At 44.7% G+C, this 57,671-nt stretch carries 49 protein-coding genes (1 of these 49 running past the window's edge); 33 read left to right on the forward strand and 16 right to left on the reverse strand.

What is annotated here, in order from left to right; genetic code table 11:
• Positions 1 to 61 precede the first annotated feature (61 nt).
• The 4 genes from ACK8HY_RS21630 to ACK8HY_RS21645 all read right to left on the reverse strand — a co-directional run bounded on the left by ACK8HY_RS21630 (position 62) and on the right by ACK8HY_RS21645 (position 3,332).
• On the reverse strand, positions 62 to 358 hold the full coding sequence (locus ACK8HY_RS21630; protein WP_416134782.1) for a MazG-like protein: 297 nt from the start codon (positions 356 to 358) through the stop codon (positions 62 to 64).
• A gap of 258 nt (positions 359 to 616) precedes the next feature.
• Positions 617 to 1,429: a helix-turn-helix domain-containing protein gene (locus ACK8HY_RS21635; RefSeq protein ID WP_416134783.1), complete on the reverse strand. Its 813-nt coding sequence runs from the start codon at positions 1,427 to 1,429 to the stop codon at positions 617 to 619.
• Between the two features lie 124 nt (positions 1,430 to 1,553).
• Positions 1,554 to 2,546 (reverse strand): SDR family NAD(P)-dependent oxidoreductase, encoded by a 993-nt coding sequence (locus tag ACK8HY_RS21640; protein ID WP_416134784.1) that lies wholly within the window; start codon positions 2,544 to 2,546, stop codon positions 1,554 to 1,556.
• Positions 2,547 to 2,765: 219 nt separating this feature from the next.
• Positions 2,766 to 3,332 carry a hypothetical protein gene (locus tag ACK8HY_RS21645; protein ID WP_416134785.1) on the reverse strand — a complete coding sequence of 189 codons (567 nt, stop codon included), beginning with the start codon at positions 3,330 to 3,332 and terminating at the stop codon, positions 2,766 to 2,768.
• A 249-nt stretch (positions 3,333 to 3,581) separates the two neighbouring features.
• Here ACK8HY_RS21645 and ACK8HY_RS21650 point away from each other — a divergent pair, with 249 nt between their 5' ends.
• On the forward strand, positions 3,582 to 4,157 hold the full coding sequence (locus ACK8HY_RS21650; RefSeq protein WP_416134786.1) for a Crp/Fnr family transcriptional regulator: 576 nt from the start codon (positions 3,582 to 3,584) through the stop codon (positions 4,155 to 4,157).
• A gap of 186 nt (positions 4,158 to 4,343) precedes the next feature.
• On the opposite strand, the gene ACK8HY_RS21655 is transcribed toward ACK8HY_RS21650, so the two are convergent.
• A complete protein-coding gene (locus ACK8HY_RS21655; RefSeq protein ID WP_416134787.1) occupies positions 4,344 to 5,249 on the reverse strand; it encodes a helix-turn-helix domain-containing protein in 906 nt (301 codons plus the stop codon).
• Between the two features lie 157 nt (positions 5,250 to 5,406).
• Between ACK8HY_RS21655 and ACK8HY_RS21660 the strand changes: the two genes are divergently transcribed.
• The 11 genes from ACK8HY_RS21660 (at position 5,407) to ACK8HY_RS21710 (ending at position 16,141) form a co-directional block, all read left to right on the forward strand.
• A complete protein-coding gene (locus ACK8HY_RS21660) occupies positions 5,407 to 6,228 on the forward strand; it encodes an SDR family NAD(P)-dependent oxidoreductase (RefSeq protein WP_416134788.1) in 822 nt (273 codons plus the stop codon).
• Positions 6,229 to 6,262: 34 nt separating this feature from the next.
• Positions 6,263 to 7,456, forward strand: coding sequence for an MFS transporter (locus ACK8HY_RS21665; RefSeq protein WP_416134789.1), 1,194 nt, complete (start codon positions 6,263 to 6,265; stop codon positions 7,454 to 7,456).
• Positions 7,457 to 7,496: 40 nt separating this feature from the next.
• Positions 7,497 to 8,039, forward strand: a complete 543-nt coding sequence (locus tag ACK8HY_RS21670) for a carboxymuconolactone decarboxylase family protein (protein WP_416134790.1) — start codon at positions 7,497 to 7,499, stop codon at positions 8,037 to 8,039.
• Between the two features lie 132 nt (positions 8,040 to 8,171).
• Complete coding sequence (locus ACK8HY_RS21675) at positions 8,172 to 9,038, forward strand: SDR family NAD(P)-dependent oxidoreductase (RefSeq protein WP_416134791.1); 867 nt, start codon at positions 8,172 to 8,174, stop codon at positions 9,036 to 9,038.
• A gap of 126 nt (positions 9,039 to 9,164) precedes the next feature.
• On the forward strand, positions 9,165 to 10,055 hold the full coding sequence (locus ACK8HY_RS21680; RefSeq protein ID WP_416134792.1) for a helix-turn-helix domain-containing protein: 891 nt from the start codon (positions 9,165 to 9,167) through the stop codon (positions 10,053 to 10,055).
• Positions 10,056 to 10,333: 278 nt separating this feature from the next.
• Positions 10,334 to 11,407 carry an L-dopachrome tautomerase-related protein gene (locus tag ACK8HY_RS21685; RefSeq protein WP_416134793.1) on the forward strand — a complete coding sequence of 358 codons (1,074 nt, stop codon included), beginning with the start codon at positions 10,334 to 10,336 and terminating at the stop codon, positions 11,405 to 11,407.
• Between the two features lie 62 nt (positions 11,408 to 11,469).
• Positions 11,470 to 12,405 carry an NADP-dependent oxidoreductase gene (locus ACK8HY_RS21690; protein WP_077433720.1) on the forward strand — a complete coding sequence of 312 codons (936 nt, stop codon included), beginning with the start codon at positions 11,470 to 11,472 and terminating at the stop codon, positions 12,403 to 12,405.
• A 265-nt stretch (positions 12,406 to 12,670) separates the two neighbouring features.
• On the forward strand, positions 12,671 to 13,114 hold the full coding sequence (locus tag ACK8HY_RS21695; protein WP_077433718.1) for a carboxymuconolactone decarboxylase family protein: 444 nt from the start codon (positions 12,671 to 12,673) through the stop codon (positions 13,112 to 13,114).
• A gap of 273 nt (positions 13,115 to 13,387) precedes the next feature.
• Entirely contained in the window at positions 13,388 to 14,302 is a 915-nt protein-coding gene (locus tag ACK8HY_RS21700; protein WP_416134794.1) for an oxidoreductase, read from the forward strand.
• A 31-nt stretch (positions 14,303 to 14,333) separates the two neighbouring features.
• Positions 14,334 to 15,308: an SDR family oxidoreductase gene (locus ACK8HY_RS21705; RefSeq protein ID WP_416134795.1), complete on the forward strand. Its 975-nt coding sequence runs from the start codon at positions 14,334 to 14,336 to the stop codon at positions 15,306 to 15,308.
• Positions 15,309 to 15,337: 29 nt separating this feature from the next.
• On the forward strand, positions 15,338 to 16,141 hold the full coding sequence (locus ACK8HY_RS21710) for a helix-turn-helix domain-containing protein (protein ID WP_416134796.1): 804 nt from the start codon (positions 15,338 to 15,340) through the stop codon (positions 16,139 to 16,141).
• Positions 16,142 to 16,187: 46 nt separating this feature from the next.
• Here ACK8HY_RS21710 and ACK8HY_RS21715 read toward each other — a convergent pair whose 3' ends face one another.
• On the reverse strand, positions 16,188 to 16,526 hold the full coding sequence (locus ACK8HY_RS21715; RefSeq protein WP_120334022.1) for a winged helix-turn-helix transcriptional regulator: 339 nt from the start codon (positions 16,524 to 16,526) through the stop codon (positions 16,188 to 16,190).
• Between the two features lie 104 nt (positions 16,527 to 16,630).
• On the opposite strand from ACK8HY_RS21715, the gene ACK8HY_RS21720 reads away from it, so the two are divergent.
• From ACK8HY_RS21720 to ACK8HY_RS21730, 3 genes are all read left to right on the forward strand, one after another.
• The gene (locus ACK8HY_RS21720) at positions 16,631 to 17,377 is read left to right on the forward strand and encodes an SDR family oxidoreductase (RefSeq protein ID WP_416134797.1); all 747 of its coding nucleotides are present in this window, start codon (positions 16,631 to 16,633) and stop codon (positions 17,375 to 17,377) included.
• A 232-nt stretch (positions 17,378 to 17,609) separates the two neighbouring features.
• Positions 17,610 to 18,356 (forward strand): SDR family NAD(P)-dependent oxidoreductase, encoded by a 747-nt coding sequence (locus ACK8HY_RS21725; protein ID WP_416134798.1) that lies wholly within the window; start codon positions 17,610 to 17,612, stop codon positions 18,354 to 18,356.
• A gap of 10 nt (positions 18,357 to 18,366) precedes the next feature.
• Positions 18,367 to 18,816, forward strand: coding sequence for a nuclear transport factor 2 family protein (locus tag ACK8HY_RS21730; RefSeq protein ID WP_416134799.1), 450 nt, complete (start codon positions 18,367 to 18,369; stop codon positions 18,814 to 18,816).
• A gap of 55 nt (positions 18,817 to 18,871) precedes the next feature.
• On the opposite strand, the gene ACK8HY_RS21735 is transcribed toward ACK8HY_RS21730, so the two are convergent.
• Entirely contained in the window at positions 18,872 to 19,480 is a 609-nt protein-coding gene (locus ACK8HY_RS21735) for a TetR/AcrR family transcriptional regulator (protein WP_416134800.1), read from the reverse strand.
• A gap of 147 nt (positions 19,481 to 19,627) precedes the next feature.
• Between ACK8HY_RS21735 and ACK8HY_RS21740 the strand changes: the two genes are divergently transcribed.
• Positions 19,628 to 19,978: a winged helix-turn-helix transcriptional regulator gene (locus ACK8HY_RS21740; protein WP_077433700.1), complete on the forward strand. Its 351-nt coding sequence runs from the start codon at positions 19,628 to 19,630 to the stop codon at positions 19,976 to 19,978.
• Between the two features lie 107 nt (positions 19,979 to 20,085).
• Here the strand turns inward: ACK8HY_RS21740 and ACK8HY_RS21745 are convergent, their stop codons facing one another.
• The 7 genes from ACK8HY_RS21745 to ACK8HY_RS21775 all read right to left on the reverse strand — a co-directional run bounded on the left by ACK8HY_RS21745 (position 20,086) and on the right by ACK8HY_RS21775 (position 26,074).
• Positions 20,086 to 21,045: an NADP-dependent oxidoreductase gene (locus ACK8HY_RS21745; protein WP_416134801.1), complete on the reverse strand. Its 960-nt coding sequence runs from the start codon at positions 21,043 to 21,045 to the stop codon at positions 20,086 to 20,088.
• Between the two features lie 296 nt (positions 21,046 to 21,341).
• On the reverse strand, positions 21,342 to 22,094 hold the full coding sequence (locus ACK8HY_RS21750) for an SDR family oxidoreductase (protein ID WP_077433696.1): 753 nt from the start codon (positions 22,092 to 22,094) through the stop codon (positions 21,342 to 21,344).
• A gap of 29 nt (positions 22,095 to 22,123) precedes the next feature.
• The gene (locus ACK8HY_RS21755) at positions 22,124 to 22,549 is read right to left on the reverse strand and encodes a YybH family protein (RefSeq protein WP_077433694.1); all 426 of its coding nucleotides are present in this window, start codon (positions 22,547 to 22,549) and stop codon (positions 22,124 to 22,126) included.
• Between the two features lie 142 nt (positions 22,550 to 22,691).
• Entirely contained in the window at positions 22,692 to 23,558 is an 867-nt protein-coding gene (locus ACK8HY_RS21760; protein WP_077433692.1) for an AraC family transcriptional regulator, read from the reverse strand.
• Positions 23,559 to 23,644: 86 nt separating this feature from the next.
• Positions 23,645 to 24,688: an alpha/beta hydrolase gene (locus tag ACK8HY_RS21765; protein ID WP_416134802.1), complete on the reverse strand. Its 1,044-nt coding sequence runs from the start codon at positions 24,686 to 24,688 to the stop codon at positions 23,645 to 23,647.
• Positions 24,689 to 24,693: 5 nt separating this feature from the next.
• Positions 24,694 to 25,107: an OsmC family peroxiredoxin gene (locus ACK8HY_RS21770; RefSeq protein WP_077433690.1), complete on the reverse strand. Its 414-nt coding sequence runs from the start codon at positions 25,105 to 25,107 to the stop codon at positions 24,694 to 24,696.
• A gap of 109 nt (positions 25,108 to 25,216) precedes the next feature.
• Positions 25,217 to 26,074: a helix-turn-helix domain-containing protein gene (locus ACK8HY_RS21775; protein ID WP_077433688.1), complete on the reverse strand. Its 858-nt coding sequence runs from the start codon at positions 26,072 to 26,074 to the stop codon at positions 25,217 to 25,219.
• A 64-nt stretch (positions 26,075 to 26,138) separates the two neighbouring features.
• Here ACK8HY_RS21775 and ACK8HY_RS21780 point away from each other — a divergent pair, with 64 nt between their 5' ends.
• The 4 genes from ACK8HY_RS21780 to ACK8HY_RS21795 all read left to right on the forward strand — a co-directional run bounded on the left by ACK8HY_RS21780 (position 26,139) and on the right by ACK8HY_RS21795 (position 28,797).
• Positions 26,139 to 26,360, forward strand: coding sequence for a hypothetical protein (locus ACK8HY_RS21780; protein WP_416134803.1), 222 nt, complete (start codon positions 26,139 to 26,141; stop codon positions 26,358 to 26,360).
• 108 nt (positions 26,361 to 26,468) lie between these two features.
• Complete coding sequence (locus ACK8HY_RS21785; protein WP_077433686.1) at positions 26,469 to 27,323, forward strand: helix-turn-helix domain-containing protein; 855 nt, start codon at positions 26,469 to 26,471, stop codon at positions 27,321 to 27,323.
• 76 nt (positions 27,324 to 27,399) lie between these two features.
• The gene (locus ACK8HY_RS21790; protein WP_077433684.1) at positions 27,400 to 27,804 is read left to right on the forward strand and encodes a hypothetical protein; all 405 of its coding nucleotides are present in this window, start codon (positions 27,400 to 27,402) and stop codon (positions 27,802 to 27,804) included.
• A gap of 60 nt (positions 27,805 to 27,864) precedes the next feature.
• Entirely contained in the window at positions 27,865 to 28,797 is a 933-nt protein-coding gene (locus tag ACK8HY_RS21795; protein ID WP_217699995.1) for a cation diffusion facilitator family transporter, read from the forward strand.
• A 59-nt stretch (positions 28,798 to 28,856) separates the two neighbouring features.
• Here the strand turns inward: ACK8HY_RS21795 and ACK8HY_RS21800 are convergent, their stop codons facing one another.
• Both ACK8HY_RS21800 and ACK8HY_RS21805 read right to left on the reverse strand, forming a co-directional pair.
• On the reverse strand, positions 28,857 to 30,278 hold the full coding sequence (locus ACK8HY_RS21800) for an SDR family oxidoreductase (RefSeq protein WP_077433680.1): 1,422 nt from the start codon (positions 30,276 to 30,278) through the stop codon (positions 28,857 to 28,859).
• A 473-nt stretch (positions 30,279 to 30,751) separates the two neighbouring features.
• Positions 30,752 to 31,456 (reverse strand): NUDIX hydrolase, encoded by a 705-nt coding sequence (locus ACK8HY_RS21805; RefSeq protein ID WP_416134804.1) that lies wholly within the window; start codon positions 31,454 to 31,456, stop codon positions 30,752 to 30,754.
• A 261-nt stretch (positions 31,457 to 31,717) separates the two neighbouring features.
• Between ACK8HY_RS21805 and ACK8HY_RS21810 the strand changes: the two genes are divergently transcribed.
• From ACK8HY_RS21810 to ACK8HY_RS21870, 13 genes are all read left to right on the forward strand, one after another.
• On the forward strand, positions 31,718 to 33,406 hold the full coding sequence (locus ACK8HY_RS21810) for a ribulokinase (protein WP_416134805.1): 1,689 nt from the start codon (positions 31,718 to 31,720) through the stop codon (positions 33,404 to 33,406).
• Between the two features lie 16 nt (positions 33,407 to 33,422).
• Positions 33,423 to 34,115 carry an L-ribulose-5-phosphate 4-epimerase gene (locus ACK8HY_RS21815; RefSeq protein ID WP_416134806.1) on the forward strand — a complete coding sequence of 231 codons (693 nt, stop codon included), beginning with the start codon at positions 33,423 to 33,425 and terminating at the stop codon, positions 34,113 to 34,115.
• 42 nt (positions 34,116 to 34,157) lie between these two features.
• Complete coding sequence (gene araA / locus ACK8HY_RS21820; RefSeq protein WP_416134807.1) at positions 34,158 to 35,660, forward strand: L-arabinose isomerase; 1,503 nt, start codon at positions 34,158 to 34,160, stop codon at positions 35,658 to 35,660.
• 73 nt (positions 35,661 to 35,733) lie between these two features.
• On the forward strand, positions 35,734 to 37,434 hold the full coding sequence (locus ACK8HY_RS21825) for a sodium:solute symporter family transporter (protein WP_416134808.1): 1,701 nt from the start codon (positions 35,734 to 35,736) through the stop codon (positions 37,432 to 37,434).
• Positions 37,435 to 37,533: 99 nt separating this feature from the next.
• Positions 37,534 to 38,682, forward strand: a complete 1,149-nt coding sequence (locus ACK8HY_RS21830; RefSeq protein ID WP_416134809.1) for an aldose epimerase family protein — start codon at positions 37,534 to 37,536, stop codon at positions 38,680 to 38,682.
• Positions 38,683 to 38,693: 11 nt separating this feature from the next.
• Positions 38,694 to 40,235 (forward strand): alpha-N-arabinofuranosidase, encoded by a 1,542-nt coding sequence (locus ACK8HY_RS21835; RefSeq protein ID WP_416134810.1) that lies wholly within the window; start codon positions 38,694 to 38,696, stop codon positions 40,233 to 40,235.
• A 25-nt stretch (positions 40,236 to 40,260) separates the two neighbouring features.
• On the forward strand, positions 40,261 to 42,225 hold the full coding sequence (locus ACK8HY_RS21840; RefSeq protein ID WP_416134811.1) for an alpha-L-arabinofuranosidase C-terminal domain-containing protein: 1,965 nt from the start codon (positions 40,261 to 40,263) through the stop codon (positions 42,223 to 42,225).
• Between the two features lie 43 nt (positions 42,226 to 42,268).
• Positions 42,269 to 44,242, forward strand: a complete 1,974-nt coding sequence (locus tag ACK8HY_RS21845; RefSeq protein WP_416134812.1) for a glycoside hydrolase family 97 catalytic domain-containing protein — start codon at positions 42,269 to 42,271, stop codon at positions 44,240 to 44,242.
• A gap of 38 nt (positions 44,243 to 44,280) precedes the next feature.
• Complete coding sequence (locus ACK8HY_RS21850) at positions 44,281 to 48,300, forward strand: two-component regulator propeller domain-containing protein (RefSeq protein ID WP_416134813.1); 4,020 nt, start codon at positions 44,281 to 44,283, stop codon at positions 48,298 to 48,300.
• Between the two features lie 313 nt (positions 48,301 to 48,613).
• Positions 48,614 to 51,703: a SusC/RagA family TonB-linked outer membrane protein gene (locus tag ACK8HY_RS21855; RefSeq protein ID WP_416134814.1), complete on the forward strand. Its 3,090-nt coding sequence runs from the start codon at positions 48,614 to 48,616 to the stop codon at positions 51,701 to 51,703.
• A gap of 15 nt (positions 51,704 to 51,718) precedes the next feature.
• A complete protein-coding gene (locus ACK8HY_RS21860) occupies positions 51,719 to 53,434 on the forward strand; it encodes a RagB/SusD family nutrient uptake outer membrane protein (RefSeq protein WP_416134815.1) in 1,716 nt (571 codons plus the stop codon).
• Between the two features lie 102 nt (positions 53,435 to 53,536).
• Positions 53,537 to 55,438: a family 43 glycosylhydrolase gene (locus tag ACK8HY_RS21865; RefSeq protein ID WP_416134816.1), complete on the forward strand. Its 1,902-nt coding sequence runs from the start codon at positions 53,537 to 53,539 to the stop codon at positions 55,436 to 55,438.
• Positions 55,439 to 55,471: 33 nt separating this feature from the next.
• Positions 55,472 to 57,671: the 5' portion of a sugar-binding domain-containing protein gene (locus ACK8HY_RS21870; RefSeq protein ID WP_416134817.1), read on the forward strand. Its footprint extends 302 nt past the window's final position; the window shows 2,200 of its 2,502 coding nt (coding positions 1-2,200); its start codon is at positions 55,472 to 55,474; its stop codon lies beyond the right edge, outside the window.

Raw genomic sequence — 57,671 nt, forward strand, 5'->3', positions numbered from 1 at the left:
AAAAATGCGAAGTCCTTTCAAACTCCGCATTTTTATAACTTACACACTTTATGAGACGGTGTCATAAAAATTGATCAACGGCCTTCCTAATATCAATTCCAGATCTTTCCGCCAAGACAATCAGCCACCAAATGTTTTCACCAAGTTTATGTTCCAATTCTGCTTCAGAACCGGCTTTCGGCCAACGTTGTTGTTGCGACATAACGTTTCTGCCCACTAAACCAGCATCCGTTAAATAAGCCAGCGCATCCTCTTCCACTGTCCATTCACTTCCATGGTGGAGCAATTCCAGTTCGCGATATTTTTCTCTAATTTCCATACTGCGGCGAATGATTTCATCAAAATTTTCTATACTCATATCTTTACTATTGTTTAGTCCACATTGGATTTGTTTCTAATATAGCCATAATCCGTAGATAATTCTCACCCTTAGTTTTGAAACTAATTCAAAAAGTACCGATGATGTTATCGCGCGTGTTGCTGGGGTTTCGCATGATTTTGTACAGAAAGTACGGGCTGATCTAGCCAGAGACAAAAAGTAAGTATTCCCAATATAGACGAAGACCCGATTCGTAGGCAATTGTATCTTTTGGACCTGCAGGAAGAACGCCTGAAACTAGGATAGGGGATCGACCAAACGACTTGGAGCCAATCCAAACTGCTTTTTGAAAGCAAATGAAAAATGGGAAAGATTTTCAAATCCTACCTCATAACAGACTTCCAAGGGCTTTTTTTTCTTTTCTGTAAGCTGATAATAGGCAAGTTCCAAACGTTTATGTGTTAACCAGCGTTGTGGAGTCATGGTGAAAGCCTTTTTGAAGTCTCGCTTAAATGTTGTAAGACTTCTGCCCGTCAGGTAACCAAATTTTTCCAGTGGAAGATTGAACATAAAATTCTTTTCCATATAATCGACAAGGTTGATTTTTCCGGGCTCTTCAAAATTAGCAAGTACATGATCGATCTCTTGGTTCAGCGTTCGGAGAATACTGATGGCTTCGGTAATTTTAATGGAGGCAATATCCACAGGGATGTCTTTCATGTCGAAATAGGGAATAAGTGATGCCAGGCAACTTTCCAGGAGCGGGTGATTATTGAAACAAAAAATCTTCGGTGAATTTTTGGGTTGGGAATTTATATTCTTGCCTGCATAGAAATTCTTCAATGTTTCTAATGATAGATGCATGACAACAGTTTTATGAGGCTCACCGTCTTTAGGATAATTAATAATAGTCGCCAACTGATTTCTGGGAATTAGAAAAATATCCCCTTTTCCAAATATATAGGTAGCATCAGCCTGTACAATCTTGGTTTCTCCGGAAAGAAACCAGACCAGCATATGCTGGTCAAACATAATATCTGATTTGAAAAACTTGTCTTCGTAGCTTGAAAGTTTTATATCTTCGGTAATGTATCGGGCTTGGTATTCCATGATTTTTGCTTTTTTATAAGGGAAATCAATAACATAAAGATAAGAAATAATAGCATTTACTTTGTTTAAAAGTTCATTGCGAAATTGGGGCAAAATGCAGATTCTGCCCCAGTCGTAAGCTGATTTACGGATTGAAGCGAATACCCGTCATCTCTTCTGTCAGTTTCCATAGTTTCTTCGCATTGGTTTCATCAAGTGAATAAGGATTGACGCCTTTCTGGTCGGCAATATCTGATGATAGTACTGCGATGTCTCCATCCTCACAATAGACTCCTCCAATATGCTCCAATAAAGGGCTTGTAGCACACCATACTGTTGTAGCTGCTCCTTGTGGAATCGTTTTTAATGATGCCGCTACCTCGGGAAACATGTTGCCATTTACATCCACAAAACCCATTTTTTGAAATAGTTCCAGTGGGGCTTCTCTGCCCAATTCAGTCCCACCAATAGAACCTGGATGAACGGCATAGCTTCTGATATGGGAAGATTGTCCCCGCACATCCAGTTCCATTGAAAAAAGATTGACAGCGGTCTTCGATTGTCCGTACCCCTGTAAGGTTTCATATGCGCTGTGGAGGAAATGAGGATCATCAAAATTAAAAGGCGCAAAATGATGACCGTGGGAAGAAACATTAATCACGCGTGCTCCATTGGCTTTTTTTAGTGACGGCCATAATCTGGCACTGAGCTGAAATAGGGCTAAATAGTTGGTCGCCAGCTGGGATTCTATACCCCGTGCATCTCTGCGAAGTGGTACCCACATAATGCCCGCATTGTTGATCAGTAAATGCAAGGGTCTTCCTGAGGCTATAAAATTTTCCGCGAAAGCATCAATAGATGTGGGAGACATTAAATCCATTGCGACAATTTCGACATTTCTAATTCCTTCCAGATTCTTCTTTGCCTTTTCAATATCGCGCGCAGGTATGATTACTGTAGCTCCGGCTGCGGCGAGAACTTTTGTGGTTTCCAACCCAATTCCTGTGTTGCCGCCAGTGACAATAGCGATTTTTCCGGTAAGATCGATGTTTTGAATGACATCGTCAGCTGTTGATTTTGCATTGAAGCCCGAACCGATAGGCTGTTGTTGAATTCCTTGATAATTATTCTTTTCCATTTTGAACATGTTTAATTGTTATTACTGAGACAAAATTAGGCCGGATTAACATGCGCCGTTTTGTTCAAAAGTCCTAATTAGCTTTGTTCAAAAGGGCAGGTGATTTTATAACAATACCAGTAGTTCGTTTTTCTTTGTTTTGGTTAGGATAATCCTCATTCTGGCAACGTAAGGTATAGCTATTTGGGAGCAACTATGGTGTACCACACTTAATAGGAATTATTCTTGCTGGTAGACCAGGTCTTTGCTGATGCAATGTTCTTCCCAGGGCATTTCTATAAGCCGGCTATGCGCGTTTTGTGGAATGATACTTTTTGATGTAGGCAGGTAAAAATGGGTTTTATTTCCACTTCTTAACGTATCGCGTAGATCGGGTATCTTTTTGAGGTTGCGCTGCAAGGCCGCAAAAAAAGCTTTTGCGGATTTGTCAGCTTGCTTCATGATCTGCCGCAAGTGGATGATTTCTCTTGCCCGGTCAGTTTCATAACCGCCGCTTCCTGCTATTGTATATTCGGCTACAGGCGAATCGTAGAAGAGACCCGAGCTTTTGATAGCCTCCTGATCTGAAAAGGGATAGGTGGACAGAAAAAATCCATAATAATCCGATGATGAAAAGCTTTCCAAAAACGCGGACTGATTTTCCTTGCTATATTTCACATAATTACGCTTGCCTGAACCGCGGTTTATCGTTTCAATATAGGCGTGCGCACGATATTTTTCCATCGTTTCTCCGCAATACTGAAAAAATAGCTCTGCAGGTATGGCAATCCAAAAGTATTGACCCATTTTTTTCTTGTATTTAATTTAACTAATATAGGATATTTACTCTTCCGTATCATTATTGTAACCAATGGCCAAAGGCTTTTGACCATCCACAACATAAGCTTCGTAACAGGTAACGCCTAATTTTTTAATGCCCTGAATGTAGGCAGGCAAGTAAATATACTAAAAGAATCAGACCACGTATGTAGAGGTTATATAACTTATTTTTTACTATCTTAATGGCACTAAAAATGATGAAACAGATTTAAAATAATGCTTGAACAGTTTAAAAAACACCTGGATAAATTTATAAAGGTTTCCGATGATGAATCTGCCGATATTACTGGATATTTTGAGCCCCAGACGCTTAAAAAGAAAGAAAACTTATTGACCGAAGGGCAGATCTGCAAAGCAAGTTATTTTGTACTGGATGGAATTATAAGAAAATTTTTCATCAACGAAAAGGGTGTTCAGCAGACTACTGAATTCGCGATCGAAAACTGGTGGATGACGGAGACGTTCTCTTATATAAATCAGACACCCACAGAGTTTTATATTCAGGCTGTACAGCCAACGGAAATTCTGGTCATTCGCCAACATGCCTTCAATGATCTAATGGAAAATCACCCGGTCATGGAAAAGTATTTTCGCATGGTGTACCAGAAAGCCTATGCTGCTGCACAGATGCGTGTCAAGATGCTTTATGAGCACTCCAGGGAAGAGCTATATCGTCAATTTCTCAAGAATCAACCTGCATTTCTCCAACGTGTACCGCAATATCTCATTGCTTCCTATCTAGGCTTTACACCCGAGTATCTCAGCGAAATCCGCAAAAAAAAATTTTCTTAAACCCGTTTAAATTTTCCCCGCTCTCTATTCTCCAATTTTGTAGTATCAAAATAAAAAATAAGAAAAATGGAAAAACGAATCAACATCAGCACAACAGAACCACAGGCATTCAAAGCGGCTACCAAATTTTTCACCGAGGAGCAGATCAATTTCAAACATTTTGCACTATTACCCATACTTATGAAATCAGTTCTTGGCTTCCTTAAATTGGACAGGTGTAACACCTACCAATTTTTTAAACAAACGGGTAAAATATGAAGGGCTTTCAAATCCCAGATCATAGGCTATGCCAGAAATGTTGCTGTCCGATCCCAGCAATAGATTTTTCGCCTCTTTAATCAGGTAAATATGGACATGTTCCAGAGCGGTTTTTCCGGTTTCCTGTTTAAGAAGATCGCTCAGATACCTGCTTGATAGAAAAAGTTCTCCCGCAAGATAATTTACGGTGGGCAAACCTTCTTTAAGGTGCAGCTTCTTATCAAAATAGTTCTGTAATACTGTCTGAAACCTTTTTAGCGTGGTTCCCGAAACGTTATTACTTCGATCCACAAACTGTCTTTTATAAAAGCGGTCGGAATATTTTAGGATGGAATCAATATGGGACAGGATAATTTCACGGCTGAATTCATCTGAGTTTTCGTCATATTCCTTGCGTATTTTTTCATAGAGCTCCCACATGATAACCTCCTCAGCAGGAGATAGGTGCAAGGCTTCATTTATTTCATACTCAAAATAGCCATAGTTTTTGATCTGGTCATGCAGAATATGGCCGGCCAGATAATCCTCATGAAAAAATATAACAAAACCCTTTTCTGCAAACTGTACATTACTGACCTCAATAATTTGCCTTGGCTTCATAAAAACGGTAGATCCATTACTGTGGTCATATTTCGTTTTCCCATATAGCACATAGCCCGATTTGATCTTTTTCAAAGCAACCATATAAAAGTCTCCGGTGAACCTGTCTTCTCCGACCGAATACGTCATAAGTTCTTTACAGGTCATCAGGCTCAACAGTGGATGCTTTGGAGTTTCAAAGCCACTTTTTTCATGAAGTTCGGTTATGCTCTTATAATGATTGATCTTTTCCAATGTCTCTAATTTTAGGAATTTGCTTGTTGAAATGTTTCAAAATTACATTTTCGTAAATCTGTGCTATTCTTCCGCTGATATGGAGTAGAGCAGAGGCCGGTTCTGGATATAACTTTGTCTTATCAAAATAACAAATAATAATTTAAACAATAACAAAATGGCAAAGACAATTTTTATTACAGGAGCAACTTCAGGATTTGGAAAACTTTGGACAGAAGCACTATTGCAACGTGGGGACAACGTCGTGGCAACTTCCAGAAAAGCGAATGCTTTTACAGCATTATCAGAAAAGTATGGTGATCAGTTATTACCGTTACAGTTGGATATTACCGATAGAGAAGCAGTATTTGCTACCGTAAACAAAGCCAAGGAACATTTCGGTCAGCTTGATGTGGTGATCAACAATGCAGGGTACGGCGTTTTTGGTGCAGTGGAAGAAATCGGTGAAAAGGTAGCCCGGGATGTTTTCGATGCAAATCTGTTCGGAACACTATGGGTGACACAGGCAGCATTGCCAATCCTAAGAGCACAGGCACATGGGCATATCATCCAGCTTTCAAGTGTACTGGGCGTATGGAGCCTTCCGACTTTAGGCATTTACAACGCAACAAAATTTGCGGTGGAAGGCCTCAGTGAGGCGCTGGCCAGCGAGGTAAAAGATTTTGGCATCCATGTAACGCTTATCGAACCAAATGGCTATAAAACAGAATTTGGTGGAAGTTCGGCAGTTTTTGGCGATTCGCTCGATGTTTATAATCCGCTAAAGGAAAGCCTGAGCAAAATAGAGGGGCTTGGCCCAGACGATTACGGCACTCCGGAAGCGACTGTTCCAGCAATCTTAACACTGATCGACAGTGAAAATCCGCCGTTAAGATTATTCCTGGGCAAATTGGGATATGTCAAAACAGAAAGGGTGTATGGTGAAAAACTTCAACAGTGGAAGGAATGGAAAGATGTTTCAGAAGCAGCGCACGGGTAATTCCGTGCTTCTTTTCACATAGTTAAACATAGTTATGAAAGCCCAAAAAATAGAATATTTACACATCAGCACCCTGCTCGCCTTTATCCTCATTCCTCTTGGAGGACTTACCACCGATATTTATATTCCCTCGCTGCCGGCGATGGCAGGTGATCTGGGCGTTTCCATGCAGCAGGTGCAGCTTTCCTTATTGCTTTTCATGGTAAGCTCCGGACTCAGCCAGCTTTTTATCGGGAGTATATTGGATAGCTTTGGGAGATACAGGATCAACTTGTTTGCCCTTATTGTATTTTCAATCGCCAGTTTTATTATTGCACTGGTTCCCCATATCGGTGTTATCTATGGAATGCGGATAATACAGGGAATAACAGTATCGCTGATTATCGTTGGAAAGAGGGCATTCTTTGTGGATATGTACAGTGGTGAAAAGCTGAAGCACTACACAAGCCTATTTTCAATTGTATGGGCAACGGCTCCTATTGTCGCACCATTTATTGGCGGATATCTACAGGTAACATTTGGCTGGCAGTCGAATTTTTATCTATTGGGCTTTTTGACAGCAGCTGTTCTGTTTTTCGAGTGGAGATATACCGGTGAATCGCTCCGGAAATTCCAGTCCTTTAACCGAAAGCAGATCCTAAATGTCTATTCAGGTATGCTTAAGACAGCGGATTTTAGTGTAGGGCTGCTTATTATCGGACTGAGCTATTCACTACTCGTTGTTTACGGTATCAGCAGTCCGTTTATTATTGAAAAAGTTTATGGTTATTCACCTGTTGTGACAGGCTACAGTTCGCTGGGTTCAGGAATTGCACTGATGCTGGGCGGAATCACCTCAAAGGTGTTGATAAACAAAAATCTCTTCTTAAAAATCAATACAGCCGTGATCCTACAATTGATTTTCGCAGGTCTGATGACCATTATATCATTTGGGGCGAATGGATTTTATGTACTGCTTATTTTTACGCTGCTTATTCATTTCCTTTCCGGCTTTATTTTTAATAATGTCTATGCATACTGTCTACAGCGTTTTAGCAAGAATGCAGGAGTAGCAAGCGGGCTGACCGGCGGCGGTATTTACGTCATTAGCTCCATTGCCGGTTACGGCCTGATCAATTTATTTGAGATAAAAAATGTTCAGAGCATTGCAATGGTCAATCTACTGATCGTGGTTTTGACTTTCCTTGGGATTGTTATTTTTAAACGATCAGTCGTTAGACGGGGGTGAAATTGAAAGATTCAAGTAAACAATAATAAATAATAAGAATATGAAAACTATTACAGTTCCAAACAAAGAACAATTGAGCGAAGAAGCTCAGGTCATTTTATCATCTGTAGAGAAAAAAATGGGCAAGATCCCGAACCTTTATGCTACTATCGGATATTCTTCATCAGCTTTAAAAGCGATGCTGGAAACAGAAGTAACCTTAGCGCATCATTCTTCTTACACCGCAAAGGAAAGGGAAGCGATCAACTTGGTGGTGTCCCAGGTAAATGATTGTGATTATTGTCTTGCTGCACATACCATGCTGGCTAAATTAAATGGTTTTAGTGAGGAGGACACTTTAGCAATCAGAAAGGGTAGTGTTGAGGATGTTAAATTGGATGCCATTATAAAACTCGCCCAATCGATCGCAAACAATAAAGGCAATGCCGGAAATGATGCGCTGGAAGACTTCTATAAAGCTGGTTTGGATGAGAAGGCGCTCGTAGAACTTACAGCCTTGGTTGCCCTTAGAAGTTTTACGAATTATGTTTTTGCAAATACCCAGATCCCGATTGATTTTCCGGCAGCAAAAAGTTTATCATAAGTGTTTTAATTGAAGTGTTGGTGAGAGCTTCTTTTAGAAATTGAAGGAGCTCTCTTTTTAACTAAGGTGTACAGCTAAAGCTATATCGTAATTATGTGCTATTCTTCAGCTGAAATGAGTTAGTGTATAAGTATGGATAAGGATAATTTTGGATTAACAAAAAAAGAAAAAACAATGAGCAAAATAATTTTTATAACAGGAGCTTCCAAAGGATTTGGAAAATTATGGGCTGAGGCCTTACTTAAAAGAGGTGATAAAGTTGCAGCTTCAGCTAGAAATATTGATGCGTTGCAGGATTTAAAAGAGAAGTACGGTGACAGCATTCTTCCTGTGAAACTGGATGTCAACAACCGTACAGAAGTTTTTGAAGTGGTGGAGAAGGTAGAAAAACACTTTGGAAGAATCGATGTTTTGATTAATAATGCTGGTTTTGGTTTATTCGGAACGACGGAAGAAACAACAGAACAGCAGGCGAGAGAGCAAATGGAAACCAACTTTTTTGGTTCACTTTGGGTAGCACAAGCAATTTTACCGGTGATGAGAAAACAAAGAAGTGGACATATCATTCAGATTTCCAGCTTTTTGGGATTAACGACGCTACCGCTTTTAGGATTGTACAATGCTTCAAAGTTTGCAGTTGAAGGACTAATTGAAACGATTGGTTCAGAAACAGCACATTTGGGAATCAAAACCACACTAATTGAACCTAATGGATTTGCAACGGATTGGGCAGGAGCTTCAGCGGTTCAGACTTCTTCGGATATTACCGATTACAATCCGGTACGAGAGGCATTTGCGGAAACAGGGGATAATCCTGATACTTGGGGAAAACCTGAATCGACAGTAGTGCCAGTTTTGAATCTTATTGACAATCAAAATCCTCCACAAAGATTATTGTTCGGTAAAATTGCTTATCACGTAGTCAATGAGGTTTACAACAAAAGATTGAACGATATCCAAAATTGGAAAGAGGTCAGCATTGCCGCACATGGGCATTAGATTTATAGGAATGATCCGCGCAAAGAAATTGTTTTCTACAGTTGTACTGGTTTGCTTTTTTAGCTTAACTTCAGAGAATCAGTTGTAATAGAAAGAGATTGTCGAACATTCGATAAAAAAAATAAAATGAAACATTATAAAACCCTTACAGAATTGCACAGCGGAAATGGCTGGGACGCTCCGGAGCACCCGCTCTTTAGTATGATCGGCTGTCAGGCGGCCTGTCCGCTGGGAAATAGGGAATTTACCACAGATTGCTACATTATCGCTTTCAAAAAAATAAAATCAGGGATGTTTATGTACGGACGTACAAAATACGACCACGATAATGGCTGTCTATTTTTTGCCAAACCACGGCAGATCATTGAAATGAAAGACCTCGAATTTGAAGAAAAAGGCTATATGTTGATGATTCACGAAGATTATCTGAACGGTCACGAGCTCTTTAAAAGCATTAACAATTATGGCTTCTTTGACTACGATGTAACGGAAGCGCTGCAACTTTCTCCAAAAGAAGAGCAGATTATTCTGGAGCTTCACGCGAAAATTCAGGGCGAATATTTTAATAATCCCGATGAATACAGCCGTGAGATTATCTTGAGTCATATATCATCGATTTTGAAATATGCACAGCGCTTTTACAAAAGACAGTTTATCGACAGAGAACAGGTTATTGGAAAAACAGCATCAAGATTCAATGATATCCTTAAAAAATATATTGATGAAAGAGGTCTGGAAAAAAACGGGTTGCCAAGCGTTACCGATATTGCCGACCAGCTGTTTATTTCGCCACGTTATTTAAGTGACGTACTGAAACAGGAAACTGGGAAAACTGCTTTGGAACTCATTCATATATTTTTGATTTCAGAGGCTAAAAATCTATTGAGATTGGGAGAGAAGGGAGTTGCGGAAATAGCCTATCACTTAGGATTCGAGAATGCTTCTTATTTTACAAAATTATTTAAGAAACAGACAGGTCTGAGACCTTTGGAATTCAGAAAATCACAGCTGAACTAATTACTGCAATTCTGCTTGTTAAAGTCACAATGAAACTTCATTAGTTTCCTGTGACTTTTTTTAATGATCCGCTCCACGGATTATTACCAATATGATGACTTTTTCGTTGGCGGCGAACAAGCAACTTTTGCTTAGAGAAGAGCCAAGCTTTCCTGGATTATCCTCCGTTATTGGAGGATTTTTGATTTTTCGTACGTCTGTGCTATTCTTTCCGTAAAATGAACTATTTATCCGCTGCAGTGCAATATAACTTTGCTATATCAAAAACAAAGCAAGTTATGAAGATAATAATTGGATTGATAACATTTATAGCAGCCGTTTCATCGGTAAAAGCACAGCTTATTCCCGTAGCAAGTTCAACGGTCGTTTGGAATGGGGTAACAACAAATAGCGAAGGCAGGATCTTCGTTAATTTCCCCAGAATCGAGGGCGATAAAGGTATGAGGATCGGAGAGGTTCTGAAAAATGGAAAAATCATTCCCTATCCAAATGAAGACTGGAACAATTGGAAGTTAGGAGCAGACGTAAATGAGAAGTTTGTAAGAACCAATTCTCTGAGAATAGGACCGGACGGTTTGCTTTGGATACTAGATACAGGGACACCATCAATGGGACAAAAGCCATTAGTAGGAAATGCGTTGAAATTGGTTTCGATTGACATTAAAACCAATACCGTACAACAGATTATTCCACTTTCGGAAATTGCAAAACCTTCGACTTTCATTGATGATCTAAGAATTTCAGGAAACACGATTTATCTGACAGATGCCGACGAACCAGCTTTAATAATCGTAGATAAAACAACTGGAAAAGGCAGAAGGGTTCTTGAAAATCATCCTTCAACCACCGATAATTTACCGATAAAAGCGGAAGGAAAAGTTATGAAAGATGAAAAAGGCAATGAAGTGAGAATCCACGCTGACCAATTAGAAATTTCTCCTGATGGAAAATGGCTTTATTTTCAGCCTGCAAGCGGCCCACTTTGGAGAGTGCAAACACAATATCTGAATGATGAAAATCTCTCCGAAAAAGATTTGGCTTCCAAAGTCAAATTATTCTATAAAACCCCATCAACAGGAGGGACAGCTATCGATGCAGATGGAAATATCTACGTAAGCGATGTCAATAACAGTGAAATCATCAAAATATCACAGGATGGAAAAGAAAGTCTCATTATTAAAGACAAAAGGCTACTCTGGGCAGACGCTTTATGGATTGATGACAATGGATATCTATGGATTCCGACAGGCCAGCTGAACCGTTTGGCGGCGTTTGAGAACGGAAAAAGTAGAGTGACATTTCCGGTTGTGATATATAAGCTGAAAATCAATGCGAAACCGTTAAGAAATTGAACTCATTTCAAGATTTAAATTAAAGTAATTCAAATAAATAACATTTAAAAAATATCAATATTATGAAAGCAATTGTATTAAAAGAAGCAGGAAATGTAGACAATTTAGCATACGTAGAACTGGCAAAACCAACCATTAACGAAGGCGAAGTATTAATCCAAGTAAAAGCCATCAGCATCAATCCGGTAGATGTAAAAAGCCGCGCCGGAAAAGGAGTTTACGGAAGAATTAAAACAGAAAATCCATTGATTTTGGGTTGGGATATTTCCGGAATAGTAGAAGAAACTAAAAGTTCAGCTTTTAAAGTTGGCGATGAAGTTTTCGGAATGGTCAATTTTCCAGGCCACGGAAAAGCGTATGCAGAATATGTCGCAGCTCCGGCCCATCAATTAGCCCTAAAGCCCAAAAATATCTCTTTTGAAGACGCCGCGGCTTCTACTTTGGTTGCGCTAACTGCGTATCAGGCTTTGGTTCACCATGCGAATATTCAGCAAGGGCAAAATGTTTTGGTCCACGCAGCTTCTGGTGGAGTAGGACATATCGCTATACAGATTGCCAAATATTTAGGGGCGAAAGTGACGGGAACTTCTTCCCCAAAAAATAAAGATTTTGTCATGAGTTTAGGTGCAGATTCCCATATCGATTATCACGTCTTCGACTGGAAATCAGCAGGCAGAACTTTTGATTTTGTATTGGATACAATTGGCGGGGACAATATCGACCATTCGCTCGAAGTGACCAAAGAAGGCGGTTCCATCATCAGTATTCCGACAGGTCTGAATGAAGATGTAACTTCAAAAGCAGAATCCAAAGGTGTGAAAGGTTATTTTATTCTTGTACAGTCCAGCGGAGAGGATATGAAACAGATCGCTTCTTTATTGGAAAGTGGAGCTGTAAAACCTCATGTTTCCAAATCTTTTCCCTTTGAGCAAATGAGAGCAGCGCATCTGGAACAGGAAACGGGGAGAACGGTTGGTAAAATCGTGATTACTCTATAAATTGTTTCAGCATTAGAATTAGGCCTTTACTTTATTGTACCTGGGATCCTTTTTATATGCTCTTCGCGGTTGCAGCGCCACGCCTGGCCTTCTATCTGCAGGTGACGTAAAATGCAAATGTTGGAAGGCTTAACGTTGCTTCCTATCTGGGCTTTACACCCGAGTATCTCAGCGAAATCCGCAAAAAGAATTTTTCTTAAACCCGTTTAAGTTTTTCCGGCACTCCATTTTCCAAATTTGTAATATCAAATTTAAAAATAAGAAAATGGAAAAACGAATCAACATCAGCACAACGGAACCACAGGCATTCAAAGCAATGTTAGGATTAGAGGGTTATCTGTCAAAAATTGATATCTCACAAACGCTAAAAGAGCTGGCCAAAATCAGGGCATCACAGATCAACAACTGTGCTTACTGTATCAGCATGCACACCAAGGATGCCATTAAAAATGGTGAAAAACCGGAGCGTATCTTTTTGTTGAGTGCCTGGAGGGAGGCTGCCAAATTTTTCACCGAGGAAGAGCAGATCATACTGGCTATGACAGAGGAAATAACCCTTATCCACCAACATGGATTAAGTGAAGAAACCTACAGCAAGGCATCCGAGATTTTCTCCGAAAACCAGATCGCTCAGATCATCATGCTCATCGTCACCATCAATGGCTGGAACCGTATTGCCTTGAGTACTCATCTGGAAATAGAAGATTAATACATACGTTTATAGGGAGCTGTGGAAATGGACCAGAAGTATTTCATAAGCTCCCTTTATCGAAAAAATCTTAAATGACACAGGCATGTCAGAACATGGCATCCAAAAATTCGGACAAGGCCCGGTAAAAGTATTGGAGCGGAACGAATTCTGGTACAACTCGCAAACCCTCGGAATATAACGGAAAGGTGAACTCCACAACAAAGGAAATTTGAACTCCACAACAAAACGACATAATAGCAATTCGACGAACTTTGTAAAAAATTAAAGGTTATGTGGACAAAAAATAACATCCCTGATTTATCGGGGAAAATAGCAATCGTCACCGGATCAAACACCGGTATTGGGTTTGAAACAGCAAAAGCGCTGTATGAAGCAGGTGCACATGTGACCATTGCCGCACGGGATTTCCAGAAAGGAAAAGATGCGATTCAAAAAATCCAGTCCGAAACGGCTGGGATGGGAACATTGGACTATGGAATGCTCGACCTTGCAAACATCGGCCAGATTCGGCAGTTTGCAGATCACTTTATGCAAAAGCATACAAAACTGGATATACTCATCAATAATGCCGGCGTAATGGTTCCCCCGGCCGCTAAAACGGATGACGGATTTGAATTGCAGTTCGGCGTAAACTTTATGGGTCACTTTGCGCTGACAGGATATTTGCTGCCGCTCATTAAGCAGACAGCCTATGCCCGGGTAGTGACTCTATCCAGTGGTGCGGCTACTTTGGTGGATAGCATAGATTTTGACAACCTCAGACTGGAAAAGAGCTATGATGAATGGCGTGAATATGCGGTGAGCAAGCTGGCAGATATCTTGTTTACCTATGAGCTGGACAGGAGATTCAAAAATGCCCGTATGTCAGCCATTTCTGTGGCGGCGCATCCCGGCGTCACGCGAACCGATCTGCAGCAGAATATCCCGGGTGAAAATCTGGAAGGCATGTTTGCCGCATTTGATCAGGTAATGGCCCCCTGGCAGGGTGCCCTGTCCAGCCTGTTTGCTGCGACAGATCCATCTGTCGAAGGCGGTAAATTCTATGGCCCGGACGGTCCGAAAGAATACGCGGGATATCCGGCCCTATCAAACCATCATACCGCAGCGATGAACGATGAAGCGCTTGCCAAAAGGCTCTGGGATTATGCGGAAAACGCCATACAATTGATCTACAAATTCCAATAATTGACCTACGAATTCCAATAATTGATCCGAAATGAACAATCAAACAGTTTTAGTAACCGGTGGTACCGGATTTTTAGGCGTTAATACTATTCTTGCACTACTTGAGCGGGGATTTACCGTAAGAACAACACTGCGCACGCTTTCCCGCAAGAATGAAATCATGGATGCCCTGAGCGAAGGCGGCATCAGCACGTTTGATCAGCTATCTTTTTATCAGGCCGATCTGCTCTCTGACAGCGGTTGGGATGAAGCGGCGCAGGGATGTGACTATGTCCTGCATGTGGCATCGCCATTTGTCGCCGAGCAGCCCAAAGACGAAAACGAGCTGATTATCCCTGCAAAACAAGGTACGTTGAGAGCCTTGAAAGCCGCGAAAAGGGCAGGCGTCAAACGTGTCGTGCTCACATCCTCTTTTGCTGCGATCGGTTATAGCATCGATCCCAAAAACCATGTTTTTACGGAGCTCGACTGGACCGATGAAAACGCGCCGCTACAGGCTTATATAAAGTCAAAAACAATTGCAGAAAAGGCCGCTTGGCAATTTATAGAGGATGCAGCCACAGCTATGGAGTTAACGGTCATCAATCCCGTCGGAATTTTTGGCCCCATCCTCGGCGGTATTTCCTCGGCCTCGCTGGATACTGTGGTTAAGGGCATTGTTGACGGACTCATCAAGGAAAATGCACCATTTACATTCGGTGTGGTAGATGTACGCGATGTCGCTGATATCCATATCAAAGCGATGTTACACCCTGAAGCGGGCGGACAGCGATTTCTGGCAACTTCGGAAGGGGCAATGTCTTTTTATGATGTAGCCGAACTGATCAAAAAGGAACGTCCCAAACTGGCCGGAAAAATTGCTGCCCTGCAACCTACACCACCCCAAGAGTATACAAAGATGTCCAACAAAAAAGCGACAGAAATGCTCGGCTGGCACCCGCGTGCGAAAGAACAGGCGATACTTGCAAGCGTGGACAGTTTAAAATTTAGTCAGGCACAGGATTAACCGCCAGGGATCAGTATATTTGGTAAACCATGAAAGTAAACAACATCCAATCCTGTCATCTGGGGCCGGAGATCTCTCCCGAAAATTATATACCGGAAAACTATTTTCTATATTTATTGAAGGGAGATATGAAGGCTTATGATGGCGAAAAAAACTACAGCATGAAACCGGGCGACTATTGTATCGCCCGGAAAAATCATTTGGTACGTTATACAAAATATAAGGACAATGATGAATTTGAAAAAATCATCATCACACTGGATGAGGAATTCCTGAAACGCTTTCTTAAACGGCATGTTTATCAAATCCGGCCATCAGCCATCGGCGACGCATTTATTTTTATACCGGAAAATAAGCTCATCAAGAATTATATAACATCCCTGGAACCGTATTATATCGGCGATCTGGAGATCAGTGCAGATTTTGTTGATGTCAAAAGAGAGGAATTACTGATTATTCTATTGAAATCTAATCCTGACCTCATTCATATATTGTTCAATTTCTCGTTACCTGATCGGATTAATTTAAAGGAATACATGAACAAAAATTTTAGGTTTAACATCAGCCTGGAAAAGTTTGCATTTTTTACGGGGAGGAGCCTTTCGACCTTCAAACGGGATTTTCAGCGCGTATTCGGAATGGCTCCGGGCACCTGGCTCAAGAAAAAAAGATTGCAGGAGGCCTATTTTCAAATTGCCGAACAATCCAGAAAGCCCAGTGATGTCTATCTTGAAGTAGGGTTTGAAGATCTCTCTCATTTTTCTTTTGCGTTCAAGAAAGAATTCGGAAAGACGCCAAATGAGGTAGCAAAGCCCGTTTCAAATGGGATTTAATACCAAGTAGCAAAAGTCCAACTAAAATCCACTTCGCTGTGAGCGGCTAAACCTTATCCTCTACAATCATTTTTCGATGTTCTCTACCCCAGTTAATCATTTCCGAAATAATATTCCCGAAAGTCCTGCAATATGCAGTAGGTTCATATTCGATTAAGACAGGTGTATCGGGATAAACAGTTCGTTTAACCAACTTATTTAATTCCATATCTTTCAGCTCTTTTGAAAGCATTCTTGTGGTAATCCCCGGTATACTTCTTTCAATTTCGCGAAAACGTCTGTTGCCGTTGCAAAGCGAATTAATGACTGGGATTCTCCACTTACCTCCAATGAAATAAAGGGTGTCCTGCAACGCTCTAAGTTCTTCTGTCTGATCTCTTTCCATGGTTACAAAGTTAAGTGATATAATTCATGATACTGATATACTCAGTTATACTGATAACAAAAGTATACCATTTCTCTGATAACTTTGTAAAAAAAAATAAAGAAATGAAAAAGTTGAATAACAAATTAGCCATTGTAACAGGTGGAAACAGCGGAATAGGCTATGCCACCGCAAAAGAATTAATCGCCGAAGGAGCCAATGTCATTATCACCGGAAGACGAAAAGAAGCCATTGAGAAGGCTGCTGTAGAGCTAGGAGCTATTTCTTTTGTGGCGGATCAGGGGAAATTGGAAGATATTGAAAATTTCAGAACCCATATTGAAAAGGAATTCGGAAAGATTGACATCCTGTTTATTAATGCAGGCATCACCGGAAGTTTAGGTCCGATCGAACATATGAGTGCCGAAAATTTTGACAATGTAATGGGTATTAATTTCAGAGGAGCTTATTTTACTTTGAGCAAATTTATTCCCCTGTTAAACGAAGGTGCTTCGGTGGTATTCCTTTCATCAAACGTCGCGACCACCTCTAAACCAAACAGTTCGATTTACCAGGCAAGCAAGGCAGCATTGAATTCCATTGCGAAGACCGCTGCTGCAGAATTGGCACCAAGAAAAATCAGAGTAAATCTAGTAAGTCCGGGGCCTACAAAAACGGAGATTATGACAAAAGCAGGGTTGGACGAAAAAACATTGGAAGGTCTTGATGAATGGTTAATCAGCGGAATCCCCTTACAAAAAATGGGAACTGCGGAAGATGTAGCCAAAGCTGTTATTTACCTGTCAGATAACAATGTGGCAAGTTTCATGACCGGAACGGAAATCCTTATGGACGGTGGAATGGTTTTATAATCTTCCCCAATCTTCTTTTCCTTCACATATCGTCAATTTCATAATGCTTTTTTCTGCATTGTATATGGTTTTCGGGAAACCGAAAAGTTAATTACATCGGATCTACAAAGTTAGAAATTAGTTTATAAGCCCGCTTGTTTAAATATCATTGGTGATACCAACTTAAAAAGTGATCCTCATAATGACTAATTTCGGAACTAAAATTCCAGTAATTGAAATATACTTTAAAACAATGAAAACACTAGAAAATAAGACCGCATTTGTAACAGGCGGTACAAGAGGAATGGGAGAAGCAATTGTAAGACGTTTTGCTTCCGAAGGAGCCAATATCGTATTCACCTACGCCAACTCAACAGAAAAAGCAGAAAAGATTGTAGCGGAAATAGAAGCGCAGGGGGTAAAAGCGCTTGCCATCCATGCAGATGCCTCAGAAGCGGGCCGTTTAGAAAGTGCACTGGGTCAGGCTAATGCCAAGTTCGGAAAGATTGATATCCTTGTAAATAATGCCGCTGTCGCTATTCCTGGAACAATCGACCAAGCTTCCTTTCAGGTTGAAGGCTATAATAAAATGATAGACGTGAATATCCGCGCTGTAGCTGAAGCGGTTAGAACAGTAATTAAATTCATGCCTGACGGCGGAAGAATCATCAACATCGGATCCGTTGGAGGAAATAGAATAGGAGGCCCCGGTATGGCTGATTACGTTGCGACCAAAGCTGCGGTTTCGGCATACAGTAGAGGGCTTGCATGGGATCTCGGCTCAAGAAATATTACGGTGAATGCAATACTGCCCGGCGCAACTGATACGGATATGATGCCAAAAGACGAGGGGATCCGCCAGGCTTATACAAATGCTATTCCGCTTAAGCGTCTTGGAAAGGTTGAGGAAATTGCTGCACTTGCAAACTTCCTTGCCGGACCTGAATCTTCCTATATTACCGGTAGCAGTATCGTAATTGATGGCGGTATCAGTGCATAAACGTATGGCTATGAAAAATTTAAGTCATGAAGATCTCACTGCAATTGTCGAGATCAAAAAAGTAATGGCCCGCTACACCAGGTTCGTCGATACAAAGCAGTGGAACTCCTTTAAAGAATTATTCGACGAAAATGTCCATATGCTCTTCGAAGGAGAAAAAGGCGAGCGGCTTTTTGAGTTTAACAGTCCCCAAGAAATGGTGAATGAAACCGCGCCAGTGCTGGAAGGTGCCCACTCTGCTCATCACGTACATAGCCCAGAAATTGAACTGTTGCCCGAACACCGTGCCACAGCGATATGGGCAATGGAAGATCTGATCAACTTTGCCCAGAGGGAAGAGATTCCCTACAAAAAGCTGCATGGTTTTGGTCATTACCATCTGGAACTACTTAAAACAGAACAAGGATGGAAGATCACCAGACTACAGCTTAAAAGAACCATATTGGATATTTTAGTTTAAACTACTATCAATTAATAAGGGGAACCGGGTTTCGGAAATGGAACTCGGTTTTTTATCATTTTAAAATGGAAAGTGTCTGCTCGATCATTTTGCGGCAGGCCTCTTCATCCATACCCGCTTTGGTGGATACGACCATTCCTGATATGGTATTGACCAGGTAATCGGTAATAGTCTCCATATCGAGATCGCTGTGCGAAGGAGAGGAGTTCTTTAGCATTACCAGGAAATGTAATATTGCATCCCTGCTGTCGTTGTAGCTTTGCTGGATGATCTGGAGGGCCTGCTCATCGTGCGGACCGAACTCAATGATGGAGTTAACAAGGAAACATCCATTGGGCATTCCGGGGTGGTAGCATCCTTTGACAGCCAGATCGAAGATCTTGCTGATACCGTCCCTCGGGTTTTTGGCATTGCGCCTGATCTGCTCAAGGGCGTCAGTGGTTAATTTTGAATATCGATGGAGAGCCCTTATTAGAAGACCGCGTTTGTCACCAAATGTTGCATACAGGCTTGAGCGGCTGATCTTAAGATGGTTGACGAGTTCTTCAGGTGAGGTTGCGTGATAACCCAGCTGCTGAAAAAGAACAATCGATCTGTCCAGTATATCTTCTTCAATAAAATTTTTTTTTCGGCCCATCGTAATAAAAACTGTAATGCATACCACTTGATAGACAAATTTAAGGTTTTATTATTTACCGTTAGCCTAGCGGTATCACAGGTGGAACCACCTGTGATTTGAATTTAAGGGCAGAAAATCAGTGAGTTGACTGCCTGATCATTGAAAATATTTTAATAATTTTAATAAAAAAATATGAAAGATATTAATGTCATTCCTTTGACCGCAGAAAATACGCGGGCCCTGCAGGACACCATATATGTGATCGGAGGGAAGTGGAAGTTGCCTATTCTGTTTTCAATCTGCAGTGGCAATAAGCATTTTAAGGATATCCAACGCAGTATTCCGGGGATAACCACAAGAATGCTATCTAGGAGTTTAAAAGAGCTTCTGGATAATAAGATTATTACAAGAAGAACGTATTCTGACAGTCCTGTCATCATCGAATACGAATTTACCGAATATTCCAAAGAATACGCTATACTGATAAACCAGATGATCGAGTGGGGAAAAAGACACCGTAAATTAATTATTGAAAGTGTATAGCGATCTCAACAAGTTTGTCTTCTGGCTTTTAAACAAAAAAATCTTATCAGAATTGATAAGATTTTTTGTTACTGGGACATCAAGCAGTATATCTGCCAAAAGTTAACCTACTGCAAACTAACAACAATCTTACCGGTTGTATGGTTTGTCTCCATTTCCTGATGGGCTAGCGCCATTTCTTCAAGTTTAAATGTTTTTGAAACGTACGGTCGAAGGATACCCTTGCCCATTAAATGGGCCAAAGCTTTTATGTCCGTTCCACTTGATATTACTGCGTTGTAGAAAATGTTGACATTTTTTTCTTTTGCCAAAACTTCCCATTTTGTTCCCTCGATGTGGTTCCATAAACTCAGTAGGTTACCGCCCTTCTTGAGCACTTTGATGGTCTGCTCGATATGCTCATCACGCAAGGCCTCAATTACATAATCCACAGGCGGAAGGATATCCAAAAAATTTGTTGTCTGATAATCTATAAATTCATCCGCACCAAGTTCCATAAGAAGCTCTTTTTTTGAACCTGAGGCTATCGCAATAACATATGCTCCGAAGCTCTTTGCAATCTGTATGGCCAGATGACCGACTCCGCCACCTGCTGCTGTAATCAGAACACGGTCTCCGGATTTAATTTTGACTTTATTTAGAGGTTGCCAAGTCGTTAAAGCGGCAAGAGGCACAGCGGCAGCTTGCTGATAAGAGATATTCTCCGGTTTCAGCGCAATATCCTTGACACGGGCCACTACATATTCTGCATACCCTTTGCCATGTCCTGGGCTGCTAGAAGTCGGGAAATTGAGCAGACCAAAAACTGCGTTTCCTACTGCAAAGTCTGAGACACCTTCACCCAGCTCCACAATATCACCTGCGATATCCCAGCCCAATATTTTAGGTGATTCATCGTTAAATATATAATCCAATGCTACATTTGTCCTGGCATAAATATCTGTAGGGTTGATTCCTATAGCCTGTGCTTTTACCAATACTTCACCTTTACCAGGACTTGGAATGGGTAGATCTTTTAATTCCAATTGCGAGACATCGCCCTGTTTTTTTAAAATAACTGCTTTCATTTTTCTGTATTAAAAACTAATACAAAATTAGGAAGATAGCACTGTCGATTTATTGGTAATATCATCAATGATACTAAGCGCCGGGCGTTGTTTGTCAGTAGAACTTTTTAAAGAGGTCAAAGCATGATGGAGCACCGAAAGCTCTTATCAATCAAAAATTCATGATCAAGTAAGGCCAATTTAAATAGCTGTATGAGCCCAGCATGCTGTACAATAAAAAGATACAGGTCAGTAAATGCCTGCATCTTTTTATTTAGGAAGCAATTATAATATAATGGACACGTTAAGAACCGAATTTAATTTTCCAAAGTACTTAACGCCCAGTCCTCAAAATGGATCTTGCCTGCATTATATTCTTCAGCAGGGACGAGCAGTGATCTAGGAACAACAAGATGCATATATTTGCTGTCCTCGTCAGAAACAACCTTTATGAGCTTTCCGGCTATCTCGATATATTTCGCGACAAAATCATCCATATTTGCCCTTGTAGGCCCAGCAATCTCTACCGTACCATTTTTAGGCTCTTCGAGTGCAAACTGTACAATGTAATCTGTGACATCTTCCAGGGCAATGGGCTGATAGTCGATCTTCGAAACAAATACCTCGTCACCCTGGCCCTGAACGGCAATGATCGCATCGGTATGCTCATAAAACTGTGTCGAACGAATGATGGTATAAGGTATTCCGGAGTTTTTGATGTTGTCTTCCTGGTATTTCTTTGCGCGAAGATATCCGATCTCCAGCGCATCGTCTGTTCCGACAATGGAAAGTACGAGGTGATGCCTGATGTTTGCAGCCAGCTCCGCTTTTACCAGATTCTTTCCTGCGGTCTGAAAAAAGTGGATTGCATTTTCTTCTTCGGGAGAGGAGGAATTGGATAGATCGATTACTATTTCCGTATTTTCCAGTGCTTGCGAAAGACCTTCTCCGGTCATGAGATCCACTCCATGTGAAGGTGAACCAATGATCACCTGATGACCAAGGTTTGCCAGTTTTTTTGTGACCAGCCTTCCAGTAAGACCTGTACCACCGATTACTAAGATTTTCATATCTGAACTATTTAAATTTGTAAAATTGATTAAAATAAGCTGCGCACCTGCACGCCGAATGGATTTCCAAACCAGCACCGCCAATATCCGTCCCGTCCTTTCTTTGCGTAATCGCTTGAAGTTCCGGTAATATTTACTTTTTCGCCGTTATTTCCTGTCCCAGTGATTCTCCAATGCAGGACCAATGAGGCCAGATTATCGGTCGAATAAATATTCCTGGCAACAATTTCCATCGGAAATCCAAACCCGAAGGACTGCTGCAGCTCATGGGCGATCGCTATTTTTCCGCGTTTGGGCTCACCGCTGGTATTGATAACGACTGCATCATCCTCATAGAAGCCGAGCATGGTTTCCATATCCCTAGAATTAAAATGAACCAAAAGAGAATCGACAATCCCTTCAGGGGTGGTTGATAATTTATAAGTCGGGCTTGCTGCCAAATTATGACCTTCCATAAGACCTAAGAATTAATATTAAATGATATACTGTTCTCTACAGTACAAAATTGATCAAAAAATGAATGCAGGAAAACTGACAAACAAAGGTAAAAGGTGGACAAAAAAAGAAGCAGGGTCTAAGTTCAATAGGATAGTTTGTCTAATCCAGGTCTGGATTGGAACGTAGTGTCTTTCTGTAATCACCCGGTGATCGTCCAGCTTTTTTTGTGAAAAGCCTGATAAAATACTTGGTATCTTTATAACCTAGCTGGACCGAAATTTCCTTAATACTCAATTGCGAATAATAGAGCAGGCGCTGTGCTTCGCTTAGTATTTCCTTCTGGATCAGAGCCGATGCAGATAAGCCCGTCACTTTTTTAACAACATCGTTTAGGTGGGCCACGGAGATATTTAACCTTTGGGCATATGCTGAGGGGCGTTTAAGACTGCGGTAATCACTCCTTACAAGATTTCTGAATTCGTTGGTTATACTGATAACCCGGGGGCTATGACTTATGGAACCAGCTGCTAATTTGCGCTGGTGACAAATTACCGCCTGGGCTATAAAAGCTGACAACAAGGGCTGTTGCACTTCCTTACTTGCGGTATTGTTTATACGGTCCAGATTTTTTAGGGAGTCCAGGATTGACCTAAACCATTGTTGCTCGGCCGCTGACAGGGACAATATAATGGTTTCATTTAAAGACGCATCAAGCATGTCCTTTGTTGATTTGGTCATATGATGGCCTTCAAAAGAAATGTAATAACCAGATGCCCCAACAGTCCCGGTGATCTGATGTACCTGGTGCGGTGGGCAGACAAAAAGTGTTCCTGCAGGCATGGTCAGCTGTTCAAAATCAAATAAGACTTCCAACTGCCCAGCTTCAACAAGCATGCAGGTATAGTGGTCATGCCGATGTGGATTCAGCGCTTTTAGGATGCCCGGAGTGGAACCATCCCATAGACCAACAGCCATACTGCTGCTGGAATCCATGCTGTTCACTAAAATAGAATCTCTTTTTGGCATGTGGCGCAATTTTAAATTCAAATATAATACAGTAGCACCAAACAGTGTAAACTATTTGGTGTTACTCTTTAGTAATGTAGTGTATTTTATTTTCCAAACAGTGCCTTTCGCAAAGCAGCCGCAGCATCCAGGACAGATTCCTGTACAGCGTGGATATGCGCCAGCGGATTCAGCATCCCGTAATCGTGGATAAAGCCTTTGTATTCGGTGATAGTGGTCGGAACTCCGGCCTCATCTAATTTTCTTCCATAGGCCACACCTTCATCATGCAGAATATCATTCTCGGCCACCTGAACAAGTGCAGGAGGCAAACCTTTCAGTTCTTCCAGAGAAGCTTTCAGTGGTGAGGCGTATTTGTTGTCCCGCTCTTTCAAGTCAGGCAGGTAATTGTCCCACATCCATTTCATCAACGGCGTTGTCAAAAATCGTTCCTGCGCAAATTTTGTATAAGAAGCCCTGCTGAAGTCTGAGTCGGTGACTGGCCATAGGAGCACTTGTTGTTTTAGTTTTGGGCCATTCTTGTCTTTTGCCATCAATGCTACCACTGCGGCCATATTTCCACCGACACTGTTTCCGGCGACGGCGAGCTTGCTGGCGTCAACCCCGATTTCTTTTCCATGCTCGGCAACCCATTTTGTTGCGGCATAAGCCTGATTGATGGCTGCCGGAAATTTGGCTTCCGGAGATGGTGTGTAATCAGGGAAGACGGCTACCGCACCGCTGTTGACAACCAGGTCACGAACCAGTCTTTTGTGGGTAGGGTAGTCTCCCAAAACCCATCCGCCGCCGTGAAAGAACATAAATACGGGTAGTCCGGCTTGTACACCTTTGGGTTTTACAATATGGATTTTTACAGTCTGCCCGTCCTGGGTAATGGTTCTTTCTGATTCCTGGATATCGGAATAATCGAAACTTACCGATTTTTGAGCTCCAACCAGGACCAGCCTGGCGTCTTTCGGTGAGAGGGTTTCCAGCGGTTTTCCGTCGCCACTGTTCAAAGCTTTTAAGAATGCTCTTGTTTCCCGGCCAATGTTGGGGTCCTGAGATGCTGGGGTTGATTGTGCCATGATATTGGAATTTAAGATGGAGAGTGCCGCCAATGTTAAAACTTTTGAATAGATTGATTTCATTGTGATTATTTTTTTAGGTTGATGTTTAAAATGATTTTGAAGCTGAATGCTGCGCTTACAGGACAGGTTCTTTCGGCCTCTCTGGCAATTTTTTCAAATTCTTCGGCCGAGATGCCGTCCACTTCTGCATGGAGTAGCAATTCGGACTGTGTGATCTTTCCATTATCCAAGGTAATGATCGATTTTGTCTCCAGTCTTTCAGGGTGATAACCGGCCTGTGTGAGATCCAGGCTCAGCTTCATTGTAAAACACCCTGCGTGGGCCGCAGCAAGCAGTTCTTCGGGATTTGTTCCGACGCCTTCAGCGAAACGGCTGTTGAATGAATACTGGGTCTGGTTAAGAACGGAACTTTGTGTTGTCAGATGTCCGTTTCCTTCTTTGATGGTGCCGTTCCAAACGGCGGTAGCGTTACGTTTCATACTCTTTATTTTTGATTGTTAATTTCTTATAGGACAAAGATATGTCATATAGGCAATCTAAATAAAGAGCAAAAAGTCGATATAAATTGTACTTTTTTCCTTTTGTATTCTAGTTTTTAATTTCTTTTCGAAAAGACGCAGGAGTTTTGCCTGATTTCTGCGTAAAAATCCGGTTGAAGTAAGCCGGGTCTTCATAACCCAATTGGTAGGCGATTTCCTTTATGGTAAGCTCACTGTAAAGGAGCAGGCGTTTGGCTTCAAGGACGATCCTGTTTTTGATCATCTCGTTCGGATTTTCAAGGTTGAGTTTATGGAATTTGTTCGAAAGCGTTTTCGGGGCCAGGTTCAGCAGGTCCGCATAATCGGCAACGCTGTGTTTTTCCTTGTAATGAATATTGACCAGTCGGCTGAAGTTCCTGAAAAAATCCTGATCCGTGCTGACGAGGTCAAGCGTTTCGTTTTGGAGGTTCTGCTTTTTCCACTGCCTCGTTGCACGGATGATAATCTGCTTGAGGTATGTTCTGATCATTTCTTCTGAAGAGCGGTCCTGAACATGAAGCTCATCGCTGATCTGAGCGAATAGTTGGGAAATTGTTTGTAGTTCATCGCCCTGCAACTCCACTGTCGGGTTCTCAAAAATATTATTGAACAACAGCCCATCGCAGGCAACCTCCTCATCGTGGATCTGAATACAGTAGAAATCCCTGTTGTAATGGATCAAAAAGGCTTTATTTTCATTGGCCGACTGAATGTCAAGATATTGATTGGTATTGATGAAAAGCAATGTGGGATTTTGGGTTTCATAAGCAGTGAAGTCCACAGTTAGTGCATAACCCGCTGGAATGAGCAATACTTTGATGTAATGGCGGAAAGTTTCGCCGTTCACCAGATCCAGCGAAGAGGAATCGAAAGAAATCAGGCCTAATTTTTTATGGTTCGATTCGAAGATGGAAGTAGCACTGTTCATACGGATGTTTGTTTATGTTCAAATGTATCTCTTTTGCTGATAAAACTAAAATAAACGATACAATTTGCAGTATATACTCGATATTCCATTGTCTGCCGGAGCCAATTCTTTATTGGTGCCATCCAATAGTATTGTACCTTCGACAGAAAGGCAGTATGTGATTCAGCTTATAGATGGTAAGACACATTTTGTGGATATCAAAGAAGAGGTTGGAAAGCTGAACAGAAGTGACCACCTTGCTAACGAAAGGACATTTTTGGCGTGGTCCGAACAAGCCTCGGCATAATGGGCTTTGGATTTGTGGATTGCTAAGTGAGTATTGAAAAGTATATTACGGTGTTTTTATTATTTTAGTAGCATTCAAAGACAGCTGCAACATTAATTTCGTGAGCAAATGCGTAAACATATTTCCATTCCAATAAGACCATTAGATCATCAACCTAGCCTGGGTGTTGTGATCAAGCGATTGTCTGACATCGCCGAACTGAGATCACAAGAAACAGAACAGTCACATCGGCACGATTTTCATGGTTTTTTAGTGATAGAAAAAGGAACTGTTGACCTGGAGATTGATTTTCAGCGGTATAGACTTGAGCCGAGCCAGATTTTATATATCCATCCCAATCAAATTCACCGCACCATTGATTTTAATAATACAAAACTATTTTTTTTGGGCGTAACAGCAGAAAATATCACACCCGAGCATCTCAATGTATTGGAAGAAATTGTACCCGCTAAGCCAATCACGATAGAGAGAGGTGATTTCATTGTTCTTACAGAAGCGCTGTCCCTATCATCCCTGTTGTTTGAACGCAAACAAGATAAAATGTATCCATCTTTCATGATACATAGCGCTAACCTAATCGTGGCGCTTTTGACCTCCCATTATATGAAGCAGGTCGCCACCGTCAATAGTCCAACAAGGTTTAACATCATCGCCAAAGCATTTGCCTTGTTGTTGGAGAAAAAATTCATGACGCACAAACGTCCTGCCGAGTACGCCGAAATGCTTAATATATCCCTAGTTTACCTAAACGAGTGCATCAAAAATACAACTGGCTTTTCCATTACGCATCAGATCCATCTACGTATTGTTCTGGAAGCCAAGCGCATGCTTTATCATTCAAATAAATCAGTAAAGGAAATCGCAATAGCACTAGGATATGATGACCATGCCTATTTTTCGCGGCTCTTTACAAAAGTTGCAGGGATGACTGCGCTGGCTTTTAGAAAGCTAAACCGAGATTAGTCCAATAATTACCTATTCTGTTCCATTGTTTGCAGCCGACCCGGCCCATAACTTTGTCTTATAAAAATTACTAATTATGAGTATTATTAATGACAGAGATTTCCCGATCGTGTTCGTCAATATCGCACACGATACACAAGAGGAACACAACCACGCTGAGGACCTGAAGGAATTTGAAAAACTTGTCAGCCGGCATGAAAAGTTTGTTCTTATCAACGAAGGCGGTTCACCGGATAGGGAGTATAAGCACAATAGGGAAGAGACTAAAATGGTAAACAATTTCATGCGGAGGAACCGGGCCAAACTCAAAGAGTTTGCAGTGGCTATGATTCATATTGAACCTTCTTCGCTCAAGAGGCTGGCATTTAAACCGTTCCATCATATTTTTGAAAAATTCTGGGGCATGAAATTAGCATTTGTCTCAGATCGAGCAGAAGCGGTGCATCTAGCAAACAGTCTTTTAAGACTGGAAAAGGAATAAAATAGCGAGCACGCAATAGGAAAGATATAGGACAATCAATCGACAATAAAATTTATAAAAGTGGCACATTCTCACAAGCATCATCACTCCCCTAGAAACGGGATAACTTTAGCCTTCTGGCTTAACCTTATATTTTCGATCATAGAGATCATCGGTGGAATGCTGACAAATTCAACAGCGATCATATCCGATGCTTTTCACGATTTTATGGATGCACTTGCTATCGGTGCTGCAGTATTGCTTGAAAAAATATCGGGCAAGAAACGCACTTCAACATTCAGTTACGGTTACAGAAGATTTTCGCTGCTGTCTGCGCTTACAATGTCGGTCTTTTTATTGGTTGGCGCCGTATTGATGATAGGGACTGCTTATGATTCATTTTTAAGTCCCAAAGTTGTGGACAGTAAGGGAATGCTATGGCTGGCCGTACTGGGTATTCTGATAAACGGTTTTGCTTTTCTCCGAATCAAGAAATCAGACGGGCATGCGCATGGTCACGCACATCATCATCACGGGCATGGGCATTCGCACGATCACAACAGCAGGGCAATCATGCTGCACCTTTTGGAAGATGTTCTGGGCTGGGTAGCCGTATTGATCGGAGCAGTCGTTATTTACTATACTGGCTGGTACTGGATTGACGGCCTGCTGACTCTAGCAATAGCAGGTTTTATAGGATATAATGCGAGCAAAAATCTGATCAGCACAATGAAAATTGTATTGCAGTCTGTTCCTGAAAATGTAAATCTCCAACAGCTACACCTTGAGCTCAAGAGCATTGATGGTATTGAAGATATTCATGACCTTCATGTTTGGAGCATAGACGGCTCTTACAATATTGGATCGCTGCACGCCGTGGTTGATCCAAATGGTAAACATGCGAAAGCTGATGTCCTTCTGTCCATTGTAAAATTAATGGAAAAACATACCATCCAGCACCCGACCGTACAGCTGGAAGAACGAACAGGCAACTGCAAATTGATAGCCTGCTGATTCTGACATCGTCATTGATTCGCGGCAGTGGGGATAATGATAAATGGTATATCGTTTTATTAAGTTGTAGCTATACTGTTTATCATGCCCCTAAAGATAAAACCATGGAAAGGCCATACAGCGTACCAATAGATCCTTCCGGCGACGCCCAGGGGCCTAAAAGTCGCCGTCTGTATCAGCAGATTATCTTCGATTTTAAATTCTAACCAGGCTTCTCCCGGAAGTTTCATCTCGGCATAGAGCAGCAATCTTTTTGTTGTTCTATCGGCGATTAGCACCCGCCAAAAATCAAGGGCATCGCCTGCAGCCAGGTCGCTTTTATTTTTTCGTCCCCGCCGCATACCTACGCCCCCGACTAACTGATCCATGAATCCACGGATTTTCCAGAGCCAATTGCCATAATACCAGCCAGAATTTCCCCCAATGGACCAGATTTTGGTCAATGAGGCTTCACTATTTTGGAGCGAGGCCTTACGGATATCCTTAAAGCAACCATAACTGGGTACTTCCAGCAGCCTGGTGAGTCCTCCAGATAAGATTTTACTGGTCTGAGCATCTTTCCAGCTCGATACAACATTGTCGCTTTCAATTTTTTGAAAGGCCAATTGTATGGATCCGCTGTAATTGATCAACTTAATACCGAGTTCGTCCGCTAGATTATTTGCCTTACAGATCACTTCTACTTTCATGCTGTCGACCAGGTTTTTGGCCAGGTGATAGGAAGTCGAAGTCACAAAATAGAGCCAGTAGGATGAGAGCCTCGGTGTCATTAACGGCAAAATATAGATCTTTCGCCTAAGCTTTCGTTCGGCAGCGTATTGGAGTAGCATCTCTTTATAGCTCAGGATGTCAGGGCCGCCAATATCGTAGCTTTTGTTAAATGTATGTGGGTTAGCGATTACACCGGTCATAAATTCAATCACATTGCGTATGGCGATAGGCTGGCATTTGGTTTTCAACCATTTGGGCGTAATCATAATGGGAAGTTTTTCCACCAGATCGCGTATGATCTCGAACGAGGCGCTTCCCGAGCCAACGATGATACCCGCCCGCAGGGTAGTGATAGGAATCCTCCCGTTCGCCAATATGCTTTCAACGTTTCTTCTCGAGTCGAGATGTTTTGATAATCGATCTGAATTAATTATTCCGCTCAAATAGATGATCTGCTGCGCATTGGTTTTTTCGATAATGTTTCTGAAGTTGTTTGCGCATTCGGCCTCCATCTGCTGGAAATCACCGGATTGGGTAGCCATGGAGTGGATCAGGAAATAGGCGATATCAATTTCAAGCGGAATATTTTTTAAACTTTCTTTATCCAGGAAGTCGACTTCAATAACTTGAACATGGCCGCCCAAGATTGCCGATGGATCAAAACGATCCTTATCCCTTACACAACAAATAACGTCATGTCCCTGTTCCAACAACACAGGTAAAAGACGTTTTCCGATATATCCTGTAACACCGGTCAAGAGAATTCTCATAGCCTGAATTGTTTATTGCCGTCATCAGTTTTTTAATACATAAATATACTAAAAACATATTTATTAGAAGCTGATTTAGTTTAAATATATTCTAATTTAGAATGTATCCAGTTCAGGTTTACTGGCCTGCAGTCTGCGGGTTCTTGAACTCTTTTTGTAAAGAAAGCGGTGTTTAATGATGAATTTTCACGGCGAGACATTACGTCTTGGACTGGAAAGGACCGTTATATAGAGCTACTGTTGATGTATGCGCAAAAACTCCTCAGCTATCTTTTAAATCTAAAGAATAATATAACACGTCCTCGGTTGTACCATCAAGCCAATTGATTGTCCTAAATAGGCCTCGTCCTTATTTAGTAACAACATGCTCGTCATACCGATCGGTTGATCATGCTCGGAATTCCCTTCACTCTTTAAGCGAATCCTCGCAGGATTGTTTCTGGGTTCGTTTTTCTATTTTCTATTTTTCTTGATTAGTTTTCGGGAAACCAGCTTGGCAAATAGCGTAAAAATGACATGATCTTTTCCTTGTAGATGGCTGTATTCAGCTTAAAATAAAAGGCGCCTTTTTTGGAATTTTCCTTATCCTTTTCGTCCAGTTTGATAATGAGGTCGGAGGCGAGCAGCTTGCGGCTAAAATTGCGTTTATCAAATTCAATATTGTATACCCCCTCGTATAAAGCGGCAATCTGGGGAATGGTAAATTTCTCTGGCAATAATTCAAACAGAATAGGATAGAGCGCTGCTTTCATCCGCAGGCGATGCTGGGCCGAAGAGATCATCTGATCGTGATCAAAGATCAGGGTGGGGTAATCCTGCAGTGGAAACCATTTGGCCTCATATTCCTCGCTGAGGATATGCGTATATTTTTGCGTATCAATTAAAGCAAAATAACAGATACTGACAACCCGGTTATTGGGCTCACGTTTTGGATCACCAAAGACACTGCATTGCTCCATGTAAACATTTTCCAACCCCGTCAGTTTTTTTAATACCCTGCTGGCAGCTAATTCAGGACTTTCGTCCGCCTGAACAAATCCGCCCATCAAACTCCATTTGTTGCGCTCGGGCTCAAAATCGCGTTTGATCAGTAATACCTGCAGGGACTCGCCATTAAATCCAAAGATGATACAGTCTACTGCCAAAAGGATTGCGGAGTCTTCTTTATAATAGTCCATTGTTTATTGTTTTGTCTCTCTTTGCCCTTGATCTACTTTCTTGATAAAACCTTGTTTACCCGCTATTGATCAGCCTTGGATTTATCTTGTTTCGATGGGATGAAGATAGTTCAATTTTTTAAATATGAAAATTTTCTTTCATATTTAAAAAAATAAATGTTAATTTGACACTAATTATTTTTAGGCCAATTATCCATCAGGACAAACAGCAAAAAATAAGCTTTAAATCGAATTATAGATTATAAACCAAATTCAGTTAACATGAGTAAATCATATGTCATCGGGGTGGACTACGGGAGCGATTCTGTCCGTTCGATCTTGGTTGATGCAAGTTGCGGGACGGAGATTTCATCTTCGGTATTTTATTACCCGCGTTGGAAAAGGGGGGAGTTTTGCGATGCCGCCCGCAGCCAGTTCAGACAGCACCCCTTGGATTACATCGAGGGCCTGGAGGCTACTGTCAAAGATTGTTTACAAAAATCGGGAATAGATAATATTGGCGGCCTGGTGAAGGCAATTTCGGTGGATACCACGGGCTCCACGCCGGTCGCCGTGAATGAAGCGGGGGTTCCGCTGGCCTTGCTGGAGGAATTCAGCGATAATCCCAATGCCATGTTCATCCTCTGGAAAGACCATACCGCAGTCGGGGAGGCTAAGGAAATCAATCGCTATAGTCAAAGCCATGCTGCTGATTACCTGAAATATGTCGGTGGCGTGTATTCTTCGGAGTGGTTCTGGGCCAAATTGCTCCATACCTTTCGGGTGGATGCCAGGGTGCGCGAGGCGACATTTAGCTGGGTCGAACACTGTGATTACATTCCTTTTTTGCTGACCGGTGGCAAAGAGACCAGCGAAATCAAGCGTAGCGTCTGTGCGGCCGGACATAAGTCGCTTTGGGCGGCAGAGTTTGCTGGCTTGCCTCCCAATGAATTCTTCGCAGGCATTGATCCCTTGCTGGACGGCTTTGTCGATCGTCTGTTTTCAGAAACCTATACTTCGGATATGCCTGCGGGCAGGCTTTGCCCGGAATGGGCCGAACGTCTGGGTCTTTCTACCGAAGTTGTCGTCGGCGTAGGGGCATTTGATTGTCATATGGGTGCCGTGGGCGGACAGATTGAACCTTATTACCTGAGCAAGGTGATGGGCACATCGACCTGCGATATGCTGGTAGCCCCCAAAGAGGAGCTCGCGGATGTATTGGTCAGGGGGATCTGTGGGCAGGTAGACGGTTCCATTATCCCTGGAATGATCGGCATGGAAGCCGGACAGTCTGCTTTCGGTGATGCCTATGCCTGGTTCAAACAGCTGCTGTTATGGCCGGCCTATAACCTGCTGCCGGAACTGGAGGGCCTTAGCGACTCTATGCGTGAACATATGCTGACGGCATTGGAGGAGAAATTACTGTTGCGGTTAAGCGATAAGGCGAGCAAATTGCCGCTGACTGCGGATTCGGAACTGGCGGTGGACTGGTTCAATGGCCGTCGGACACCGGACGCGGATCAGTCGCTCAAAGCGGCAATCATGGGATTGCAGCTGGGTACGGATGCGCCGGCGGTCTTTCGGGCGATTGTCGAGGCGACCTGCTTTGGGGCCAAAGCTATCGTAGAACGCTTTGTGGATCAGGGCATCCCGATTAAAGGCTTGATCGGCCTCGGTGGCGTGGCCAAAAAATCGCCTTTTATTATGCAGATGATGGCCAATGTCATGAATATGCCGATTCGTATCCATAAAAGCGAGCAGACCTGTGCGCTGGGGGCTGCCATGTTTGCAGCCACGGCTGCCGGATTGTACGATCGGGTAGAAGATGCCATGCAAGCCATGGGGCAGGGCTTTGAATGTACCTATGAACCTCAGCAGGAATGGCTGTCCATCTATGCCGAACGTTATGAAAAGTACAAAGCCCTCGGTGCCTTTGTAGAAAATAGGCTGTCACAGCCCCTTACTGTTTAACCGCAAAAATTGACCTATGTATAATGCAATTAAAGAAGAGGCTTATCGCTGCAATATGCAGCTGCCGCAATTGGGACTGGTGCTTTTCACCTTTGGAAATGTGAGCGTTGTCGACCGCCAGCAGGGAGTTTTTGCGATTAAACCCAGTGGTGTGCCCTACGAAGAACTCGCGCCCGAAATGATGGTGGTGGTGGACTTTGAGGGTAGGGTGATCGAAGGTAACCTGAGGCCTTCCTCGGATACCAAAACGCATGCTGTGCTGTACAAACATTGGCCGGAGATCGGGGGCATTACGCATACGCATTCTACTTATGCCACGGCTTGGGCACAAAGCCAAAGGGATATCCCCATTTTCGGGACGACACATGCCGATCACTTAACATCGGATATTCCCTGTGCGCCGCCAATGGACGATACGATGATTGCCGGTAACTATGAACACGAAACGGGCTTTCAGATCATCAATCACTTTGATCAGCAGCAACTGGATTATAAAGAAGTGGAAATGATCCTGGTCGGCAATCATGCGCCCTTTGCCTGGGGCAAGGATGGAATGAAGTCTGTATACAACAGTGCCGTGCTGGAACAGGTGGCCAAAATGGCCTGGCTGACGGAGCAGATCAACCCGGATGCCGCACGCCTGAAACCGTCATTGATCAAAAAACATTACGAGCGCAAGCATGGTACAAATGCCTACTATGGCCAATAAACTGCTGCTTTCCAAAATCTATAACGAAACTAATATTGAAAAATGAATATCAATCTAAAAGAACTTGAGGTCTGGTTTGTCGTTGGCAGCCAGGACTTATACGGTGAAGAAACATTGAAACAGGTGGCCGCACATGCGGAAGAAATTGCACATTATCTGAATACCCAGACCCTGATTCCGGTAATGGTGAAGTATAAACCGATCGTAAAAAATACGGATGAAATCTTTGCGACGCTAACGGCCGCAAATAGTACGGCAAATTGCATCGGAATCATCACCTGGATGCACACGTTCTCGCCGGCGAAAATGTGGATACGGGGATTAAAAGCTTTGCAAAAACCTTTGTTACATCTGCATACGCAGTATAATCGCGACATCCCTTGGAGCGGCATTGATATGGATTTTATGAATTTAAATCAGAGTGCCCACGGTGACCGCGAATTTGGGCATATCGTCAGCCGCCTCAAAATAGGCCGGAAGGTCGTGACGGGGCATTGGCAGGATACAGAGGTGCTAGAACGCATCAACGTCTGGTGCCGGGCGGCAGCGGGCTGGCACGATTGGCAGGGGGCCAAATTTGCGCGCTTTGGAGATAATATGCGCTACGTGGCCGTGACGGATGGCGATAAGGTGGAAGCGGAAACAAAATTTGGTTTTTCGGTAAACACGTATGCGGTTGGGGATCTCGTCGAGGTCATCAATGCCAGCACAAACGAAGAAATCAATGCGCTGTTGGCGGAGTATGAAGCCAGTTATGAACTGGCGGATAATGTGAAGGCAGGTGCCGAATTCCACAATAATCTGGTCGAGGCGGCGAAAATTGAGGTAGGCCTGCGCAAATTTTTGAAACAGGGTAACTTTAAGGGCTTTACGGATACCTTTGAAGATCTGCATGGCATGGTGCAGCTTCCAGGACTTGCCGTACAGCGCCTGATGGCCGAAGGGTATGGCTTTGCCGGTGAAGGGGACTGGAAGACGCCGGCCTTGGTCAGGGCCTGTAAGGTCATGGGCGCGGGCATGGCGGGCACAACCGCCTTTATGGAGGATTATACCTATCATTTTGATCCGCAGGATGCCATGGTATTGGGCTCGCATATGCTGGAGGTTGACCCGGCACTGGCGGTAGGAAAACCACGTATTGAGGTTCACCCGCTGGGCATCGGAGGCAAAGCAGATCCCGCCCGGCTGGTCTTTAATGGGCAGTCTGGCGATGCCTTGAATGCTTCGCTGGTGGACATGGGGACGCACTTCCGTTTGATCGTCAATAAGGTGCTGGGTGTTGAGGTACAGGCCGAACTGCCCAAGCTTCCCGTGGCCCGCGTATTGTGGAAACCGCTTCCGGATATGAAGACGGGCTGCAGTGCCTGGATCCTCGCCGGCGGCGCTCACCATACGGCTTATAGCCTGTCCCTGACGCCTGAATACCTGCAGGATTTTGCCCGTATGGCGGGGATAGAGTATGTGCTGATTGACGAGGATACGACCGTGGGCAAACTCGAAGAGCAATTGAAATGGAATGAACTGTATTATTTACTTGGTAAATAATAGGTACAGCTGACCTTCGGATGCTATTCAGAAATTCGAAGGTCACTTGATAAAATAACCAATTAGGGAAAATATGGAAAAATTTGCAATGGTGGACTACGTGATCTTCGTGGTTTACTTCTTCATTGTGGCGGGATACGGCTATTATATTTATCGTCAAAAAACCAGCAGCTTAAGTAGCAGCAAGGATTATTTTTTGGCCGAAGGTTCATTGACCTGGTGGGCCATCGGCTCTTCATTGATCGCATCGAATATTTCGGCAGAACAGTTTATCGGCATGAGCGGTAATGGTTTTGAAGTGGGCATTGCGGTTGCGGCCTACGAACTGATTGCTGCGGTCGCCCTCATTATTGTCGCGGTATGGTTTATACCGGTTTACCTGAAAAACAAGATCTTCACGATGCCGCAGTTCTTAAATAATCGGTACAATGAGACGACCAGCTTGATCATGGCTATTTTCTGGCTGTTTTTATATGTGTTCGTCAACCTGACTTCGATTTTATATCTGGGCGCCATCGCCATTTCGAGCATGGCCGGCGGTGGGGATAGTTTCCATACCATCACCGTGGCCCTTGCCGTATTTGCGGTCATTATTACACTCGGCGGAATGCGCGTGATCGGTTTTACGGATGTCATCCAGGTGGTTGTACTGATTGTGGGCGGGATCGCCACGACCTATGTGGCGCTGACCTTGGTGAGCGAGCATTTTGGACTGGGCAGGGATGTCCTTGCCGGATTTAACAAGCTCATGGAGAATGCGCCCGAGCATTTCAACTTATTTGTCGAGAAACCTGCGGCCGGGGCCAGTCAGGAGGAAATCAATAAATACCTGATGCTGCCGGGAATCGGCATGTACCTGGCGGGGATATGGATCGTCAACCTCAATTACTGGGGCTGCAACCAGTATATCACGCAGCGGGCATTGGGTGCCGACCTCAAGACGGCACGCACGGGGATCCTTTTCGCGGGTTTTCTCAAGCTATTTATGCCCATTATTGTGATGCTGCCGGGGATCGCGGCGTATGTCCTATATAAAAATGGGGCCTTACAGCAGGAAATGGCTCCCGGGGGTGTATTCCATGCGGATAATGCCTATTCAGCGATCTTGGGTTACCTGCCCAATGGCATGAAAGGGCTCGCGCTGGCGGCACTTACTGCTGCAATTGTGGCGGGACTGGCTGGGAAAGCAAACAGCATCGCAACGATCTTTACGCTGGACATCTATCGGAAATACATCCATAAGGGGGCCAGCGAAACAAAGATGGTCTGGGTGGGCAAAATTACGATCGTGGTGTCGATTTTACTTTCGGTATTGTTTACCTGGAATGACAGCCTTGGGATCGGTGGGGCCGGTGGATTTACATTTATCCAAAAGTACACGGGTTTTATCAGTCCCGGTGTTTTTGCGATGTTTTTATTGGGCATGTTCTGGAAAAGAACAACCGGTGCGGCGGCAATCACAGGCCTGATTTCGGGTTTCGCGCTGTCGGTATTTTTTAATGAGTTCGCGACCAAGGTCTTTGGCCCGGAAACATGGCTTTATACGGCGTATCCGAATAAAGCGGGCGTTTACGAGATCCCTTTCCAGATCTGCATGGGCTTGGCATTTGCCTTTACCATGCTGGCCATGATCGGCGTCAGTCTATTCGGGCCAAAAATCAATCCAAAAGCATTTGTCCTGGACCGCGCCATGTTTAAAGTGGAACCTTCCGTACTGGCGCTGATCGTGGTCACGCTATTAATGGTAACCGCAATTTATGTGCGTTTTTGGTAGAATAGGACATCTTGCCGCGCAATGATAAATTTGTATACAAGCTCTCCCGGTTAAGCCGGGAGAAATCCATCGGAAGGTGGACTATAAACTTAAACAAAGATGAAAGATAAACTGATTATAAGCTTGCTGGCCTGCACTTTATTGACTTGCGGTTGCCAGTCTAATACAACAAAAAACAGCCCGCAGCCGGCTGGGCAGGATACGGCCTCAAGTGCAGCTTTTGATAACCGGATTGATGGAAAGGACGTCCGTTTATTCCACCTGAAGAACAATAAACTTGCCCTGACGCTAACCAATTATGGTGCCCGGCTGGTGAGCCTGAGCGTTCCCGAAAAGAATGGAAAAATGACCGATGTAATTTTGGGTTACGATTCGGCTAAAGAATATAAGGACAATGCGGATAATTTTTACGGCGCAATAGTCGGACGTTATGGTAACCGGATCGGCAACGCTTCCTTTACACTGAACGGTAAATCCTATGCGCTGGAAAAAAACGATGGCGAGAATTCACTTCACGGTGGTACCAATGGGGTATACAACAAGGTTTGGGATCTGGTCAGCAATAGCGATACTTCAATTACCCTGGCCTATACCTCTCCGGATCAGGAGGCTGGATATCCGGGAACGGTCAAGATGCAGGTCACTTATACACTGGAAGAAAATGGTGGTCTGGACATTGCCTATCAGGCCACGACGGACAAAGAGACTGTTTTAAACCTGACCAATCACGCTTATTTTAACCTCAATGGTGCGGGTGACCCTTCGATATTGGATCATGAGCTTCAGATCGATGCCAAAGCGATCACGGAAGTGGACAATGCGCTGATCCCGACAGGAAAAAGCCTGCCGGTGTCGGGTACGGCATTTGATTTTACCAAACCACGGCTCGTGGGTGCGCATATTGAAGATGAAGACCCTCAGTTGAAGATCGGCAAAGGCTATGACCATAATTTTGAGCTCGACAAGAAAGCGGGTTTTAAGAAAGTCGCCCGTGTATATGCGCCTAAAACGGGGATCCAGATGGAGGTCTTTACGACCGAACCCGGGCTCCAGTTTTACAGCGGCAATTTTATGACTGCGGATGATCCCAAGGGGAAAGGCGGAAAAAGCTATCCTTTCCGCTCGGCGTTCTGCCTCGAAACGCAGCATTTTCCGGATGCACCCAATAAGCCCAATTTCGCATCCACGGTATTGAAACCGGGTGAAAAATATAGTTCGAAAACAACATATCGCTTTACGGTAAAATAATTCGCTTTATCATGAAACTTAATTTAAAACTTGGAATTGCCTTTATGCTGATCAGTGGAGTAAGCCTGGGACAGAGCAGCCTAAAGCTGGAACCTTCGGCACAGGATATCACGATCAGCAAACATATTTACGGCCATTTTGCCGAACACCTGGGCCGCTGTATTTACGATGGATTTTATGTGGGGGAAAAGAACGATTCGATTCCGCATGCCAATGGCGTGCGGACAGATGTGATCGAAGCGCTCAAGAACCTGAATATCCCCAACCTGCGCTGGCCGGGTGGCTGCTTTGCGGATACCTACCATTGGAAGGATGGCATCGGTCCCAAGGCGCAACGTCCCAGCATGGTGAACAATTGGTGGGGTGGCGTGACCGAGGATAATTCTTTTGGCACACATGATTTTCTGAATATGTGCGAACTGCTGGGCGCTGAGCCGTATCTGGCCGGAAATGTGGGCAGCGGTGAGGTGCAGGAGCTGGCCGACTGGGTGCAATATGTAAATTTTGCCGGCAAAAGTCCGATGTCGGACCTGAGGCGCAAAAATGGGCGCCAGGAACCCTGGAAGGTAAAATTCTGGGGCGTCGGAAATGAATCCTGGGGCTGCGGCGGCAATATGACCGTAGATTACTATACGGATATCTACCGCAAGTATGCCACCTTTATGTCGGACTGGACCAATGGCGCTGGTTTGTACCGGATTGCTTCGGGGGCCAACAGTGCGGATTATAACTGGACGGAGACGCTGCTCAAAAATATTCCCGGCAGCCTGATGAAGGGAATGGGCCTGCATCATTATGCGGTAATCAATTGGGACAAAAAAGGCTCGGCAACGGATTTTTCGGAATCGGAGTATTTTAAAACGATGAAGTCGGCCTGGTTTATGAATGAACTGGTGGAAAAGAATATCGCGATCATGGACAAATATGACCCCAAAGGAAATATTGATCTGATCGTGGATGAATGGGGCGGCTGGTATGATGTGGAGCCGGGCACAAACCCGGGCTTTCTGTACCAACAAAATACCATGCGTGATGCCATGATTGCGGGAATGACGCTGAATATCTTCAACAATAATGCCCGCCGTGTCAAAATGGCGAATCTGGCACAGGCGATCAACGTGCTGCAGGCCGTGATCCTGACATCGGGTAAAAGCATGATCCTGACGCCGACCTATCACGTCATGGAGATGTATAAGGTGCATCAGGATGCGAAACTGATCCCGATTACGCTGCAGTCGGCAGATTTTGAATTCAACGGCGAAAAACTTCCGGCGGTATCGGCTTCGGCTTCGCAGGACGCAAAGGGACGCACCCATATTTCCCTCGTGAATATTGACCCTAAAAAAACAAACCGTATTCGTGTGGACCTGGGCGGACTGAAAGCTTCGAATGTCTCCGGAAGAATCCTGCGGGCGGACAAGCTGCAGGATTACAACTCGTTTAAAATGCCGAAGAAAATCGTGCCTGTAGCCTACAACAAGGCGAAGGTTCAAAATGGTCTTTTGGATATCGAGGTCCCGGCATTTTCAGTCATTGTATTGGAACTTAATTAATATGGCAATGGAGCAATCTGGATGGATGAAAAAAAAGATTTCAATGTTACTGCTGGCAACGGGACTGGCAGCATCGGCAGCAGCACAGCTGCCGGTTGAATTGGTTATACAGCTGGATAAACCCAAAGGGAAGATATCACCGCATATGTGGGGCGTGTTTTTTGAAGATATCAACCTTGGAGCGGACGGTGGGATCTATGCCGAACTGGTCAAAAATAGATCCTTTGAATTTGACAACCCCTGGATGGGCTGGAAAAAACTGGAACATACCTCGGGCGAAGGAGCTTACCTCTTGCTCAATGATGCGCAGCGCAAAGGCAATAAGCGCTATGTGCGATTAACGAATAATGCGGACAGCAAGCTGGGTTTACAGAATGAAGGCTTTCGGGGCATGGGCATCAAAGCGGATGCCACCTACGAATTTAGCCTGCAGCATCGAAGTAATGCGCCGGGCATACAAGTGCATGTGGCCTTGCTGGACGAAGGAGAGCGCGTGATCGCTGAAGCACAAAAAGCCTTGCCGGCCACAGCTACCTGGACAGAGACTGCACTGCGGTTACAGGCTACGGCCACAACGGGCAAGGCAAAGCTAAAGGTATGGTTTACAGGCGCAGGGATATTGGATGTGGATATGTTATCGCTATTTCCGCTGGATACCTGGAAAGGAAGGCCGAAAGGACTGCGTAAAGATATGGTGCAGATGCTGGCAGATATGAAGCCTGGCTTTATTCGCTTCCCGGGTGGCTGTATTGTCGAAGGCCGGGATCTGGCCAACAGGTTTCAATGGAAAAAAACCGTGGGCCCGATTGACGAACGCGAACTGATCATCAACCGCTGGAACACGGAATTTAGCCACCGCTTGACGCCGGATTATTTCCAGACATTCGGACTGGGATTTTATGAGTATTTCTTATTGGCGGAAGATATTGGTGCGGCCCCGGTTCCGATCCTCAATTGTGGCATGGCCTGCCAGTTCAACAGCGGGGAACTGGTGCCGATGGACCAGCTGGATGACTATGTCCAGGATGCCTTGGATCTGATTGAGTTTGCGAATGGAGCGGTAAGCACCAAATGGGGTAAACTACGTGCGGAAATGGGGCACCCGCAGCCCTTCAACCTCAAGATGATCGGTGTAGGCAACGAAAACTGGGGGCCGCAATATATTGAGCGTTTGGCGGTATTCACAAAGGCTTTGCGTGAAAAACACCCTGAAATCGCCATTATCGCCAGTTCGGGAACGGATCCCGAAGGGGAGCGTTTTGAATTTTTGGACGAGAGGCTGCGGGCGATGCATATAGACATCATCGATGAACATTACTACCGGCCGCCATCCTGGTTCCTGTCCAGCGCCAGCCGCTACGACAATTATGATCGCAAAGGGCCGAAAATTTTTGCGGGTGAATATGCTTCGCATACCACAAGGCCTAATGGTCCCGGAAAAAGCACCTGGGAGGCAGCGCTTTCCGAAGCGGCATTTATGACCGGACTTGAGCGCAATGCGGATGTGGTCGAGATGGCCTCTTACGCACCCTTATTTGGACATGTGGATGGTTGGCAATGGTCGCCGGATCTGATCTGGGTGGACAATCTCCGGGTGTATGGAACGCCGAGCTATCAGGTGCAGAAATTATATTCCACCCACAAAGGTTCGGATATTATTCCAGTCAATAGGGCGGGGCAGCCGGTTGCCGGAAGGGATAGCCTGTATGCTTCGGCGGTATACGATCAGCATACGAAGGAACTGCTGATCAAAATCGTCAATTACAACAGCAAGCCGATGCCGATGCGTTTCGCCATCGCGACCGACAGGAAATTTTCGTCTATTGCCCAGAAAATCACGCTGGCGAGCAAAGACCTGAATGTCAGCAACAGCATTGAAGAACCACTGAATATACAGCCAAAGCAGACGGATCTCCGGTTTAAGGGCAAGACACTGACAGACAGTCTCGCGCCCTATTCCTTTACGCTGATTAAACTGCAAACGAAATAGTGCTTAGTGAAGGTCCTTTTAATGAAATGGATGAATAATGTGTATGAAACATAAGATGTATTTATTGACCCTAAAAAAACGGATCGCCCTTGGCGCGTTCTTCATGCTGCTGTTTTCAGGCTTGCGTGCACAGGAACTCCGTGTAGCCGGACCGGACGGAAAACTGGTGGTAAACTTATCCTTAGACAAGGGCAGGCTTTATTATCGCGTGAACCTGGCTGGACAGGAAATGTTAGAACTGTCGCCTTTGGGCTTGCGGGGCGACAAGGTAGATCTTGCCCGTAATCTGCATTTAATTGCCTCGGGCAGCCGGACAATCGACCAAAAATATGAGGAACCTAAAATCAAACGCCGGCTGGTACATTATCAGGCAAATGAACTGCAGTGTACCTTGGAGAATGACTTAAAACAGCGGCTTGTGGTGATCTTTAGGGTCAGCAATAATGACATTGCTTTTCGCTATGCTATTCCGCAGGTCAGCGAACCGGCAAATTTTCGGGTCGAGGAGGAAATGAGCGGCTTTAAATTTCCGGCCTCAACCAGCACCTTTCTCAGTCCGCAGGCTACAGCTATGATCGGCTGGAAGAAAACAAAACCGAGCTATGAAGAAAGCTATGTACCGGATCAGGCGATAGGCGTAGCTTCGCAATACGGTGTGGGTTACACTTTTCCGGCGCTGTTTCATGTCGGCACCCGGGGCTGGGTGCTGCTTTCGGAAACGGGAGTGAATGGAAGCTACTGCGGGGCTAAGCTCAGCGAGGGCACAAAATCGGGTTTTTATAAAATTGCATTTCCTGAAAAAGGCGAAAACAACGGCATGGGCGATGCGGCTCCGACGCTGGCGCTACCGGGTTTTACGCCCTGGCGCACAATCACGGTGGGCAGTACGTTAAAACCTATTGTGGAAACCACCGTTCCCTTCGATCTGGTCAAACCGCAATACGCCGCAACTAAGCCCTATACCTTTGGTCGCGCTACCTGGAGCTGGCTGGAGTGGCAGGACGCCAGTATCAATTTCGAAGATCAGCAGAAATTTATTGACCTATCTGCTGCCTTGGGTTACGAATTTGTTCTGGTGGACAACTGGTGGGACAAGCAGATCGGGCACCGTAAAATCGAGGAGCTCGTGGCCTATGGCCGCGAGAAAGGGGTGGGGCTCTGCCTTTGGTACAACTCCAACGGCTACTGGAATGACGCACCACAGACGCCTAAAAACCGGATGAATACGGCCATTGCACGCAAAAAAGAAATGGCCTGGATGCAGTCCATTGGAATCAAAGGCATCAAAGTGGATTTTTTTGGCGGAGACAAACAGCAAACATTGCAGCTGTATGAAGATATTCTTGCGGATGCAAATGCCTATGGACTGACCGTGATCTTTCATGGATGTACCTTGCCCCGTGGCTGGGAACGCATGTATCCCAACTTCGTGGGAAGTGAAGCGGTATTGGCATCCGAGAACCTGATTTTTACACAGGAGGCCAATAATAACGAAGCCTTCAATGCCACATTGCATCCCTTTATACGGAATGCTGTCGGCGCCATGGATTTTGGTCCTGTGCTGCTCAACAAACGGCATAATCGTGAAAATAATGGGGGCACGACCCGTAAGACAACGGAAACATTTCAGCTGGCGACGGCGGTATTGTTTCAGACTCCCGTACAGAATTTTGGGATCACACCCAACAATCTACTGGAGATGCCCGCGCATGTCATCGACTTCATGAAGCAGGTGCCAACCGTTTGGGACGAGACCTTGTTTGTCGACGGTTATCCCGGCAAGTATGTGGTGCTGGCGCGGCGGAAAAATGAGCAATGGTATATTGCTGCAATAAATGCCGAAGAAAAGGAAAAAACAATTGAGGTGGCGCTGCCCATGCTTTCTCAGAACCTTGTGCAATGCATCAGCGACAATAAATTGCGCGGGTCGGAGCAGAAAACGATCCGCCTCAGCCGCGAGAAAACTCTCAGACTGACCTTACAGTCGGGTGCTGGGCTTGTATTGTACGGAAAATAGTTTTTTATTTCTCTTTTTTTGCTTTTTTTTGTCGTCCCATGAAGAAATTGTTGCTAGTTCTCATCTTAATAGGGCAATGCCTAACCATAGCTGGACAGGTGGATCGGGCTCGTTTTTTTTCGTTGCGCGAAGGCCTCACAAATCAGCAGGTGCTGGATATTGTACATGACGACGAGGGCTTCATGTGGGTTGCGACAGAACTTGGGTTAAACCGATTTGCAGGCAAGTCATTTAAGCCTTACTATGCTTCTAAAAAGAAAGATGGGAACACCGTCAATAGCAACGAGATCAATACGCTGCTACATGCCGATAATAAGCTATATATCGGCACACGCGCGGATGGCCTGAATGTCCTTGATTTAAAGACAAATAAATTCAGCTATTATGTGCATGATCCGGCTGATCCAAAATCCATTGCTACAAATGATATTACGGATATGATCCGTGCCCGGGATGGTGGTCTATGGCTGGCGACTTATCATCAGGGGATTCAGCATTTCGATCCGCTCAGCAAAGAATTTCAGCACTTCAATAAAAGTAATTTACCGGGTTTCCCGGAAAACAGTATATGGTCTTTGGCCGAAGACGGGAAAGGAATGCTCTATGTGGGCCATGTCAAAGAAGGCTTGACGATCCTGGATCCGGTACGCCGATCTTTAAAACAGTTGACTTACCAAAATTCCGGAGCTGAATTGCCTGACAACGAGGTTAAAGTTTTGTTTTGTGATCCCTATGGGAATATCTGGATCGGCACCCGGAAAGGGCTTGCCGTCTATCATAGCGCAACTGGTCAGCTAAAGCATATCTCTTTGGCTAGCTCGTCTAAAAATGGAAATGAACCCTTTATTTATGCCATTAAAGAAATTGGGGGTAAACTTTGGATAGGCGCAGAATCATCCCAGCTTTTTGTCTTACAGCCGGATTATGGATATGACAAAAGGGTCGAAGGAGTCCGGCAAATACAGCTTCTTGACCTGGGGAAGGGAAATAATGCCATGGTTCAGCATATCACACCCGACAAATTTGGGAATGTCTGGCTCGCAGTATATGGCGGTGGTGTGGGGGTGATCAGCCATATCAAACCTTTTTTTAATGTTTTCCCGACAGGAGCTGTATTGCCGGATCAGCTGGCAACCGTGAGTAATATTATCGTTCGGAATACAGGGGCCGTCTGGCTGACGACCGAAGGCTCCGGAATCGTAGAAATGGGCACAAATGGCAGGTTACGCAAATGGATCACGCAAAAGAACGGTAGTCCTGATGATTTTATATTGGCTTCATTCAAGGATCATAACCAGCATGTCTGGTTAGGTTTACGCAAAGGTGGTGTTGCAGTCTGCTATGCCGGATCCACCACATGGCATACGATAGATCTGGGTGAACCCGTATCGGAGGTTCGCGCGATCTATGAAGATCGCCGTGGTGCCATCTGGATTGCTGCATACCAAGGCCTGTTTATCTATGACCCGCTCAATCGTAGCGTACAGAAATTACTGATCAACGATCCGATGCTGGGCGACTATGCGCCTCGGGCGCTTGTCGAGGACGGGCAGGATAATATCTGGGTGGGAACCTATGGGCAGGGGCTCTACGTGTATAATGTTAATCGACAGCTGATCCGGAAAATGGATAGCGGCAATGGATTGCGCAACAATACCATCAATCATTTGCTACGCGATAAAAATAAGAATATCTGGATTGCGACCAATCAGGGAATAGCTTTGCAGGAAGCGCAACGCAGAATTGGTGAATTAACAGTTTTAATGCCTCCGGGAGATGACGCCTGGCTATTTGTCAATGGCCTTTCGGAAGATCAAAATGGGCATATCTGGTGTTCGACCAAATCGGGAATGCTACGCTTTTTACCGAAAGAAAAACGATTTTTGCAATACGATCAGTCATTCGGCCTCCCACTGGGCGGTTTTATAAACGGAAGTGTGGGGCGGGATCTGGCAGGACAGCTCTATTTTGGAATGCAGGACGGCATATGTTATTTTGACCCGAATGAAATCCCCTCAAAACTGCCCAAATCTCCGATCCGGTTAAGCCGCTTTATTGTATTCCGTTCCGGTGAATCGAATGCTCAGGAAGACAAATACCTTACATCATCCGATGAGATCAGGCTTGATCACAACGAGAATAGCTTTCGTATCGAGCTTGCGGTCATGGATTATGCGCTGGATGGTTTGGTCGAGTTTGGATACCGGCTTCAGGGACTGAATAACGACTGGATTTTTCTGGGCAACGAAACGAATCTTGATTTTCGCAATGTTCCCTATGGCGATCATGAACTGTTGATTCGCACACGCATGAAAAATGGGGAATGGTCCCAGTCATTCCAACGTTTACTGATTAAGATCAAACCGCCCTTTTATCTGAGCCTGCCCGCAAAAGTTGTTTATTTTCTGATCTTTTTGCTGGTCATTTATGCCCTTATTTTCTTTTACATCAAAAGAATAAAGGCCGAGTCCGAACTGCGGCTCAAAGAGCGCCAGCACCTGCAGGATGAACAGTTGCATAGCGAGCGCATGAATTTCTATACGCACATCACGCATGAACTGCGCACGCCTTTAACACTTATATTAGGGCCGCTCGACGATTTGTCCCACGATGAGCAATTGTCTCCCAAAAACAAAGGATTGGTTCATACGGTTCAAAAAAGTGCCAATCGGCTTTTTACATTGGTCAACCAGCTTCTGGAGTTCAGGAAGGTCGAATCGCAGTTTAAACCGCTTGTACTTGAAGCGGGGACCTTGAGTGACATGCTCACCGATATCGTGGATAAGTATCGGACCCTAAATAACAAACCAGATGTTGAGATATGCGCGGATTTGCCCCAAACGGATTATCGTACCTTATTTGATGCTGAGATTATACAGTTGATTGTAGATAATTTGTTTTCCAACGCCTATAAGTATACGGATTCGGGGCATATCAGGCTGAGCCTCAGGTACGAACAATCAAATTTAAGCCATTGGGCTGTATTATCCATTGAAGACACGGGACGCGGGATCCCTGCGGATCAAATGGATCGGATTTTCGATAAGTTCTATCAGGTTCCGGGCCGGGGAATCCAAGGAACGGGCATAGGCCTGGCCCTGGTCAAAGAATTGACGGCTATCCATCAGGGTAAGATCGAGATGAAAAGCCTGGAAGGGGCGGGAACGACGGTATCGGTCCGCTTTTTAGCGAACAAAGTCGGCGTCGATAGCCCGAACATAGTGGAATCGATCGCGGAATCTGATGATATCGCGATGGAGGTCAGCCGTCCATTGATCCTGTTGGTGGAAGATGATCCGGATTTACGCACCTATCTGGGCGATACCTTATCCGCAAATTACGAAGTTTTGCTGGCCGAAAATGGCGTAGTTGGATTGGAAATTGCACAAAATAGAATCCCCGACCTGCTGATAAGCGACATTATGATGCCCGATATGGATGGTTTTCTGCTGGCCGAAAAATTAAAGGCGGAACGCTCAACAAGCCATATCCCATTAATCCTGTTGACGGCGAAGGATACGGACCTGGACAGGCAGCGGGGTTATGAGCTCGGAGTCGATTCGTACCTCACAAAACCGATCGGCGCAGCCCTATTGCTCAAACGTATTGATAACCTGTTGCGCAAACAGAAAGTCATGAACAAGGCGATTTTGCAGAAAATCAAATTGGATCAGCCAACGGATTTTGTAGAAAACCGGCAAGCCGAAAAGGATGAGTTGTGGCGTGAAAATGCATTTGTTCAGGATTTTATGGCAATCGTCGAACAGCATATGCAGGACGAGGTATTGGATGCTGCTACCCTGGCAGAAAAAATGAATATGAGCCAATCGACCTTATATCGCAAACTGAAAGGGATCACCGGAAAGAACATCAATCAGCTTGTGCGTAAAATACGGATACACAAAGCCGCCGAGCTGTTGCGTTCGGGAACATACAACGTGACCGAAGTTTCTTTTATGGTCGGAATCAATAGCGCTATTTACTTTCGGCAATGCTTTAAGGAAGAGTTTGGACAGCTTCCTTCGGAATATCAAAAGTCCGGAGCGAAGGGATGTTAATCACGGGCTAATATCCTGTAGGACCTCCACAGTACAAGCGATCCCGATCCGGGCTACTAGATGGGGGCATGAGCCGAAAAACACGGTGATTTTTGCTGAAAAGCCATTTTTTGACCGAAAACTATATGGTATTTGACGGATTTGTATACGGTCTGGAGCTTTAAAATCCCCTAAGTTTGACCATATAATCAATTATAAATCTCGCAGGAAGTAGCAATGCATCTGATGTAACCTATGTAAACCATCGCTTATCATCTTCACTGTCTATTCTGGCCAGATTGTATTATTTACTGTTTAATTCGTATAGAAATTTATGAACAACCTAAAAATTGTTTCTTTGTATACGGTGTTGAGCGTTGCGCCAACATTGTTATACGCCCAGGGGAAAATTTCGGGACAGGTCCTGAATATGGCCAACGAGCCTATCGCGGGTGCAACTGTGATTATGGAAGGCGGGGCGAAGGGGACTTCAACAGACAAATCGGGGAAATTTGAACTGAATGCCGCTAAAGGCGTGCTTGTAGTCTCCTTCGTTGGCTACAAGACCTACAGAGTCCCCTTGAACGAAACCACGAACCTGACAATCCGGCTTGAAAAAGATGACCGTGTGCTGGAAGATGTCGTGGTGGTGGGGTATGGCACACAAAAAAAGGCGACCTTAACGGGCTCTATTTCCGAAGTGAAGGGCAAAGATATCGTGAAAAGCCCGCAGCCTAATTTATCCAATTCCCTCGCCGGACGATTTTCTGGCGTGGTAATCAACAACCGGAGCGGTGAACCCGGTTATGACGGTTCGTCGATTACGGTGCGGGGACAGGCAACGACAGGAAGTAATGATGTATTGGTTGTCGTCGATGGAGTACCCGGACAAATAGGCGGACTGGAGCGTCTGGATCCGAACGATATTGAAAGTATTTCGGTGCTGAAAGATGCTTCAGCGGCAATCTACGGGAATAGGGCCGCAAATGGGGTTATTTTAGTCACGACCAAACGTGGAAAAAGCGGTAAACCTTCGATCACCTATAGCGGCAATCTCGGCGTCAGTTCACCGACGCGCTTGCCTAAAATGGCTGATGCCGCAACGTATGCCATTTTAAGAAATGAAATCGCCTATGGAAATAGTTCTTCGGGCGGAATGAACCAGATTTATTCAGCCGAACAGATTCAAAAATTCAGGGACGGATCTGATCCACTTTTATACCCCAATACCGATTGGGCAGATGCCACCCTGAAAAAAGCAGCCATACAAAGCCAGCACAATCTGTCTGTGGCCGGCGGAACCGAGGATGTGCGATATTTTATGTCTTTGGGTTCAGTCTACCAGGATGGCTTATACAAAAAGGGCGTCACCAAATACAAGCAGTATAATTTCAGAACAAATCTTGAAGCCAATGTAACCGATGGCTTTAAGGTCGGACTGGCTCTTTCGGGAAGACAGGAAGACCGTAAATTCCCGATCGCATCTGCCGGCGATATTTTTCGTTCCATCTATAGAGCTTATCCTACGGTAAGCGCATATTATCCCAATGGCTTGCCGACGCGGGGTATTGAGGGATCCAATCCGGTCTTAATGGCCACAGATATCGGTGGTGCTGTGGATAATCCCAAACAGGTGTTCAACGGCATACTCAAAGCAAGCTATCAGCTTCCTTGGGTACAGGGCCTATCCGTAGATGGTTTTCTTTCGGTGGACAAATCCGCAAATTTTAGCAAAAACTTCAGTGTGCCCTACGTGCTGAATGCATATGACCCGGCAAAAAACACTTACGAAGAATCTATTGTGGGCGGAAATAACAATAAGGCCACATTGACCGAATCACATACCAATGAATCCTTGATTACAAGCAATATAAAGCTGAATTTTGAGCGTAGCTTTGGTGCCCACGCGATCAATGCTTTTGTGGGCTATGAGCAAAGTAAAAGGCATTTGGAATATTTTGACGCGCAGCGGTTTAATTATCTCTCCAACCAGCTGCCTGAATTATCACAAGGCGGATCCGCTGCAACAGATTATCTCAATTCAGGTTATAGTTCCAATTATACGAGACAGAGTATCATTAGCCGGATAGCGTACAATTATAATGAAAAATACCTGTTTGAAGGGCAGCTCCGGGCAGATGGTTCTTCGATTTTCCCCCCAGGCAAGCGATGGGGCTATTTCCCTTCCATATCGGCCGGCTGGCGTATCAGCAAAGAAGACTGGTTTGCGGACAAGATCGGATTTTTAGATGACCTAAAACTTCGCGCCTCATACGGTACCCTTGGAAACGATAACGTCGACGGATTCCAATTCTACGATAACTATACCTTGGTAGGAAATGGTATGGTCGCGCTGCTAAATGACAAAAGCCAGATACAACCCAATGTTAAATTGGCAAAACTGGCAAATCCGGCGATTACCTGGGAGGTGTCCAAGAAGCTTGATGTAGGATTAAATGCACAATTTCTCAAGAATTTTACGATCGAGGCCATTTATTTCCAACAAAAGAGATCGGATATCCTGACCGAAAGAAATGCGTCCATCCCGGCGACTTCCGGTATTGTCAACCCATACAAAGAGAACAGCTCCAAACCGCTGGTTCCTTCGGAGAATATCGGTAAGGTGAATAGCGAAGGATTTGAAGGCACCTTGTCATATCAAAAACCGGGTGATTTCAGCTGGGGAGTATCCGGTAATTTTACCTTTGCCAAAAGTAAAATTATCTTCATTGATGAGGCCAGCGGTACCTTGGATTATCAGCGCCAGACATCAAGACCGCTGGGAACCTATCTGCTCTATAACGCCATTGGATTAAACCGTACCCAAGCAGATCTCGCTGCGGCACCACAGGCTCCCGGAGCACAGGTCGGCGATTTGATTTATCAGGACTACAACCAAGATGGTAAGATAACGGCAGATGATATGATACGGACAAAATATGGCAATATTCCCCAGATTACCTACGGCTTTAACCTGAATGCCGCTTATAAAAATCTAGATGTTGCCATTCTTTTTGCCGGACAGGCTAAAGTAAGCCAGTACGTGCTTCCGGAATCCGGAACAGTAGGGAACTTCTACAGTACCTGGGCCGACAATCGCTTCAATGAGGTCAATAATCCGAATGGAAACTATCCGAAAGTACCTGAACGTGCCTCTTCGGCGGTGAGCGGTGGCTTGTACAATAACACCTTTTGGCTGAATAATGCTTCCTTTTTACGTTTAAAAAATGTCGAGATAGGCTATACATTGCCCAATGAGGTCTTATCGCGATTGAAACTGGGAGGACTTCGCTTTTATGTCAACGGATTTAATCTATTGACCCTCACAAAAGTGAAGGATTATGATCCGGAAGGAAATAGCGGTAGCGGTCAATTTTATCCGCAGCAACGTATTATTAATGTAGGTGCAAATTTAAAATTCTAAAGAGGAACTTAAGCAATGAAATCTATCACTAAATATATTGTGCCTTTGGGCTTGGGACTGACAATCTTCTCCGCCTGCAACAAAAATCTCTTGGATGTTACGGCGACAGACAGAATATCGACAGAAGCTATTGAGAAAGATACAGCTGTATTGGAAGCGTTTATTATCAACAGATACATCGGTGAAAAAATCATATCAAATGAAGCGGACGGGACTAATCCGGGCTTTGGACGTGGATTTGAATACGCCCTTTGGTCATCACTGTCGGATGAATCCATGTATACCAATGATGATAATACCTGGCTCATTATCCGGGGGCAGTTATCTCCTGAAAATTTAGGCGCCGCCGGATCGCTTTGGGCGCGCAGCTACCGCAGTATCCGTGAATGTAATTACGCGAAAAAAGTACTGGCTACTATTCAGATGAGCGCTTCACATAAACGGCATCTGGAAGGTGAACTACAGTTTATCAGGGCATTTCGCTATCACGACCTCATTCGCAACTTTGGCCGGGTTGTCCTGATGGGCGATACCGTATATGGTTTGAAAGATGACTTAAGTACGGCAAGGCTTTTTGAGCGCAAGTCTATTCAGGAAGGAATGGATTATGTGATCAAAGAATTGGACGAAGCGATTGAAAAACTGCCGCTGGATAACAATGACAACAGCTGGGTTACCGGCCGGGCGACGAAGGCCGCAGCAATGGCCCTAAAATCAAGGCTGCTGCTGTATGCAGCGAGCCCACTTTATAACGCGGGTACCTGGGCTACCGCCGCTCAGGCAGCGCAGGACCTGATTTCGCTAAATAAATTCAGCCTGTACACAGGCGGGTATCAGTCCCTATTTTTGACTGACCGGAATCCGGAAACAATTTTCGCCCGTTATTATACCAAAAATGCCAACCATGTACATTTAGAAATTGCCAATGGACCAAACGGCTATGGGGGCTGGGGTGGAAATACGCCTTACCAGAATCTGGTGGATGCGTATCAGATGAAAAATGGTCTGGCTCCTTTTAATGAGGACGGAACTGTAAATGCAGCTTCAGGATACGATCCCAATAACCCCTATGTAAACCGTGATCCACGTTTTGATGCAACAATTCTACACAATGGTTCGATATACAGGGGACGTGCGGTTGAAACATTTATACCTGGCGGCCAGGATAGCAGGGAAGGAAGGGACAACTGGAACACGTCGAAAACCGGTTATTACCTGCGCAAGTTTATGAATGATGCCTATCCGCTGGAAAATCCTTGGGGAAATGCGGGATTTCAGCCGTGGAATTATTTTCGGTATGCGGAGATCCTGTTAAATTTTGCAGAGGCGGCTAATGAAGCCTATGGTCCGGATGTGCTACCCAAAGGTAGTAGCCTGACAGCTAGACAGGCCTTAAATTTAGTTCGGACAAGACCTTCTGTAGAGATGCCTGAAATCCCTGTTGGAAAATCGAAAGATGAGTTTAGAAAACTGTTGCGCTACGAACGCCGGATAGAGCTGGCCTTCGAGGAACACCGTTTTTATGATGTAAGGAGATGGAAAATCGCCAACATAACAGAGAATGCGCCAGCCGGCGGAATCACGGTGACAAAAGGAAGCAATGGGCTTACCTATACGCGAAAAGAGGCATTATCGGGCCGCAAGTTTGAAGAAAAACATTATTGGCTCCCGATACCGCGGGCAGATATTTTGTCTTCGAACGGCCAACTGGAACAAAATCCAGGTTATTAATGGTAAACAATTAAAAAAAGACTTACGCGATGCGCTGGGACCTTTCTCGGAACCAGCGCATCTTTGTCAGATCAAGCAACCTTTTACTAAATTATTTTATACATGCGATTTACGGTTATAGTATTTTTATTGATGAATATTGCGGCATCGGCATACGCGCAGGAATATAGGCAGGGGCCTAGCGAAAAGGATTTTGCCGGTTATTTATTTGCTTATTTTAAGGGTAATGCGGTGGCGGATGAAGCGGTCTGTTTTGCCATTAGCACCGATGGCTACACCTACCGTGCGCTGAACGGTAACCGTCCGGTACTGGATTCAAAGAGCATCAGTAAAACCGGCGGTGTCCGGGATCCGCATATCCTGCGGGCCGAAGATGGAAAGACCTTCTATATGGTACTGACCGATATGACCTCCAGCAAAGGCTGGGATTCCAATCGCGGTATGGTCCTGCTAAAATCGCAGGATCTGCTGCACTGGTCGCATCAGGCCATCGATTTCCAGCAGCGGTTCACTGGACAGGAAGATTTAAAGCGGGTATGGGCGCCACAGACTATTTTTGATGCGGCAGCAGGGAAATATATGGTCTATTGGTCCATGCAGCATGGAAATGGTCCGGATATCATCTATTATGCCTATGCCAATAAAGATTTTACCGATTTTGAAACGGAGCCAAAAGTGCTCTTCATGCCTAAAAATGGCAAATCCTGTATTGATGGCGATATTATCGAGAAGAACGGAATCTTTTACCTTTTCTACAAAACCGAAGGGCACGGCAATGGGATCAAACTTGCGATGACGGACTCCCTGACTTCGGGAAAATGGATCGAACAGCCTGGGTATAAGCAGCAAACAAAGGATGCCGTGGAGGGATCAAGTGTTTTCAGGCGAAACCAGTCGGACCAATATATCCTGATGTATGATGTATATGGTAAAGGAAAATACCAATTCTGTACTTCCGATGATCTCGATCGTTTTAAAGTGATCGACCAGGAGATTGATATGGATTTTCATCCCCGTCACGGAACCATCATACCGCTTTCCCGGGCGGAGCTGATCCGGCTGACGGCAAAGTGGGGCAAACCCAAGGATATACCGTTTGCGTTCAAAAAGAACCCCATTCTGGACGGTTATTATGCAGACCCCGACATCCTGTATGCCAACAAGACCAAACGATATTATATCTATCCCACAAGCGATGGCTTTGATGGCTGGGGTGGTTTTTATTTTAAGACTTTTTCTTCCGCCGATCTGATCCATTGGAAGGATGAGGGGGTTATCCTGGACCTTAAAAAAGAGGTTCCCTGGGGACCGCGTCATGCATGGGCGCCAACGATCACCGAGAAAAAAGTCAAGGGCGACTATAAATATTATTACTATTTTACGGCGGCGCAGAAAATCGGTGTTGCAGTAGCAGACCAGCCAACGGGTCCCTTCAAGGATTCGGGTAAACCTTTGATCGACTTCAAACCTCCTGGCCTAAGCGGCGGACAGGAGATCGACCCCGCGGTGTTCAATGATCCCCGCTCGGGGAAAAGCTATTTATATTGGGGGAACGGTTACCTCGCCGTTGCTGAATTAAATACCGATATGGTCTCCATCAAGAAGAATACAATAAAGGTCCTGACGCCCGACAAAACATTTCGCGAAGGGGTCTATGTGATCTTTCGCAATGGAATATACTATTTTCTGTGGTCAGAAGATGATACCCGCAGCGAGAATTACCGGGTTCGCTATGGGACATCGACCTCTCCCTATGGACCAATCCAGGTGCCCGAAAACAATCTGATCTTGCAAAAAGATCCTGCAAAAGGAATCTATGGTACCGGCCATAACTCGGTCTTGCAGGTGCCCGGAACCGACGAATGGTATATTGTCTATCACCGGTTCAGTTATCCCAATGGGATCAGGATGGGGGATGCCGCAGGTTTCCATCGCGAAGTATGCATGGATCGGCTTTATTTCGACGCGAATGGCTGCATCTTACCTGTCATTCCAACGCATTAATAACAATCAGATCAACCTAAACGACTACATCACATGAATATAATAATTAAAAATATAGCGGCCCTCGCCGTATCAATTTTAACCGGGCTGAGCGCCGTTTATGCCCAGCCGGGTTTTGGTGTTGCCCAGCGTATCAATACAGACTGGCAGTTCCAGTTAGAAACTGAGGGCGCAGCACAAAACGCTACTGCACTAAACGAGCAGGCCTGGAAATCCGTCAGGCTGCCGCATGACTGGGGCGTAAAATATCCTTTGAGTCCAAACCTCGCCAGCGCAACGGGATATTTACCCGGCGGTATAGGCTGGTATCGGAAACAGCTGTCCATACCTGCTGAAGACCAGGGAAAGAAGATCTTTCTTTATTTTGAAGGTGTTTACAACCGCAGTGAGGTCTTTGTCAATGGGAAATCAGTCGGTAAGCGGCCCAACGGCTATGTATCATTTTCCTACGATATCAGCCCGTATATTGAATTCGGAAAGGAAAATACCATTGCAGTTCGGGTAGATCATAGCAAAAGCGCGGATTCGCGCTGGTACACGGGATCCGGAATCTACCGGGATGTTTGGCTCGTCAAGGCCGATCAGGTGCATCTGGATCAATGGGGAGTATATGCCTATCCGGAAATCAAGGGCGGGAAAGGCCTGCTCAATACCGAAATTACGGTAGTCAACAGTTCGTCCCAGCCTAGCGCAGTTACCGTGCAACAGGAACTCATCGATGCCGAAGGTAGGCTTGTTGAGAAAAAATCCGGGCAGCTTACGATCGCTGCAGCCGATAAAGCACGCCTAAACCTGAAATTGACAGCATCAAATCCAAAACTATGGAACTTAACGCAGCCGATACAATACAGCTTGCGGACGACAGTATGGCAAAAAGGTAAACAGATCGACCAGTCCGAAGTAAAGACCGGTTTTAGGACCTTTACCTTTGATCCGGATAAAGGCTTTGCCTTAAACAACCAATGGATGAAAGTGAAAGGCGTCTGCTTGCATCACGATGCCGGTGTACTCGGTGCCGAGGTGTATCCTGAGCTGTGGCGGCGGCGCCTGCTCACGCTGAAATCGCTTGGTGTTAACGCCGTGCGTACCAGCCACAATCCCCAGGCGACCTCACTTTATAATTTATGTGATGAACTGGGGCTATTGGTCATGAATGAAGCATTTGACGAATGGGAATTTCCGAAGCGCAAGTGGTTACAGGGCTGGAACGTCGGCACACCGGGTTTTGAAGGCGCTTACGATTTTTTTGAAGAATGGGGGGAACGGGATTTGGCCGACCTGGTCCAAAGGGACCGGAACCACCTATCGATATTTGCCTGGAGCATAGGCAATGAAGTGGATTACCCCAATGATCCCTATTCCCATCCGATCTTGGATGGCGAAAAAAAGGAAGGTGGCTTTACGCAGGCCTCTTATGGCGGTTATAAGAAAGATGCACCGGATGCCATGCGTCTGGGGGATATTGCCAAACGCCTCGTTGCTGTGGTAAAAAAATACGATCGCAGCCGGGCGGTAACAGCCGGCCTGGCGGGTGTAGCGATGTCTAATGAAACGGCTTACCCTGGAGCACTTGATATTGCGGGATACAATTATACGGAAAGCCGGTATCAGGAAGATCACCAGCGTTATCCGAAGCGTGTCATCTATGGCAGTGAAAATCGGCATGATCTTCCGGCATGGCTGGCTGTACGCGACAACGCGCATATATTTGGACAGTTCCTGTGGACGGGGATCGACTATCTGGGCGAATCGGGCCGTTGGCCTTCGCGTGGTTTTTATTCGGGCTTACTTGATTTTGCTGGCTTCATCAAACCCAGGGGATATTTTCGCCAGTCTTTGTGGGCAGAAAAACCCATGGCTTATTTGGGCACTTATCCACTGGCCGGGGCAACCGGTACGACGGACCTGTGGTCCGCTTCAGAAGCTCAGCAGCAGCAACGAAAGAATGAAAGCCCCTCGATGGATGCCTGGCCGATCTGGAATTATCAGGATGGCCAGCAAATCCGCGTGGTTTGCTATACCAATAGTGCTGCAGCCCGGTTAACACTGAATGGGCAGACCGTAGGTGAAGAGAAAAAATACGATGCGAAAACAGGCATCATCTTTTGGGATATCCCTTACGCCACAGGTAGGCTGGAAGTGATCGGGCTGGACAGCAATGGAAAAGAACTTGTCCGCCATGCGATCCAATCCAGCCAACGGCCAGCATCCATCCAGGCGACGCTTGTGGGGG

It is taken from the genome of Sphingobacterium sp. NGMCC 1.201703 (assembly GCF_047784615.1).
Taxonomy (GTDB): domain Bacteria; phylum Bacteroidota; class Bacteroidia; order Sphingobacteriales; family Sphingobacteriaceae; genus Sphingobacterium.

What these genes read in the sequence shown, in the direction of transcription:
- ACK8HY_RS21790 (WP_077433684.1), top strand. Translation starts at nt 27,400, where the DNA reads ATGAGTATTATTAATGACAGAGATTTCCCGATCGTGTTCGTCAATATC.
- ACK8HY_RS21835 (WP_416134810.1), top strand. Translation starts at nt 38,694, where the DNA reads ATGAAACTTAATTTAAAACTTGGAATTGCCTTTATGCTGATCAGTGGA.
- ACK8HY_RS21730 (WP_416134799.1), top strand. Translation starts at nt 18,367, where the DNA reads ATGAAAAATTTAAGTCATGAAGATCTCACTGCAATTGTCGAGATCAAA.
- ACK8HY_RS21865 (WP_416134816.1), top strand. Translation starts at nt 53,537, where the DNA reads ATGCGATTTACGGTTATAGTATTTTTATTGATGAATATTGCGGCATCG.
- ACK8HY_RS21650 (WP_416134786.1), top strand. Translation starts at nt 3,582, where the DNA reads ATGCTTGAACAGTTTAAAAAACACCTGGATAAATTTATAAAGGTTTCC.
- ACK8HY_RS21855 (WP_416134814.1), top strand. Translation starts at nt 48,614, where the DNA reads ATGAACAACCTAAAAATTGTTTCTTTGTATACGGTGTTGAGCGTTGCG.
- ACK8HY_RS21770 (WP_077433690.1), bottom strand. Translation starts at nt 25,107, where the DNA reads ATGAAACGTAACGCTACCGCCGTTTGGAACGGCACCATCAAAGAAGGA.
- ACK8HY_RS21845 (WP_416134812.1), top strand. Translation starts at nt 42,269, where the DNA reads ATGAAACATAAGATGTATTTATTGACCCTAAAAAAACGGATCGCCCTT.
- ACK8HY_RS21675 (WP_416134791.1), top strand. Translation starts at nt 8,172, where the DNA reads ATGGATAAGGATAATTTTGGATTAACAAAAAAAGAAAAAACAATGAGC.
- ACK8HY_RS21640 (WP_416134784.1), bottom strand. Translation starts at nt 2,546, where the DNA reads ATGGAAAAGAATAATTATCAAGGAATTCAACAACAGCCTATCGGTTCG.
- ACK8HY_RS21715 (WP_120334022.1), bottom strand. Translation starts at nt 16,526, where the DNA reads ATGGAAAGAGATCAGACAGAAGAACTTAGAGCGTTGCAGGACACCCTT.
- ACK8HY_RS21815 (WP_416134806.1), top strand. Translation starts at nt 33,423, where the DNA reads ATGTATAATGCAATTAAAGAAGAGGCTTATCGCTGCAATATGCAGCTG.
- ACK8HY_RS21680 (WP_416134792.1), top strand. Translation starts at nt 9,165, where the DNA reads ATGAAACATTATAAAACCCTTACAGAATTGCACAGCGGAAATGGCTGG.
- ACK8HY_RS21860 (WP_416134815.1), top strand. Translation starts at nt 51,719, where the DNA reads ATGAAATCTATCACTAAATATATTGTGCCTTTGGGCTTGGGACTGACA.
- ACK8HY_RS21800 (WP_077433680.1), bottom strand. Translation starts at nt 30,278, where the DNA reads ATGAGAATTCTCTTGACCGGTGTTACAGGATATATCGGAAAACGTCTT.
- ACK8HY_RS21695 (WP_077433718.1), top strand. Translation starts at nt 12,671, where the DNA reads ATGGAAAAACGAATCAACATCAGCACAACGGAACCACAGGCATTCAAA.
- ACK8HY_RS21750 (WP_077433696.1), bottom strand. Translation starts at nt 22,094, where the DNA reads ATGAAAATCTTAGTAATCGGTGGTACAGGTCTTACTGGAAGGCTGGTC.
- ACK8HY_RS21705 (WP_416134795.1), top strand. Translation starts at nt 14,334, where the DNA reads ATGAACAATCAAACAGTTTTAGTAACCGGTGGTACCGGATTTTTAGGC.
- ACK8HY_RS21660 (WP_416134788.1), top strand. Translation starts at nt 5,407, where the DNA reads ATGGCAAAGACAATTTTTATTACAGGAGCAACTTCAGGATTTGGAAAA.
- ACK8HY_RS21710 (WP_416134796.1), top strand. Translation starts at nt 15,338, where the DNA reads ATGAAAGTAAACAACATCCAATCCTGTCATCTGGGGCCGGAGATCTCT.
- ACK8HY_RS21665 (WP_416134789.1), top strand. Translation starts at nt 6,263, where the DNA reads ATGAAAGCCCAAAAAATAGAATATTTACACATCAGCACCCTGCTCGCC.
- ACK8HY_RS21830 (WP_416134809.1), top strand. Translation starts at nt 37,534, where the DNA reads ATGAAAGATAAACTGATTATAAGCTTGCTGGCCTGCACTTTATTGACT.
- ACK8HY_RS21635 (WP_416134783.1), bottom strand. Translation starts at nt 1,429, where the DNA reads ATGGAATACCAAGCCCGATACATTACCGAAGATATAAAACTTTCAAGC.
- ACK8HY_RS21740 (WP_077433700.1), top strand. Translation starts at nt 19,628, where the DNA reads ATGAAAGATATTAATGTCATTCCTTTGACCGCAGAAAATACGCGGGCC.
- ACK8HY_RS21720 (WP_416134797.1), top strand. Translation starts at nt 16,631, where the DNA reads ATGAAAAAGTTGAATAACAAATTAGCCATTGTAACAGGTGGAAACAGC.
- ACK8HY_RS21810 (WP_416134805.1), top strand. Translation starts at nt 31,718, where the DNA reads ATGAGTAAATCATATGTCATCGGGGTGGACTACGGGAGCGATTCTGTC.
- araA (WP_416134807.1), top strand. Translation starts at nt 34,158, where the DNA reads ATGAATATCAATCTAAAAGAACTTGAGGTCTGGTTTGTCGTTGGCAGC.
- ACK8HY_RS21825 (WP_416134808.1), top strand. Translation starts at nt 35,734, where the DNA reads ATGGAAAAATTTGCAATGGTGGACTACGTGATCTTCGTGGTTTACTTC.
- ACK8HY_RS21765 (WP_416134802.1), bottom strand. Translation starts at nt 24,688, where the DNA reads ATGAAATCAATCTATTCAAAAGTTTTAACATTGGCGGCACTCTCCATC.
- ACK8HY_RS21785 (WP_077433686.1), top strand. Translation starts at nt 26,469, where the DNA reads ATGCGTAAACATATTTCCATTCCAATAAGACCATTAGATCATCAACCT.
- ACK8HY_RS21645 (WP_416134785.1), bottom strand. Translation starts at nt 3,332, where the DNA reads ATGGGTCAATACTTTTGGATTGCCATACCTGCAGAGCTATTTTTTCAG.
- ACK8HY_RS21850 (WP_416134813.1), top strand. Translation starts at nt 44,281, where the DNA reads ATGAAGAAATTGTTGCTAGTTCTCATCTTAATAGGGCAATGCCTAACC.
- ACK8HY_RS21775 (WP_077433688.1), bottom strand. Translation starts at nt 26,074, where the DNA reads ATGAACAGTGCTACTTCCATCTTCGAATCGAACCATAAAAAATTAGGC.
- ACK8HY_RS21745 (WP_416134801.1), bottom strand. Translation starts at nt 21,045, where the DNA reads ATGAAAGCAGTTATTTTAAAAAAACAGGGCGATGTCTCGCAATTGGAA.
- ACK8HY_RS21840 (WP_416134811.1), top strand. Translation starts at nt 40,261, where the DNA reads ATGAAAAAAAAGATTTCAATGTTACTGCTGGCAACGGGACTGGCAGCA.
- ACK8HY_RS21670 (WP_416134790.1), top strand. Translation starts at nt 7,497, where the DNA reads ATGAAAACTATTACAGTTCCAAACAAAGAACAATTGAGCGAAGAAGCT.
- ACK8HY_RS21755 (WP_077433694.1), bottom strand. Translation starts at nt 22,549, where the DNA reads ATGGAAGGTCATAATTTGGCAGCAAGCCCGACTTATAAATTATCAACC.
- ACK8HY_RS21685 (WP_416134793.1), top strand. Translation starts at nt 10,334, where the DNA reads ATGAAGATAATAATTGGATTGATAACATTTATAGCAGCCGTTTCATCG.
- ACK8HY_RS21630 (WP_416134782.1), bottom strand. Translation starts at nt 358, where the DNA reads ATGAGTATAGAAAATTTTGATGAAATCATTCGCCGCAGTATGGAAATT.
- ACK8HY_RS21690 (WP_077433720.1), top strand. Translation starts at nt 11,470, where the DNA reads ATGAAAGCAATTGTATTAAAAGAAGCAGGAAATGTAGACAATTTAGCA.
- ACK8HY_RS21700 (WP_416134794.1), top strand. Translation starts at nt 13,388, where the DNA reads ATGTGGACAAAAAATAACATCCCTGATTTATCGGGGAAAATAGCAATC.
- ACK8HY_RS21725 (WP_416134798.1), top strand. Translation starts at nt 17,610, where the DNA reads ATGAAAACACTAGAAAATAAGACCGCATTTGTAACAGGCGGTACAAGA.
- ACK8HY_RS21805 (WP_416134804.1), bottom strand. Translation starts at nt 31,456, where the DNA reads ATGGACTATTATAAAGAAGACTCCGCAATCCTTTTGGCAGTAGACTGT.
- ACK8HY_RS21760 (WP_077433692.1), bottom strand. Translation starts at nt 23,558, where the DNA reads ATGCCAAAAAGAGATTCTATTTTAGTGAACAGCATGGATTCCAGCAGC.